This is a genomic window from Lacunisphaera limnophila (genome assembly GCF_001746835.1).
Taxonomy (GTDB): Bacteria; Verrucomicrobiota; Verrucomicrobiia; order Opitutales; family Opitutaceae; genus Lacunisphaera; species Lacunisphaera limnophila.
Map to the genome: position 1 here is coordinate 3,866,695 of NZ_CP016094.1, position 57,671 is coordinate 3,924,365.

Genomic DNA, 57,671 nt, shown 5'->3' on the forward strand with positions numbered 1-57,671 from the left:
GCGGACCGCGCTCGGCGCCGGAACCGGCGACATCATCCGCCTGGTGGTGGGGCGAGGCTTTGTCCTGCTGGGGCTCTCGGTCGCCGCTGGTTCGATCGCCTGCGGCCTGGTCGGTCTGGCGCTGGCAGGGTTCGTCCCCGACGTCGCCGCCTTTGATCCGCTGGTGTTCGCCGCCTGCCTGCTCACCCTGTTCCTGTCTGCCACTCCTGCCCTCCTCCTTCCCGCCTGTCGCGCCGCCAAAGTCGATCCCCTCGTCGCCCTGCGCGCAGAGTGACGGGCCCCGACCTGTGCAACTCGGCAAGGTATAAATGAAACCACTGGCGCGCTGAAGGTGGACGCATCAGGCGGCCGCTCCCCGGGTTCCGACGGAAATCGCCTGTCCGGGGGCGCGTACCTGGCGGGTGGGGCCGATTGGGCATATCTTGCTAATATTTCATTAGCTAATTTTCTCTCTTGGCGGTCACGAAACCAGCTCACTAGGCTGTGGCCTTCCCCGACAGGCTTAGGCCGTTTCCCCTCACCTCCCACAGTCCTACCGTCCCGGCCACCGCTTCTGAACCCCCACCACCTTTAACCATGAGTGAATCCCCCGCCCCCACCGCCCCGCGCGTCAACGAATACACCGCCGCCTTCCTCCTCCTCCGGCTCTTCCTGGGTCTCCGCACCCTGCTGGCCGGCGTCGAGAAGTTCGAGTCCGGCGGCAAATACACGTTCGAGAACTACTACGCGAACATGACCCGTATGGCCTCCGGCATCACCGGCGCCTCGTTCATGCCGCTGTGGATGACCAAAAACTTCGCCCACTCGCTGGGTTACCTCCTGATCATCTTCGGCGCGGCCCTCCTCCTTGGCGTGAAGACCCGCTGCACCCTGGTGCTCACTGGCCTCCTCTACGTCGGCCTCTCCTTCGGCCTGATGGCCGTGCAGGAATCCGAGGGCGTCGCCTGGCTCGCCATCCACGTCGGCCTCATCGCCGGGGCCCTGGTTCTCGTCCGCCACAACCGCTTCTCCGTCTGGGCGGACAAGTCCTGACCCTCCGCCCGCCATGCCCGACTCCCCCTCCCCCTACCCGGCCTTCACCCGCCGCGACTTCCTCGCCACCGGCGCCAAGCTCGGCGCGATGCTCGTCGCCGCCCCGGCCTTCGTCCGCGCCGCCACCGGCAGCCAGACCCTCAACGTCGGCCTGATCGGCTGCGGCGAACAAGGCCGCGTGCTGCTCAACGCCGCCCTCAAGATTCCCGACATCCGCTTCAAGGCCGTCTGCGACATCTGGGGCTACAACCGCACCTACGCCGAGCGCCTGCTCGGCAAGTTCGGGCACGAGGCCAAGCCCTTCGAGGACTACCGCGAAATGCTCGCGGCCGTGCCGGATCTCGACGCCGTCATCGTGGCGACGCCCGACTTCGTCCACGCCGAGCACACCAACGCCGCCCTCAAGGCCGGCAAACACGTGTATTGCGAGAAGCTCATGGCCCACACCGTCGAGGCCGCCCGCTCGATGGTCGTCACCGCCCGCGAGACCGGCAAACTCCTCCAGATCGGCCACCAACGCCGCAGCAACCCGCGCTACCAGCACGCCCGCGACCGCCTGGTCAAGGAAGCCCACCTGCTCGGCCGCATCAACAATGCCTCCGGCCAGTGGAACCGCGCGGTCACCGAGGATCTCGGCTACCCCGCCAAGTACGCCCTCACCGAGGATAAGCTGAACCAGTACGGCTACGCCAACATGCACGAGTTCCGGAACTGGCGCTGGTTCAAGCGTTATGCCGGCGGCCCGATCTCCGACCTCGGCGCCCACCAGATCGACATCTTCAACTGGATGCTCGGCGCCAATCCCTCCTCCGTCCTGGCCGGCGGCGGCGTGGACTACTACAAGAATCACGAGTGGTACGACAACGCCTACGTCATCTACGAGTATCCCACCCCCACCGGCATCGTGCGCTGCACCTACCAGGTGCTCACCACCACCAGTGCCGGCGGCGGCTACCATGAATACTTCATGGGCGATGAGGGTGCCTTGAAGATTTCGGAAAACCCGAAGTACACCAAACTCTACCGCGAGGCCCGTGCCCCCGAATGGGACCAGTGGGTCGACAAGGGGCTGATCGGCCGCCCCGGTTCCGGCGAGGGCGCCCCCGCCCCCGTCAAACCCTGGGAAAAGCCCAAGCCCAAGCTCGGCGGACCCAGCAAGTCGGCCACGGTCGACGTCCGCGAGACGGCCGAACTCTCCGCCTGGGACATCCCGGTCACCCTCGACAAGGCCATCCACCAGCCCCACCTCGAGAACTTCTTCGACGCCATCCGCAAGGACACGCCGCTGAACTGCACCGGCGACCAAGCCTTCGCCAGCGCCGTCACCGTCCTCAAGGTCAACGAAGCCATCGCCGCCCGCACGATGCTCACCTTCAAACCCACGGACTTCGTCGTCTGATTGACGGAACCATTCTTCCGCGATCCGACTCTCACCGTTAACCCCGCCCGTCAGGGCGCCGCGCCGTAGCCCACCGGGCCTAGGCGGGTCACCTTCCCCCTCCCCTCATGAAACACCTCCGTCCCCTTCTCACCCTCGCCTTTACCTGCGCCCTGCCGCTGCCGTTCCTGGCCGCCGCCGACCTGGTCCCGCTCGAGCTCGACCTGCCGAAGCCCCTCTTCGTCGGCACCCCGCGCCCCATCAAGCTCGCCAACCTCGAGCAGTTCTCCGCCGGCAAGCGCCCCGACTTCATGGTGCCCGCCGGCACCGTCCTCCTGTCCGCGGGCAAGCCCGTCACCAGCAGCGACGAGTTCCCGATCATCGGCGAACTGGATTTCGTCACCGACGGCGACAAGACCGGCATGGACGGTTCCTTCGTCGAGTTTGGCCCCGGCGTGCAATGGGTCCAGGTCGACCTCGGCGCCTCCTCCCCGCTCGCCGCCATCGTCGTCTGGCACTTCCACTCCCAGGCCCGCGTCTATCACGACTTCGTGGTGCAGGTTTCCGATGATGCCGCCTTCAAGACCGGCGTCACCACCCTCTACAACACCGACGTCGACAACTCCGCCGGCCTCGGCACGGGCAGCAACCTCGCCTACATCGAGAGCAACATCGGCCGCATCGTCGACGCCAAGGGCACCAGCGCCCGCTACGTCCGTCTCTACTCCAACGGCAACACCTCGAACGAGCTCAACCACTACTGCGAGGTCGAGGTCTTCGGCGCCCCTGCCAAGTAAGCGTTCCGTCAGTCTTTCCTCATGTCGGGCGGGGTTTCCAAACCCCGCCCTTTTTGCGCCCACCTTCGAGCGCGAGCGAAGCCGCCCGCGAGAATCTCCCCTCCACGGCGAAGTAACCGTGGCACCATTCCCCCAGTTTCGGCCCGGGATGATCAAGACCACGAGGATGCCCACGCCTGCTCAGCCCCCGCCACGCGTACCCATTTTTGCGTTTTTTGTGCTTTTTGTGGCCAATCCTTCAGGGAGATTTAGACTTCAGATCACCCCCGCCCATGCCGCCCGTCCTCACCCGCTGGCTCCCGCTCGCCCTGCTCGCCCTCTTGGCGTTCGGCGTGCGCGTCTGGGACCTCGACCGCCGGCCCATGCACGCCGACGAGGCCAACCAGGCCGTGAAGGCCGGCGAACTGCTCGAGCACGGCCGCTACGCCTTCGATCCCGTCGACCACCACGGTCCGACGCTCTACTACTCCGTACTGCCGATCGCCTGGCTGCGCGGCGAGTCCACGCTCGCGGAACTCACCGAGACCACCGTCCGCCTCGTCCCCGCCCTCGCCGGCGTGGCTTCGGTGCTGCTGCTCTTCCTGCTCGCCCGCCCGTTGGGCCACTGGCCGGCCCTTGCCGCCGCCGCCTTCCTCGCCCTCTCCCCGCCCGCCGCCTACTACAGCCGCTACTTCGTGCAGGAGACGCTGCTCGCCACCTTCCTCCTCGGAGCGCTCGTCTGCGCCCAACGCTGGTGGGTCACCGGCCGGCTCGCCTGGGCCGTCGGCGCCGGGCTCTGCGCCGGCCTGATGCAAGCCACCAAGGCCAGCACGCCGCTGCTCGTTCTGGCCGTGCTGGGCGGTCTGGTCATCGCGCGACCACGCCGCCCCGTCTCAACGAACGTTTTGCGCGATCTGGCCTGTGCCGGCCTCGCCGCCCTCATCCTCGCCGCCCTTTTCTATTCATCCTTCGGCACGCACCCGCGCGGTCTGGTTGACGCGCTGCTGACCTATCCCGCCATGACCGCTCGGCTCGGCCTCGGCACCGGCCATGAAAAACCCTGGTGGTACTACCTCGGCCTGTTCGGTTGGCAAAAGGTCGGCGGGCTCACCACCCACCAACTCGCCTTCAGTACGCTCGCCCTGGCCGGCCTGATCTTTGCCTTCACCCCGCGCGCCAGCCACCTGCTGCGCTGGGCTGCGGGCAGCGGCGCCCTGCTGCTGATCATTCTGTCCGCCAGCGCCTACAAGACTCCGTGGCACGCCCTCCACGTTGTGCCGTTCCTTTCCTTGCTGGCCGCGGGCGCCTTCGCCGCCCTGCCCCAGCGACCAACCTCCCGCTTCCTCGCCGTCGGCCTCGCCTTGGCCGCCCTGTATTCCCAAGCCCAACAGGTCCGCCTGACTTCCTTTCTGCGCCCGGCTGACGAACGCAACCCCTACGCCTACGTCCACACCTCACCGGATGTGCGGAAAGTGCGTACCCTGGTCACGGCCGCCCAAGCCGCCCGGCCCGACCGGCCCGTGCGCGTCATCAGCGAGGAAGCCTGGCCCTTGCCCTGGTACCTGCGCGGCCTGACGGGAATTGGTTATTGGTCCACGGTGCCGGCTGCATGCGACGGGGCCCTCGTCATCACCTCCGCTGGGCTTGCTGATGAGGTCCGTTCGCACCTGACCGGCGACTACGACACCACCTTCGTCGGCCTCCGCCCCGGCTTCGTTTTGGTCGTTTTCACCCCCCGGTCATGAGCGCGCATACCTCACTCGTGATCCCGCTCTACAACGAGGCTGGCAACATTCTGCCCCTCGTCGGCGCCTGTGTGGACGTGCTGAACGCCCGCGGCCGTGACTATGAAATCATCCTCGTGGACGACGGCAGCACCGACGGCACCGCGGCGGAAATCAAGGAAGCGTGCGCGCGCTGGCCCCGTTGCGTGGTCCTGACCCGGCCGCACGCCGGCCAGGCGGCGGCGCTGCTCGCCGGCCTGCAGGCCGCGCGCGGCGATCTGCTCCTGACCCTCGATGGTGACGGCCAGAACGACCCGCGGGATTTCCCGGCGCTCCTTGATCTCGTGGAGTCGGATCAGGTTGACCTCGCCTGCGGCTGGCGGGTGGACCGGCACGACAGCACCCTGCGCCGCGTGATGTCCCGCCTCGCGAATCTTGTGCGCCGCCGGGTGCTGGCGGACGGCGTCCACGACGCCGGTTGCCAGCTCCGGGTCATGCGCCGCACCGTCCGTGACGCGCTTTTCCCCTTCGAACTGATGCAGTCCTTCATTCCCGCCATCGCCGTCGCCGCGGGTTTCCGCGTCGGCGAACTCCCCGTCCGGCATCACCCCCGCCGCCACGGCGACTCGAAGTACGGATTCCTTCGGCTCTGGCTCAGTCCGGCCCTCGCCATGCTCCGCCTCCGCCGCGAGCTCCGCCAAAAATTCCCCCGATGAAGGTTTGGCCCCAGAAAGCACAGAAGGCGCAGAAGGTTTCACGCAAGCCTGGTTCATTTTTGCGCCTTCTGTGCTTTTGTGGCCCACCTTGCCTTGGTTTGCTTCTACATCCGGGATCATTCGTGTCATCCGCGGTTAAAAATGTCTTTCTCTTCGTAAGATGAATCCCGTCCGCTTCGAGCATGAGGCCATGGCCACGACCTTCGAGCTCTTCCTCGACGGCCACCCTCCTGACTACGCCCGCCAGGCCGCCGGCGCCGCCTTCCGCGAGCTCGACCGCCTCGAGGGCGAACTCAGCCGCTACGTGGAATCGAGCGACATCGCCCGCGCCAACCGCTTGGCCCCGGGCGAGACGATCGCGATCGGCGAGGACACCCTGCATTGCCTCCTGCTGGCCGGCGAGGTTTCCGCGGCCACGCAACGCACCTTCGACCCGGCCTATGCCTCGGTTCCGCTCACCGACGCCCCGCCCGGCGCCCCGCTCTACCAGCTCGATCCCTCGGCGCACACCCTCACCTCCCTGGCCGGTCGACTGCATCTGGATCTGGGCGCCGTGGGCAAGGGCTATGCCCTGGATCGCCTGGCCGCGACGCTGCGCGAGTGGGATGTCACCGCCGCTCTCCTCCAAAGCGGCGGCAGCTCCGCCCTGGCCCTCGCCGCTCCCCCAGGCGAAGCCGGCTGGGCGGTCGGCCTCGGCGAAGGTGAGAGCTACCGTACCCTGTCACTCGTCGACGCCGCGCTGAGCGGCTCTGGCATCGCCGTCAAGGGCACCCACCTCGTTGACCCCCGCACCGGTGCGCCCGCGGCCCGGCGCCAACGCGTCTGGGCCCTGGCGGCCAACGCCGCCGCCTCGGATGCCCTCTCCACCGCCTTCTTCGTCATGACGGCGGACGAGATCACATCCTTCTGCGCGACGCATCCTACCATCGGCGCCGCCTGGCAACCGCCTGAAGGTGCCCTGCTCATCCGGGGCGCGTGGCCCGCCCTCCGCCCATGAAACAGTCCATCCGCTCGCTCCTGCGCAGCCCCGGGCACACCCTCGTCGCTTTGCTCACGCTGGCCCTCGGCATCGGCGTCAACACCGCCATGGTCAGCAGCGTGCAGGCGGTGCTGTTCCGCCCCGCCCCGTTCCCGCACCCGGAGCAGATCGCCCGCATCATCGGCGAAACCCCGCAGGGCCGCATGGACATGTTTTCGCACGCGGAACTGCAGGAAATCCGGGCCGGGACCACGGCCTTCGCCTCGCTGACCACACTCGGCTGGGACTATCAGACCTTCGCCGAGACCGGCCAGCCGACCACGCGCCTCGTCGGGGTCAACGCCAGCGCGGAGATGTTCACCCTCTTCGGCGCGCTCCCCGCCCTCGGCCGCGCGTTCACCGCCGAGGAGAACCAGCCGGGGCGCAACCACGTGATCGTGATCAGCCACACCCTGTGGCACGAACGCTACGGCGGTCGCCCGGATGTGCTCGGCCGGGTCGTCCGGCTCAACGGCGAGCCGGTCGAGATCATCGGGGTGATGCCCGCCTCGTTTGAATTTCAACCGCTCTGGGACCAGGCCCAATTCTGGCGCCCCCTGAGCTTCACCCCCGAGCAGCAGCAGTGGCGCGACCTGCGCATTTTCACCCTGTTCGGCCGCCTTCTACCCGACTCCTCCCTCGCCGCGGCCACCGCCGGACTGGCCCCGCTCGCCGAGACCCAGGCCCGGGCTCATCCCTCGATTTATGGCGGGTTTCGCTATCGCGTGCTGTCCCTGCAGGAATCCGTCACCGATCCCCTCGTCCGCAACATCAGCTGGATGCTCCTCGCCCTCTCGGTCTTTGTCCTGCTCATCGCCTGCGCCAATCTGGCGAACCTGCAGCTGGCCCGCACCACCGCCCGCGCTCGCGACCTGGCAATCCGCGCCGCCCTCGGCGCCACCCGGGGCACCCTCATCGGCCACCAGCTGCGTGAATGCCTCGTCCTCGCCCTGGCCGGCGGCGCCCTTGGCCTGCTCGTGGCCACCGGCCTCAATCGCGTGATCGCCCGCCGGCTCCTCGGCGGCACCACCGACATCAGCCTCGACCTGACCACCCTGGGCATCACCTGCGCGGTGGCTCTCTTCACCGGCATCCTCTTCGGCATCTTCCCTGCCTGGCTCGCCGCCCGCACCGATGTGAACGCCGTGCTCAAGCAGCAGGCCCGCGGCTCCAGCGCCGGCCGCGGCCAGGCTCGCGCCCGCAATTTGCTCATCGTCGCCGAGGTCGCGCTCGCCCTCGTCCTGCTCGGCGGCGCAGGCGTCATGCACCGGGGCCTTGCCCGCCTGTTGGAACGGCCCGCCGGCTGGGATACCGGCCGGATCCTCACCGGCATCCTCCCCGTCCCCGACGCGCGCATCAACAACGACCCCCAGCGCGCCGCCTTCTTCCTCCAGCTCGAGAGCCGGCTGGCCGCCCTCCCCGGGGTCGAACAGGCCGCCATCGCCACCTCTCTCCCGATCAACGGCTATAACGCCGATCGCCAGGTGCTGCGCGCGGACCAGACCCCGGGCTCCGCCGCGCAACTCCCCGCCGCCAGCCACGTCATGGTCACTCCCGGCTTTTTCGCCACCCTCGGCATCCCGCTGCTCGAGGGCCGCCTGTTCCCCGCCGACACGCGGGCCAACGGCCCCCGCGTGGTCGTCATCAACGCCGCGCTCGCCCGCGCCCTCTGGCCGGGCCAGAGCGCGATCGGTCAGCGCCTGGGCAGCATGGACAGCGGCACCGCTTACTGGGCCGAGGTAATCGGGGTCGTGCGCGACGTCGACGCCGTCGCGCGGCTGCAACCCGCGGCCACGCCGTTTGTGGTCTACAAGCCCCTCGTGCATGAACCCTGGGGCTGGGTCTACCTCGTCGTCCGGAGCGAGCGGCCCGAACTGCAGGTCGATCCGCTCCAGCGCGCGGTGGTGGCCCTGGACCCGGAAATGCCCAGCTACGGCATCTGGACCGTTCCCCAGGCCGTGCGCGAGGTCCAGCACAACGTCCGCCTCTCAGCCGAGCTGCTTTCCGCCTTTGCCCTGCTGGGGCTGGCCCTCGCCGCGGTCGGGATCTACGGCGTGACCGCCAACCTCGTCGCCCAGCGCACGGGTGAATTCGGCATCCGCCTGGCGCTGGGGGCGCGGCCCTCCGACCTGCTGCGTCTGGTGCTGTGGCACGGTCTCACCCTCGCGGCCACCGGCCTCCTGCTCGGCGCCGCGGGCGCCTTGGCCCTCGCCCGCTACCTCGGCTCCCTGATGCCACGCGTCGCGGGCCTCGATTTTCCGGCCTTGGCCGGGGTCGCGGGGCTCCTGCTGGCCGTCACCCTCGTTGCCTGCTACCTGCCAGCCCGGCGGGCCACCCAGGTCGACCCCCTCGAAGCCCTGCGCACGGAATAAAATGGAAACAATTCCCGCTGTTTCCTTACTCAAGCGGATGCGCCGACTCCTCCTTCCCCTGACCCTCGCCACCGTGTTGCCCGCGTTCGCCGCCGACCAGGCCACCCGCGACCAGGTCGCCGAGCTCTTCAAGCAGCGCCAGTGGGCCGAGGCCCAGGCCGTGCTGGAAAAGGTCACCGCCGCCGAGCCCGCCAATGCCGAGGCCTGGAACTCCCTCGGCCTGACCCACCTCGCCCGCCAGGATGCCGTCCGCGCGGTCACCGCCTTTGAAAAGGCCGTCCAGCTGGATCCGACCAAGAGCGAGTATGTCTTGCAGGCCGGACACGCCTACGGGGTATCCGCCGTCCAGGCTGGCCTCTTCGGGAAGATGGGCTTCGCGCGGAAATGCAAGGCCGCCTACGACAAGGCCGTCGAGCTTGATCCCGCGAACATCAACGCCCGCTGGAGCCTCATGGAGTTCTGTCGGCAGGCGCCGGGCTTTTTGGGCGGCGGCATGGAGCCGGCCTACGCCCAGGCGGAAGCCATCCGCCGGCTCGATGCGCGTCGCGGGCGCGCGGCCTATGCCTCGCTCTACTCCGCGGAAAAGAAATACGCCCAGGCCTTCGCCCTGTACGAGGAGGTCCTGCGCACCCAACCCGCCGACGACGACGCCCTCTTTCAGGTCGGCCGCCTCGCCGCCCGCTCCGGCGAGCAACTCGACCGTGGCTTGGCCGCGCTCCGGCAACTGGCCACCCTGCCCGACCGCGCCGGCGACGCCCGCCTCCACACCCTCGTCGGCAACATCCTGGAAAAGAAAGGCGACAAGCCCGGGGCCCGGGCCGCATACGAAACCGCCCTCGCCGGGGACCCGCAATACCCCCAGGCCCTCGAGGCGCTGCGTAAGCTGAAGGAAGGCTGACCGGCGGCGCACCCGCGCCACCCCGGCATCTCAGGGTTTGATCCGCCGGAAGGGAAATTCCACCCGCCGCGTCGTGCCATCGTCACGCGGGCCGGCGATCCACGCCAGCACCGAGCCGTCCGGACGCAGGCTGTAGCCGATCGTCTGCGGGAAATCGTGCTCCTTGTTCTCAAAGACGGTCTCGGTCTCCGTCTGGGTCAGCAGCCGGAACGCCGCCTCCTTTTGCCCGGACGGCTGGGCGATGTAATACAACTCCCCGCCCGGCCCCACGCGGATCTGCATGAACTCATGCTCGACCACCCGGCTCTTCGCCACCGTGCGCGACATGCCGAGCATGGCCCCGCCGGCCGGCGCCATCCATTGCTCGTCCACCACCCGCCCGTTGCGCTCCAGCCGCCAGTTGCCCGCCAGCCAGGTCAGCCGCTCCAGCGACGGTGCGATCTCCTTGGTCTCCTGACCAAGAAGTGCGAGCGGCAGCAGGCAGATCAGGAGGAAGTGGCGTATGATGGTCATGGGATCAGGCGGACCGAAAGGGATCAGCCGCCCGTGGGCGGCGGCCGATTTCTTCCTTCTTCCTTCATCCTTCTTCCTTTTCGAGCGGCGTCACCGGATCGATGAACAGCCAGCAGACGGCCCCGAGGAAATAAATCACCGCGGAGATGGCGAACGCCAGCTGCCAGTCGCGGCTGGTCAGCGAGAGCACCAGGCCGACGACAATCGGACCGGCCATGCCGCCAAAGTTACCCATCATGTTCATGCTGCCGGACACGGTGCCGGCGTATTTGCCGCCGATATCCATGCAGGACGCCCAGCTCCCCGGCATCGTCAGGTCGTTGCTGAAACTCGCCAGTCCCATGGACAACATCGCCAGCAGCGGATCGCGGATGTAGAAAGAGGCCATCAGCAGCGTCGAGGCCCCGGTCAGGCCGATGACGCCGAAGGCCCGGCGCACGTTGCGCACGTTGGCGCCCCGGCTGATCAGGCGGCCGGAGATCAACCCCGCCGTGAGCGAACCAAACCCGCCGAAGAAGAGCGGGATGCCGGCCAGGGCCGCCGCGAGCACCTTCAAGGACATTTCCGGGCTCATGGAGCCCTCCAACAAGCCAGACAGCCAGCCCATGAACGCATTGCTCTTGATGTCCATGCCGCGCTCATCCCGCAGGTAGGTCGGCAACCAGGTCACATAGAAATACCAGCCGTAGCTCAGGCAGAAATACTGCGCCCAGAGCAGCCACATGGCCGGGCGGGACACCAATTTTTTCCACGGCACGTTGCCGTGCCCGGCGACGTTGTGCTCGTTTTCTTTCAGCAGCTCCAGCTCGGCGGCATTGACCCCCGGGTGCTCGCGGGGGTTGTCGCGGAACCATAGGTAAAAGATCACCGCCCAGACCACGCCGAAGATCGCGAACAGCATGAATGCCGTTCGCCAGCTCACAAAGGCCATGACCGCCACCACCAGCAGTGGCGCGGCGGCCCCGCCCCAGCGCGCCCCCATCCACATGAGCGCCTGCGCGCGCGTTCGATCCGCCTTGGGCAGCCAGGTGCTGAGCGCCTTGGTGAGGTTGGGAAAACAGCCCGCCTCACCGGCGCCAAAGAGAAAGCGGGTAACCAGCATCGAGGCATAGCTCCAGGCCCAGCCCGTGGCCGCCGTGAAGAACGACCACCACAGCACGACGCGGATCAGCACCTTTTTCGCCCCGAGCTTGTCCCCGAGCCAGCCAGTCGGGATCTCGAACAAGGCGTAGGCCAGGGTGAAGGCGGAGAAGATCATGCCCTTCTGCGCGTCGGAGAACTGCATCTCCGCCGCGATGTCGGGCATGGCCTGCGAGATGGCCACACGGTCGACGTATTGGACGATGGCGAGGGTAACAGCAAAGACGATCACCCAATAGCGGGTGCGCGTCGGCCGGTCGGTGGAAGGGCTCGGGGTGGAGCCGGTCGGGGTGGACATGCGGGCGCAAGCTAGGCGGGGCTCCGCGCAACATTCAACCTTCAAGACACGGCCGCCTCCGTCCATTTATAGCCTGGACCAACCCATCCGGTCCCGCGCCGCCGCTCAGAAGAACATCGCCTCGGCCAGCGCCAGCTCCGGCGTCAGCAGGTGCGCCCCGACGGTCAACGTCGTGCGGCCATGGCCCAGGTCGCCGGTGAACACCGCCTGGTTCTTCGACAGGTCAGCCTGCCAGAGAAAAATCTTCTTCGTGTCGGCGTACCCGAAGCTCAGCTCAAAACAGCCCTGGCATTTCTCGGGCTTAACCGTGAACGAGACCGGCGCCAGGTCCGACCCGCCGCGCACCAGTCCCTTCTTGATCCACCCCAGCAGGCAGGAGGCCTCGGCGGCGAACTCGGCCTGGTGGCGCAGCGTGACGGTCTGCAACCCCGCCGCGATGTCCGCCGGCGCATAGCGGCTGAGGAACTGGCCGAGGTTCTGCCGGAGCGGCAGCGTGCGCGTGTAGGCGAGATCGCGCACCGCCGAGAGGTTGGGCCAGGGAAAGGTGAAGGCGTCGGCCGGCACGATCGCACTGTCGAACAGCACCCGCGCCGAGCGTGTCAGCAGGTAATCGTAGTCCGCGATGCGCCGGCTCTCGGCAAAGGCGTGGGCCCAGTAATACAGCGGGAGGTCGGTGGACAGACAGACCGAGACCTGGCTCTCCAGGTGCGCCCGGGCGGCCATGGTGTAGTGCAGGATGACAAACTCCACGCACCGGGTGTCGGCCTGCGCCTTGCCGAAGAAACACTCCCCGTAGATCTTGGCGCGGATCTCGACCGGGCGCCCCTCGTCATAGTCCGGACACAGCACGACCACCCGGGCCGGATAACGGCGGGCAAAATTCAGCAGGTGCTGGAACTGCACCAGCGCGTCGGCCGCGGAGGCGCGGCGCCCGAGGTGCAGCACGAGGTTGAGCTGCACGGCCCGGCCCTCCTTGGCGGGGGTGTCGGCCCACAGCTTCTTGAAGCCGGCGGAGATCCCGCCGACCGGCACTTCCTGGCCGGGCAAGACATCGAAGAACTCAGGCATCAGGGTGAAATTTCAGGTGACAGGTTCCAAGTATCCGGAAGCAGACAGGTCGGCATCGGGAAGAAGAGGCTGATCATCGTGTGGCTTGATCTTTGGTTACTTGTCCCGTGCGCAGCCTCGCCGCGCTCACGGTTCCCGCCAGTTGTGCCCGTTGACCGAGAGCAGGTCGACGGCGGTCTTCGGGCCCCACGAGCCCGAGGCATAGGTGTCCATGCCCGTGCGGCCCTGCGCGGCCCACTTCTCGTGGATCGGCGTGATCAGCTGCCAGGACCGCTCGGTCTCGTCCCCGCGGATGAACAGCGTGCCGTCCCCGATCATGGCGTCGAGCACCAGGCGCTCGTAGGCCTCCGGGGTGTTGGAACCGAAGGTCGTGGCGTACTTGAAATTCATCTTCACCGGCTGCGTGCGGGTCTCGAGGCCGGGGATCTTGGCGTTGAGCACGAGGCTCAGGCCCTCGTCCGGCTGGATCTGGAACGCGAGCGTGTTGGGGGCGAGCTGGAACCGCTCGGACTCGGCAAACAGGCTGCCCGGCGGGCGCTTGAAACGCACGGCGATCTCACTGACGCGCCGGGCGAGATGCTTGCCGGAGCGGAGGTAGAACGGCACGCCCTGCCAGCGCCAGTTGTTGATGCGGAGCCGGAGCGCCGCGTAGGTCTCGGTGGCGGAGGCCGGCGCGACATCCTTCTCCTCGAGGTAGCCTTTCACCGGTTTGCCCCCGATCAGCCCCTCGCCGTACTGGGCGCGGGCGGCATCGGGATCAGGCCCGTCGAGCCGGAGCGGCTGGATGGCCTTGAGCACCTTCACCTTCTCGTCGCGCACCGACTCGGCATCCATCGAGACCGGCGGCTCCATCGCGGTCAGCGCGAGCAGCTGCATGGTGTGGTTCTGGATCATGTCGCGCAGGCAGCCGCTCTGCTCGTAGTAGCCGGCGCGCGCCTCGACGCCCACCTGCTCGGCCACGGTGATCTGCACGTGGTCGATGAAATTCCGGTTCCAGATCGGCTCGAAGATCGAGTTGGCGAAACGCTGGACCAGCAGGTCCTGCACGGTCTCCTTGCCGAGGTAGTGGTCGATACGGAAGACCTGCGACTCCTCGAACACCGCGGTGAGCTCGCGGTTCAGCGTCTGGGCGCTGGCCAGGTCGCGGCCGAAGGGTTTTTCGATGATGACCTTCGACTGGTGGCGCTGCCCCAGGTGGCGCGCGGCGAGGCCGCTGGCGCCGAGGTTGCGGATGATCGGGGCGAAGACCGTGGGCGGCGTGGAGATGTAGAACAGGCTCTGGAGCTGCTGGCCGATTTCCTTTTCCAAACCGGCGATGCGATCGCCCAGCCGGTCAAACGCGGCCTTCTCGTCGTAACCCCCGCTCACGTACAGCGTGCGCGGCGCGAGCCGGCCCCACACGTCGGCGGTCGGCTCACGGCGGGAGAATTCCTTGATGGCCCCGGCGGCGATTTGCTGAAATTCCGCGTCGGGGATCGGCTTGCGGCCGAAACCGATGAGGTAGAAATCCGTCGGCAGCAGCCCGTCGTGCGCGAGGTTGTAGATCGCGGGAATCAGCTTGCGGGCGGTGAGGTCGCCGGAGGCGCCGAAGATGACCACCACCGTCGGCGGCGAGCCGCGGTGCTTGCTCAGGCCGTGGAGAAAGGGATGAGGCGTTTCGTCTGCCATGTACGGCGGGGAACGTCGGCCCGATGGCGGGCTGCCGCAAGGCTTTATTGGGGCGGCCCGCCCTTGTGACACGTTCCGACGCCGGGTCAGGCGGTGCCCGCCGCATCCTTCGCCGGCGCCGGCCGGGCGAGATGATAACCCTTGGGAAACAAGGGCGCGTTCTCGTAATGCATGACCTGCGCCGGCAGCCGCTGGCTCAGCGTCACTTCCACGATGTCGAAACGGAAGGTCCGCGGCGCCGGCACCAACTGCGCGAGGTAGGTTTGCACGGCGCGACGCAGCGCCCGCTTCTTGCGTTCGTCCACCGCCTGGTAGCCGCTCACCAGTGCGCCCTCCGCGCGCGCCTTCACCTCGACAAAGACCAGCACCTCGCCGTCCCGGCACACCAGGTCGATCTCATCCCGGCGGTCCCGCGGGCTGTGCCAGTTGCGCGTCACGATCGTGTACCCCTGCCGGCCGCGGAGAAAATCCGCCGCCGCCTGCTCCCCCCGGCTGCCCGCCTCGGCTTCCGCGCTGGTCGCAGGCGGCGGCGTGGGCTTCAGTCTGTTCAGGAGCGATTTGAGCCAGCGAATCATTTGCAATTCGCCCTCGACCACGCTTATTTTCGGCCATACAAGCAAGCGCGTTTTTCAATCCCGGACCATCGCCTCGCGATCGGCCCGCTCCGGCGCCTTCCACCTCCCCCACCACATGGCCACCGCAAGCAATCTTACCGGCACCCTGCGCCGCTCCCTGCTGATCAAGGTCATTTCCAAGCCGGCCCCGAGCAAGGAGGACGTCAACACCGTCATCGAGCTCACCGCCAGCAAGGTCGTGGAATCCCTCCAGGCCCAATCCATGACGCTGTACCTCGTCGAGGGCGGCGAGATTGCGTTCAAGCACATCTACTATTCACCCACCCTCTGGGGGGCGGACAAGGACAAGGAACTCCAGTTCAAGGAAACCACCCGGAAGCTCCTGGCCCTGAAACTCCCGGCCGGCACCGGCAACGTCGGCAAGGTCATCCAGACCGGCGAGCCCCTCTTTTTCAGCGGCCGCGGCGCCGACGCCGCCACCCTCAAGAAGATGGACGTGGGCTTCGAGGTGAACTCGATGCTCACCGTGCCGCTCAAGACGAACATCGTCATCGGCGCCATCCAGGTCCTCAACAAGGAGCCCTCCGCCGGCACCGGCGGGTCGTTCACGCCGAAGGACCTCAGCGTCCTCATGGAGGTCGCCGAGTACTCCTCCACCCTCATCCAGCGCATGCTGGACCCGAAGTTCCAGCTCACGCCCGAGGACACGGCCAAGTTCATCTCGAAGTTCACCGAGCTGCCCCTCGTCACCAAGATCGAGGACATCGACGTGGATGAGAAACTCGTCGAGATCACCGGCGACGCGATCATCCGCCGCGAGTGCATCTTCCCCTACAAGAAGACCGGCGCCAACTCCTGCTCGGTGCTGATGACCAACCCCCTCGATTACGCCAAGCGCGAGGCGTTCTCCCAGGCCACCGAGATGTCGATCGACGACGTCAAGGTCATCCCGGCCAGCCTCCTCGACGCCCTGCTCAAGCGGGCCTTTGGCGAGAAGGCGGGCGCGGCCAAGGCCGGCGAACCCGCCGCCGAGGTGGACATCGACGAGGTGAAGGACCTCATCGCCGGCGCCTACACCGAGGGCGGCGGCACGGGCGAGGTCAAGGCCGCCGACCTCGAGAGCGAGGACTCCGCCCCCATCATCCAGCTCACCAACCGCATCATCGAGGACGCCTACGTCTCCGGCGCGTCCGACATCCACATCGAGCCGATGGAAAAGGACCTCGTCGTCCGCTACCGCGTGGACGGCGTGTGCGCCGAGAAGATGCGCCTGCCCAAGCAGGTCGCCTTTGCCCTGGTCGCCCGCCTGAAGATCATGTGCAACCTCGACATTTCCGAGCGTCGCCTGCCGCAGGACGGCCGCATCGTCTTCAAGAAGTACACCAAGAAGAACATCGACATCGATTTGCGCGTCGCCACCGGCCCGATGAACCACGGCGAAAAGGTGGTCATGCGTATCCTCGACAAGGCCAAGTCCACCCTGCCCCTGCCGATGCTGGGCTTCTCGGACGAGAACCTCGCCAAGTACCGCGAGTGCGTGCGCCAGCCCTACGGCATGATCCTGCACTGCGGCCCGACCGGCTCCGGCAAGTCCATGACCCTCTACGCCGCGCTGGCCGAGATCAACACCCCCGACGTCAACATCCAGACCGCCGAGGACCCGATCGAGTACACCCTGCCTGGCCTCAACCAGATGCAGATGAACAAGCAGATCGGGCTCACCTTCGAGCGCGCCCTGCGCTGTTACCTCCGCATGGATCCCGACATCATCCTCGTCGGTGAAATTCGCGACAAGGAAACCGCCCAGATCGCCTGCGAAGCGGCGCTCACCGGTCACTTGCTCGTCTCCACCCTCCACACCAACGACGCGCCCTCCACGGTTTCCCGCATGGGTGAGATGGGCATCGAGCCCTTCAACATCTCGGCCGCGCTCGTCTGCGTGTGCGCCCAGCGCCTCCTCCGCCGCGTCTGCAAGAACTGCAAGGTGAAGTACGTCCCCGACGGCCGCGAGGCCGAGATCATCATGAAGGCCCTCGATCTCAAGGAGGCGCCCGAGATCTACAAGGCCGCCCCCGGCGGCTGCCATGTCTGCAGCGGCAACGGCTACAAGGGCCGCGTCGGCATCCACGAACTCATGGTCAACTGCGAGGAGATCGTCGAGGCCATCAATAAGGAGGTCGAGGTGGCCGACCTGAAGCGCGTCTGCATGAAGAACGGCATGAAAACCATGCACCAGGACTCCATGCTCAAGGTCAAGATGGGCCTCACCACCATGGAGGACGCCCTTTCCAACGTCCCGGCCGACATGATCGCCGTGGATGGCGGCACCGAGGCCGCCGAACCCAAGGCCAAGAAGGGCCACGGCCACTGACCCATTCCCGCCGGACATACCCCGCCGGCGGGCAGGCAAAAGAGGCGCGATCCCACCCGGGGTCGCGCCTTTTTTGTCGCCGGCTGTAGGGCGGGGTCGCCGAACCCCGCCTGGTTCAAGCATGATAACGGGTTCGAGGCGGGGGCGAAGCCCCCGCCCTACCGCCCAGCCCAAGCCGCGCCCCGGCCCCGCGCGCAGCTGGCGGCGCGGGCGCTCGAGGGTCGCGCGCTAACGGTGATTTAGTGCGGCCGGTGGTGCCCGTACTGTTCCACGGTCCAGGCCACGATGCCCGTGCCGAACAAGATGATCGCACAGAAGGCCAGGTCGATTTGCCGGCCGAAGAACAGGTACAGGAACCAAAGCAACGCGCCGGTGATGATGGCGGTGAGCGGGGTTTTCATGGGGTATCCTTTTGCCTGTATTATACCACAGGCTTTCCCTGAATGACCCACCCCGGGAAGGATAGACGTCCGCCTACTGGCTGGCTCCTTCAGGCCAAAATGTGCGCAGCGGCCCGCCGGCGGCCCGGGCGCGCCTTTTGCCTTTTAGCCGCGCCCGGCCATGCTGCGGTATGCATGACGCCCTGGCCATCGACTGCCCCCACTGCGGTGAGACGTTCTCCCTCGCCTTTGACGTGACCGAGGGCAGCGCGGAATTCATCGCTGATTGCGAGGTCTGTTGCCGGCCGATGGTCGTGGCCGTGCGCGTGACCGACGGGGCGGTGGACGGCGTCGAGGTCACGGAGTGCTGAAACCCGGGTGGGATGAAGGCCCCATTGGAGGTGCGGCGGCCGGATGGTATCTTGCCGCCCATGAATCCTCTGCTTCTTATCCTCATCCTGTTGCTTCTGTTCGGCGGCGGCGGCTTTTACTTTGGCGGTCCGGCGGTCGGCGGCGGTGGCGTCGGCCTGATCCTGCTCATCCTTCTCATTGTGTACCTCATGGGCGGCCTGCGCAGTCCGCGCAGCTGAGGCCACCGCCGTCGCCATGTCCCCCGCCCTCCGCACCCCGCGGGATTGCCGCCGTGCCGGCCCCCTGGCCCGGTGGGCGGGTGGCGGGCTGCTGGTCCTGGCCGGGCTTCTCGCCGGTTGCACGGGCTTCCCACAGGCGGGCCCGGGATCCTATTACCCCACGCCTACGGAGCTGCAGGCCCGTCTGGAGTTGGAGGAACGCTACGTCTATTTCCCGGGTTACGAAATCTACTACAACCGCACCCAGGGCTATTACGTTTACCGCACCCACGGCGGCTGGGTGGATGAGTTTGAGCTGCCGCTGGAAGTCGACCGGCAGGAAATGCTGGCCTCACCCTTCGCCGCCATGTCCTTCCATGACCACCCGGAGGCGCATCATGAGCAGGTTGTCCGGGACTATCCCCGGAACTGGGGCCTGGATGCCCCCGCCGCACCGAGCGCCCGGACATCAGGCTTGTTCATGAAATAAGCCGGGGCCGCGGGTCAAGCCGGGGCCTGGGGGGCGGCGCCGCGCACGGAGTCGGCGATCGTCGTCGGCAGGGCCTCCGCCTCGCCCCGCTCCGCGTTGAAGCGCATCGACACCGTCTTGGACACGCCGCGCTCCTGCATCGTCACGCCGTACAGCGCATCCGCGGCGGCCACGGTGCTCTTGTTGTGCGTGATGATGATGAACTGCGACTCCTTCACGAACTGCTTCAGCAGGTTGGTGAAACGATGGATGTTTGACTCGTCCAGCGGCGCGTCGAGTTCGTCGAGCAAGCAGAACGGCGACGGCTTCACCATGTAGAGCGCAAAGAGGAGCGCCACGGCGGTGAGGGTCTTCTGTCCACCCGACAGCAGCGTGATGCCCTTCAGCTTCGTGCCCGGGGGCTGGGCCACGATCTCAATGCCGCTTTCCAGCGGATCCTCGGCCGTGACCAGGTCGATCTCGGCCCGGCCGCCGCCAAAGAGGATGTTGAAGGTGTAGGCGAAATTCTTGCGGATCTGCTCGAAGGTGACCTTGAACTGCTCGAGGGAGGTCTGGTTGATGTCGTCGATCGCCTTGAGCAAAGCGGCCTTGGCGTTGGTCAGGTCGTCGCTCTGGGTCTTGAGGAATTCGTAGCGCTGCTTCAGCTCGGAGTATTCCTCGATGGCCACGAGGTTGACGGCGCCCATGGTGCCGATGCGCTGGCGCAGGGCGTCCACCTCGGCCTTGATCTCGGCCCAGTTGGCTGTTTCGAGCGCGGCCAGGTCGGCCTCGGTCGGGTCACCCTTGTTTTCCTTCTTCTTGCGACGCTTCGGCTTCGCCTCGGCGGCGGCGGGGTCTTCGGTCTTCGGTCCGCCCTCCTCCGTCTCCTCCTCGTCCAGATCGAGGTCCTTCATGCCTTCCGGCTCATCGTCGGCATGCCACAGCAGCTTTTTCCAGTCCAGCAGGGCGATGTCGGTCTGGAACTCGTGATTGATTTCCTCGGTGAGGAACTGCACGCGGGCCTTCGTCTCGGCCGCCTTGACCTCGTTGCGGGAAAGCTCGGTCATGGCCGCCTCGGCCTCGGTGCGGATGGTGCTCAGGCCGGACTCGACGCGGTTGATCTCCTGCTCGACCGCGGACAGCTCGCGCCGGGAGTTTTCCACGTTCTCCTGGGCCACGGCGAGGGTGACGGCAATTTCCTCGGCGCGGGCGCGCTGGCCGGCGCCTTCCTGCTCGAGGGCGGCGATCTGCTCGCCCCAGGTCTCGATTTCGATCTGGCGCTGGTCGTGCAGGTCGGCGAGCTGCACGCGGCGGCGCTCCATCTCGGTCAGGCCGCGGTCCAGGACCTCGACCTTCTGCCGGCGCTCGGCGAGCTCGAGGCGGGCCTGGGCGAGGGATTCGCGCTTCTGGTCGCGGTCGGCGCGCTTCTCGCTGATGGCGGTCTCGACCCCGGTGATCTTGAGCTTCTGGGCCTCGACGGCGGCATGCACCTCCGCCAACTGGGCCTGGGCCTTGGCCAGGCGGGCCAGGGCCTCGTCGTGGTCACGCTTGAGATTGGTGAGCTCGTTCTCCATCCGCTGGAGCCGCGTGCTGGCGTCGTCCAGCGAGCGCTGGGCGTTCTTCTCCTCGGTGTGCAGGGCGGCGGCGTGCTGGGAGGCCGCGAGCACATCCTTGCGCTTCTGCTCGAGCGTGGCCTCGGCCTCGGCCAGGACGGCATTGAGCCGGTCGATGAGGGCGCGCTGCTCGTCGTGCGCGGCCTGCTCGGCCACCACGGCCTTGCCGGTCTCGCGCAGGTCCACCTCGCGCTGGACGATGCTGTTGGCGGGCTTCTTGTGGTGCCCGCCGTAGATCAAGCCGCGGCGGTCCACGAGGTCGCCCTTCGCTGTCGCCACCATGAGGAAGCTGAAGGCCGGATTCGCCCGCCAGAAATCAAGGAAGCCGTTCAGGTCATCCGTGAGGTAACAGGCGGACAACACGCTGGCGGCCGGGTGGGCCGCGTCGAGATTGGCCACCATGGCGGTCGCCGGGGACAGGAAGGACGGCAAGCCGTCCGCGGCGGCGGCGGCGGCGGTGAGACCGGAGACCTGCAGGCACACGCTGCCGACCTGGTCGGCCTCGAGCTGACCGAGGATCTTCTGCGCGGTCGCCAGGTCCGAAACCGCGATCGCCTCGACCGAGGCGCCGAGCAGCGCCTCGACGGCCTTGGCGTACTGGGGCCGCACCTCGAGCCCCTGCGTGATCGGGATGAATTTCTGCTCGCCGAGCACGGCGGTGAAGCGGCCCTGGAGCAGCGCCTTGGCACCCTCGCCGAAGCCTTCCCATTTTTCCTGCAGCTGCTGGAGCAGCTTCAAGCGCGCGGTCTTCTGCGCGAGCCCCCGGTCGATCTCCTGCAGGCGGCGCTGGGCCTCACGGAACTGGTGCGTGGCTTCCTGCAGGGCGGTCTGCGCGGCCTGCGCCTCGTTGTTCGAGCGGCTCTGCTCGATGCGCGCCTCCTGCACCTTCTGGCTGGCCTCGGCCAGCGCGGAGGCTGCGCCCTCGACGGCGGAACGGAGCTGGGCGAGATCCTGGGAAAGCTGGTCGTACTTGTTCTGGCTCGTGCGGGCGTCCACCTCGAGGCCGGAGCTGTCGGTGCGGAGCCGGGCGACCGTGCTCTCCACCTGGAGCAGGGCGAATTTTTCCTGGCTGAGCTGCTGCTCGGCGCGGGTCAGCTCGCCCTCCAGCACGGCCAGCTCGCGGTTGCGGTCCTGGAAGACGGCGTCGGAGCTGCCGAGCAGCGAGAGCTGCATCTGCTTGTCCTGCGAACCGGTGTCGACCTGCGAGGCGAGTTCCCGGAGCTGCATCTCGAGCTCGGCCATGTCATCCTTGCCGGCGTCGAGGCGCTCGATGAGTCCGGTGCGCTTGACCTGGGCGAGGCCGGACTGGTTCTCGGCCTGCTCCTTTTGGGAGCGCAGGTCGAAGACGGCCTGCTGGCTGTCCTGTACGCGTTGCGTCAGCGCCATGCGGGCGGCTTTCTGCTCGTCGAGGGCGCGGGTGCGCTCGTCGAGCGCGCTGCGGCGGGCCTCGGCGTCGCCGCGCAGGCCGGCCACGCAGCCCTCAAGCCCGGCAAGTGTCGTGCTGAGACCGAGCCACTGGTGGTGGCCGTGCGCCAGGGCGAGGTGGCGCAGGCGGAAGCTGAGGCGCTTGAAACGCATGGCCTTCGCGGCCTGGCGCTTGAGGCTGCCGATCTGGCGGGCAACCTCGTTGATGACATCGGAAACGCGGGCCAGGTTCTGCTCGGTCAGGGCGAGCTTGTTCATCGCCTCGCGGCGCTGGCTCTTGTACTTCGTGATGCCGGCAGCCTCCTCGAACACCACGCGGCGTTCCTCGGGCTTGGACGAGAGGATCTGGTCGATCTGGCCCTGCGCCATGATCGAATAGCTCGTGCGGCCCACGCCGGTGTCCATGAAAAGCTTGTGGATGTCCTTCAGACGGCAGGGCTGGCCGTTGAAATAATACTCACCCTGGCCGTCGCGGGACACGCGGCGCATGATCTCGATCTCATGAAACTCGCTGCCCAGCTGCTTCTCGCAATCCGTCAGGAGCAGCGCCACCTCGGAGAACTGCGCGGGCTTGCGCGTGTCGGCGCCCTCGAAAATGACGTCCTGCATCTTGCCGCCGCGGAGGGCCTTGGCGCTCTGTTCGCCCAGCACCCAGCGAATCGCGTCCGCGATGTTGCTCTTGCCGCAACCGTTCGGGCCCACGATGGCCGTGACTCCGGGTTGGAAGCTGAGGGTGGTGTTGTCCGCGAAACTTTTGAAACCGTGAAGCTTGAGCGCCTTGAGATGCATTAGTGCTTAAGGGCAAAAAGTGAGGCGGCGCGTCGAGCCGGTGCAACGGTAAAAAGGAAAACATCGCGATCCGCGTAATAGAGTTGCACCCTGCACGATACGGACCTCGACAACGCCCGCCGGACCCGGGTATTTATGACCCACGGGCCTTGGTTTTGCCTTCCACGCACCATGCACCCCTCCTCCCCCGTCCTCCCGCCGGATGACCAGGCGGCCCCCCCCGGTGCCACCGGTGAACGCGCCAGGCTTGGGTGCCGCTGCGGAGTATGCCGTCTTTACCCTTTCCCCGACCGGGGTGATCGCCAACTGGACCTCGGAGGCGGAAAGGCAAACCGGCCATACCGCCGAAGAAATGCTGGGGGCGCACTTCAGCCTTTTTTACTCTCCCGTGGACCGGGCGGCCGGCCTGCCCGAGCGGCTGCTGGCCCGGGCCGCCCACGCCGGGTATGTGGTCGACGAAGGGCGACGGCTCCGTCGGGACGGCACCCCCTTCCAAGCCAAGCTGATCTTGGTCGCCTTCCGCGACCCAACCGGTGCCCTCATGGGGTTTTCCGCCGTGCGCCGCGACCTGACGGAGCTACAGCGGATTCAGGAACAGCTGAGCACCCAGGCCGCCATGTTGGAGCAAGCCCATGACGCCATCATCCTGTATGACCTCGCCGGGCGCATCACGCTTTGGAACCAGGGCGCCACCCGCCTGCTGGGCTGGACGGCGGCCGAGGCGGTCGGCCGCACCGTGCGCGAACTTTTCCATGCGCTGGACCACCCTACCCTCTTGGCGGCGATCGCGGAGACCTCCACCCAGGGCAGCTGGCAGGGTGAATTCAGATCCATAACAAGGCCGGATCGCCCCTTACGTTTGCCACCCGGCGAAGCCTCGTGCGCACCCCGGACGGCCGGGTCATCGGTCACCTCAGCATCAACCTGGACCTCACGGAGAAAAAGCACCTTGAGGCCCAGTTCATGCGAGCCCAGCGGATGGAAAGCATCGGCATCCTTGCGGGGGGGATCGCCCACGACCTCAACAACATTCTGGCCCCAATCCTGATGTCGATCGCCCTGCTCAAGCTGAAGATGCCCGACCACGAAGGTGTGCAGAAGCAGCTCGACCAGCTCGCCGCCAACGCGCAGCGCGGGGCCAGCTTGGTCAAGCAGGTGCTGAGTTTCGGCCGGGGCGTCGACGTCCAGCACGTGCTGATGCAACCCAAGCACATCGGTCGCGAGATCGAGCAGATTGTCGCCGATACCTTTCCAAAGAACATCACCTTCGAGTTGTCCTTCTCGCACGATCTGTGGCCCGTCACCGGTGACCCCACCCAGTTTCACCAGGTATTGCTCAACCTCTGCGTCAACGCCCGGGACGCGATGCCCGGCGGCGGCAAGCTCACCCTCCACCTGGAAAACGTCGTCCTGGACGATAGCTCCGGCGCGCCCCGGCCCGGCCCGTATGTGCGGACCGATGTGACCGACACCGGCACCGGCATCCCGCCGGAAAACCGGGAACGCATCTTCGAGCCGTTCTTCACCACCAAGGACCTTGGCCGCGGCACGGGACTGGGGCTGTCCACTTCCCGCGCCATCGCGAAAAGCCACGGCGGTTTCATCACCGTCGACAGCACAGTAGGGCACGGCACCACCTTCCATGTCTTCCTGCCGGCCGACCCCGGCCCGGCCCCCACCCTCCCTGAACTCAATCCCACGCATCACGATCTCCCGCGCGGCCAGAACGAGCTGATTCTCATCGTCGACGACGAGGAAATGATCCGCGAGATCGCCCGCAGCGCCCTGGAGAAATTCGGCTACCGCACTCTGCTGGCCCAGAACGGCACCGAGGCGGTCGCCCTCTACGCCCTCCACCGCACCGCCATCGCCGTCGTCATCACCGACATGGCCATGCCCGTGATGGACGGCCCCGCCACGATCCTGGCCCTCCGCACGCTCAATCCCGCGGTGAAGATCATCGGGTCCAGCGGCCAGGGCGCAGGTTCCCTACTGCTCGCCAACGCGCCGGAAAATGCCGGCCTGACGTACTTCATCCCCAAACCCTACACCGCCGAGACCCTCCTGCGCACGCTGTCGACCGTGCTGGGCCGCGACAGCCGACCACCGCTCGCACCGTAGGGCCGGTCTCAGACCGGCCCGGGGTGACCGTGCGACGACCGGTGAGAGTCCAGCCCGCCCCTCAGGCCCGCAGCTTGACGATCAGGTCCTTGGCCTCGACGGCATCGCCGACGCCGGCATGGACCTCGGCGACGACGCCATCCGTGGCTGCGTAGACGGTCGTCTGCATTTTCATCGCCTCCATCATGAAGAGCTTGTCGCCCTTCGCGACCTTCGCCCCGACGGAGGCCGACATCACCACAACCAGGCCGGGGATCGGCGCGGGGACCTGCAAGGGATCGGCCAGATCCGCCTTGGCCCGGGCCTTGGACTTGGTCACCGCCGTGCGATCCGGGATGACCGCCTCGCGGCCGATGCCGTTGAGCTCGTAACTGACCGTACGACAGCCGTCCTTGTCGACGGCACCCACGCTGATGAGCCGGATGATGAGCACCTTGCCCTCCTCGATCTCGACGGAGATTTCCTCGCCGGGCTTCAGCCCATAGAAGAAGGCGGAGCTGGGCAGCACGCTCACGTCGCCGTATTCCCGCTGGTGCCGCGCGAACTCCGCGAACACCGCCGGGTACATCAGGTGGGAGAACAGGTCATCCTCGGTGGCCGGACGCTTGAGTTTCTCCGCCAGTTCCTCGCGCAGCTTCGCCAGGGCGGCCGAGCCCGCGGCACCGGAGGCGGCGCGCTTCGGGGCCTTGCGTTTTGTTGCGGCGCGGTACCGGGACCGGGCTTCCTTGAAACGCGCGTCGCCGAGCACGGCGCGCCACATCGCCACCGGCCAGCCGCCCTCGGGCCACCCCAGGCCGCCCATGAGCATGTCGATCACGCTCTCCGGAAACGGCGTGGCCCCGGGCTCGAGGTTGACCACGTCCGCCGGCCGGATACCGCGCGAAAACAGGAAGAGGGCGAGGTCGCCGACGACCTTGGACGAGGGCGTGACCTTGACGATGTCGCCGAAGAGTTGGTTGACCTCGGCGTAGGTCCGGGCGATCTCGGGCCAGCGGTGCGAGACGCCCATGGAGGCAGCCTGCTCGCGGAGATTGGTGTACTGCCCGCCGGGCATCTCGTGCAGGTAGACCTCGGCCGAGCCGGTGCGCGGCGCCGTATCAAAGGGTTGGTAGACCGCACGGACTTGCTCCCAGTAGTCGGAGAAGGCGTTGAGCCGGTCCAGGTCGAGCCCGGTGTCGCGCGGCGTGTGCTGCAGCGCGGCCACGATGGAGTTGAGGTTGGGCTGCGAGGTGCTGCCGCTCATCGCGGCCAGAGCCAGGTCGGCCACGTGGACGCCGGCGTCCGCCGCACGGAGCACGGAGGCGGCGGCGATGCCGCTGGTGTCGTGAGTGTGGAAATGGATCGGCAGGCCGACCTCCTCCCGTAGGGTCTTCACCAGCTTGTGGGCGGCATACGGCCGGCACAGCCCGGCCATGTCCTTGATGGCGAGGAAATGCGCGCCCATGCGCTCCAGCTCCTGCGCGAGCTTCACGTAGTACTTCAGCGAGAACTTGTCCCGGCGGCCGTCGAGGATGTCGCCGGTGTAGCAGATCGCGGCCTCGCAGACCGCGTGCGTGTCCTGCACCGCCTCCATGCCCACGCGCAGGTTGGGCAGGTAGTTCAACGAGTCGAAGATGCGGAAGATGTCCATGCCCGAGGCCGCTGCATGGCGCACAAACCCGGCGACAATATGGTCCGGATAGTTGGTGTAACCGACCGCGTTGGCCCCGCGGAAGAGCATCTGGAAACAGATGTTGGGCACGCGGGCGCGCAGATGGCGCAGCCGTTCCCACGGATCCTCGTTCAGGAAACGCATGGCGGTGTCGAAGGTCGCCCCACCCCACATCTCGAGCGAGAAGAGCCCGGGCGCCTGCTGGGCCAGCGCTCCGGCGCAGGCCAGCATGTCGTAGCTGCGCACTCGCGTGGCCATGAGCGACTGGTGGGCGTCGCGGAAGGTTGTGTCGGTCACCAGCAGGCGCTTCTGCTGCATTGTCCACGCGGCGAATTTCTTGGGTCCCAGTTCCAGCAGGAGCTGGCGCGTGCCCGGGGCGGGTTCGCCGAGCCGCACCGGCGGCGGCACGGGGATGGCGAAGGACTTCTCCGGTCGGAAGCCCTTGGCGTGCGGGTTGCCGTTGACGATGACGTTGCCCAGGAAGCCGAGCAGCTTGGTGGCGCGGTCGCGCCGGGGCTTGAAGGCGAAGAGCTCCGGCGAGGTGTCGATCAGCGCGGTGGTCGCCTCCCCGGCCCGGAAGAGTGGGTGCGCGATCACGTTCTCGAGAAAGGGAATGTTGGTCTTCACCCCGCGGATGCGGAATTCCGACAACGCCCGGTGGGTCCGCTGCATCGCGGCCTCGTAGGTGCGGGCGCTCGAGACCAGCTTCACCAGCATGGAGTCGTAGAAGGGCGTGATGACCGCCCCGGAGAAGCCCATGCCGCCGTCGAGGCGGATGCCCAGCCCGCCGGGCGACCGGTAGGCCATGATGCGGCCGTAGTCCGGGATGAACCGGTTGGCGGGGTCCTCCGTGGTAATGCGGCACTGGATGGCATAGCCGTGGCAGGGCACCTCGGCCTGCACCGGCATGCCCACCTCCGGCGAATGCAGCGCGTGGCCCTGGGCGATCAGGATCTGTGCGCGGACGAGGTCGAGGCCGGTCACAACCTCGGTGACGGTGTGCTCGACCTGGATGCGTGGGTTCATCTCGATGAAGAACCACTCGTGCCGGTCGAGATCGTAGAGAAATTCGATCGTGCCGGCGTTGTCGTATTTCACTGCCCGGGCCATCCGCGCGGCTGCCGCACAGAGTTCGGTGATCACCGCCTTGGGCAGGCCGAAGCTCGGCGCCACCTCGATGACTTTCTGATGGCGGCGCTGCACGGAGCAGTCGCGCTCGTAGAGGTGGATGACGTTGCCGTGCTTGTCGCCGAGCACCTGCACCTCGATGTGCTTGGCGCGGGAGATGTATTTCTCGAGGAAAACGGCGGGGTTGCCGAAGGCGCGTTCCGCCTCGCCCTGCGCCTCGTCGAGCAGCGCGCCCAGGTCGGACGCCTGGTGGACCACGCGCATGCCGCGGCCGCCGCCCCCGAAGGCGGCCTTGATGATGAGGGGGAACCCGATGCTCCGTGCGATCTTCATCGCCTCGTCGCGGTCGGTCACGGGTTCCTCGGTGCCGGGCAGCACGGGTACGTCGATCCGCTTGGCCAGGGCGCGGGCCGCGGTCTTGTCGCCCATCATCTCCAGCAGGTCCGGGCGCGGGCCGACCCAGGTGATGCCGGCGGCCTCGACCGCGCGGGCGAAGGCGGCGTTTTCGGACAGAAATCCATAGCCCGGGTGGATCGCGTCCACCCCGTGCGCCACCGCCACCGCGACCATGCTGTCGATGTCGAGGTAGGCCGCCACGGGCCCCTTGCCGGCGCCAACCTGGTAGGCCTCATCGGCCTTGTACCGGTGGATGCCGAGCCGGTCCTCATGGGCGAACACCGCGACCGTGCGCAGGCCGAGTTCGGTGCCGGCGCGGAAGATCCGGACGGCGATTTCACTGCGGTTGGCGGCCATGAGCTTGCGCAGCGGGCGCAGCTCCGGCCGGGCGGCGGAGGCTTCGGGGGCAGACATCAGGGGTGGGGTCCCGGAAATCTGAAATACCCGGGAGCGGACGCAACGAAAGAGTTCTGAGGACGGTCAGAACCGGCTCAGCAAACAGAGAATGTGAGGGTGCGAAACCTGAGGATGAACCCATCCTCCCACCCTCACCTCCTTGCTACTTGTGGTCCCACGGCAGGTGTACCTGCAGCTTCTGGTATTTCCAGATGCGGACCTCCTGGAACATCTTGCCGGGATTCAGGATGTCGCGGGGATCGAGCGCCTTTTTCACGGCCTGCATGGCGCGCACCTGTGCCGGCGAGTGCTGGATGCGCAGAAAGGGTGTTTTCGCCAGACCGATGCCGTGCTCACCCGAAATGGCGCCACCCAGGCGCACCACCGTCTCCATCAGGTTTTGCACGGCGGCTTCCGCGGCCTTGGTATCCTTCGCGTCGGCGCGGTGATACATGATGTTCACGTGCAGATTGCCGTCGGCCAGATGTCCGAAGGTCGGGATGTGCAGCCCTGACTTTTTCTTCAGGCCGGCCAAATAGCGGGCGAATTTCTCGTAGTTCTTCATCGGGACGACGATGTCCTCGTTGAGCTTGGCGTCGCCCAGCTCGAACATCGCGCCCGAGCATTTGCGGCGGACGGCCCAGAGCTCCTCGGCCTCCTCGCGGCTGCGCGCCTCGCGGAAGCCCAGCGCATGCGCCTGCGCCCAGGCCAGCACCTCCAGCTTGAGATCATCTACCTCACTGACGGATCCCGCCAGCTCGAGCAGGATCACCGGGCGGCCGGCCTGGCCGGGGAAGACCGTCTTGCCGGTCGCCCGCTCCGCACAGAGCACGCTCTCCCGGTCGAGGAACTCGCAGATTGCGGGCTGCACCCGCGCGCGGAAGAGGGTCTTGATGGCCGTGAGCGCCGCCGTCTCGTCGGGGAACGAGGTCAGGAGCGTCCAGCGCGTGGCCGGCTGGGGCACGAGCTTCAGCACGGCCCCGGTCACGATGCCGAGCATGCCCTCGCTGCCGATCCACAGGTCGCGCAGGTTGAAGCCGGCGGCGAATTTCTTCGTGGCCGTCCCCCACTCCACCAGCTCGCCGGTCGGCAGATAGCCGCGCAGCGCGATGATGAAGTCGCGGGTCACGCCGTACTTGCCGCCGTGCATGCCGCCGGCGTTGCACGCGATGTTGCCGCCGATCGTGCAATAGGCCTTCGAGGAGGGATCGGGCGGATAAAACCAGCCGTGGACTGCGGCCGCGTCCTGGATCGCGCCGGTGACGGCCCCGGCCTGCACGTGGGCCATGCCGGCGTCGGCGTCGATGGCGATTTTCTTCAGGCGCCGCATGTCAACCACCCAGCCGCCGCGCACCGGCGCGGCCGAGCCCATGAGCGTAGTGCCACGCCCGCGCACGGTCACGGGCACACGGTGCCGGTTGGCCAGTTCGAGCACCACCCCGATGTCGGCCTCACGCCGCGGGGTGATGACCGCTTCCGGCAGGAAAGAAATCTTGCTGCTGTCGAACGACGCGGCCCAGCAGCCTTTTTCGGAGACGTCCACCGTGGCGCCCAACCGACGCTTAAGGGAGGCAGTGACTTGCGCAGATGTTTTCATTAGCGAAACGCCAGCCAACGGAAATTTTGCCGTCAGCGCAACCTGCATGACAGGGCCGCGGCAAGTTTCGCTTTGTGTGCACCGGCCCGGTGTGTTCGGCTGCACGTTCCCTATGACGCGCATTCTGCTTACCACCACCTCCTTTCAAGACACCCCCGGGGCGCATCACCAGATGCTCGCCGACACCGGCTGGGAAATCATCCGGGCCCGCGGCCCGCTCAACGAGGCCGACACGCTCGCGCTCGTCGGGGACATCGATGGTTACATCTGTGGCGACGACCTGATCACCCGCGCCGTCCTGGAGAAGGCGAAACCCCGCCTCAAGGTCATCAGCAAGTACGGCATCGGCGTCGACAAGATCGACGTGAAGACCTGCACGGAATTCGGCCTGCCCCTGCTCTTCACCCCGGGCGTCAACCACACCACCGTCGCCGAGCACACTTTCCTGCTGCTGCTCGCCCTCGAGAAGAACTTCCTCTTCCACACCGACTCCACCCGCGCCAACACCTGGAAGCGCAAGACCGGCCACGAGCTGCTGGAGAAGACCATCGGCATCATCGGCCTCGGCCGCATCGGCAAGGAGGTCGCCATCCGCGCCCGCGCCTTCGGCATGAAGGTCATCGGCTTCGATGTCTACTGGGACGAGAAGTTCGCCGCCGCCCATGACGTGAAGCGCGCCGCGACCCTCGATGAGGTCTACGCGGTGTCCGACTACCTCTCGCTGCACACGAACCTGACGCCGGAGACGCGCGACATGATCAGCGCGAAGTCCTTCCCGAAGATGAAAAAGGGCGTGCTGATCCTCAACTGCGCCCGCGGCGAGATTGTCCACACGGCCGACATGGTCGAGGCGCTCAAGTCCGGTCAGGTCGGCGGCTACGGCACGGACGTGCTGGATTCCGAGCCGCCCACGCCCGATCACCCGCTGCTCAAGCTGCCCAACGTCGTCTGCACGCCGCATATCGGCTCGCGCACCTACGAGAGCGTGGTCCGCCAGGCCACGACCTCGGTGCGCAACCTCATCCTCGCCATGAACGGCGAGAAGCCCCTCGCCCAGATCAACCCCGAGGTGCCGGTGCGCAAGGTCGTGTGACCTTGCGGTAGCGAGTAGCGGGTAGTGAGTAGCGAGCATTCCAAGGCAAGCACTCACTCCCGACCTCGCTCCCCTAATCGCTAGCCGCTACTCACTACTCGCTACTTAAAATCCTTCCCCATGCCCGACACCTACTTCATCGTCCCCGAGTCCCAGCACAACGCGCTCATCCAGGCCGCCTACCAGCACCGCGGCTTCCAGGCCGACGAGGCCGCCGAGGGCGCCCGCTTCTGCGCCGAAGCCTCGCGCCACGGCATCCGCACCCACAACGGCATCAAGGCCCTCCATCTCGACCACCTCTTCGGCTCCGGCTCGAAGGGCTGCGTGCCCGGCGCCCAGATCGAGGAAAAACCCTCCCGCTTCGCCGCCGCGAAGATCTGGAACGCCAACAAAAAACTCGGTCAGTCCACCGCCTATCGCGCCATGGCCGAGGCCATCCGCCTCGCCGATCAGTACGGCGTGGGCACCGTCTCGGTAGACAACGCCTTCCACTACCTCTGGGGCGGCGGTTACGTCATGGACGCCGCGCGCAAGGGCTACATCGCCTACACGAATTGCACCGCGGCGCTCGCCGAGGTCGTCCCGTTCGGCGGCAAGTTCCCCACCCTGGGCACCAATCCGCACTCCTGGGGCTTCCCCACCACCGAGGCCGTGGGTTACCCGATCGTGATCGACTGGGCCACGTCCGTGGTCGCCATGGGTCGCGTCCAGCAGCTCGCCCGCGAGGGGAAATCGCTCCCGCCCGATGCCGCGGTCGACGAGAACGGCGTGGTCACCACCGACCCGAAGAAGGCCAAGTTCCTCATCCCCTTCGGCGCCCACAAGGGCTACGGCCTCTCGCTGATCAATGAGATCGTCGGCGGCTTCATCGGCGGCTCCCTGCCCACGATCCGCAACCGCTGGGACCGGGCCGAGGGCGACAAGGGCACGTGCTGCTTCTTCTTCCAGGTGATCCACCCCGATGCCATCAGCGGCGGCGCCTTCGCCAAGGGCCGCAACCAGGCCCAGAACGTCAAGGCGGTCATCGCCGACGTCCTCGGCCACGGCAACGAGAAGTGCATGCTCCCCGGCCAGCTCGAAGCCGGCTGGGCGAAACACACCGCCACCGCCGGCGGCCTGCTCTTCACCCAGGCCGAACTCGACGCCTTCAACGAACTGGCCACCGAGGCCGGGCAGCCGCGTTGGGAGAGCGCCAGCTTCAAGACCCACACGGTCTGAGTTCGCGACTCCCTTCCTCGTTCCCTCAGGCCCGGCGAAAGCCGGGCCTTCTTTTTGCCGGCTTCTATGACTTCCCTGTCGGGTCGTCGTAGGCGACGACCCGACGATAAGTGAGTGGGTGGTTCCTAGGGCGTGTTGTAGCGTTCCCACCGACCCCGCACTTGCGCTGCCTTCAAAATCGGAATCTGCTTCGCTGATGACCGCCGTAGCCCGTATCTCCCCATGAAAGCCCTCCTCGCCCCCTGGCGGCGGCTGCTTGGCCATCGGGAATTCGGGATCATGGCCCTGAGCAACCTCGTGCTCGGCATGGCTTATTCGTTCGTGGCGCCGTTCTACTCGATGTTCGGCACGCTCGAGGTCGGCATGACCAACTGGGTGTTCGGGGTGTTCATGACCGTCACGTCCCTCAGTGGCATCGTGATCACGACCTTTCTCTCCCGCTGGTCCGACACCCGCATCAGCCGCCGGGCCATCTTGCTTCTCGCGTGCGTCTGCGGCGTCGCCGGTTACGCGGGCTACGCCTACGTGCGGGACGTGATCTGGCTCACGGTCATCGGCTCGCTGGCGTTGGGCGTGTCGTCGATCACCTTCGCGCAACTGTTCGCCTACCAGCGGGAGTTCCTCACCCGGCACGGCGTGCCCGACGCGGAGGCCCCGCTGTACATGAACATCTTCCGCCTGCTGTTCTCGCTGGCGTGGACCATCGGCCCGGCCATCGCGGCCTGGGTGATGATCAAGTATTCCTACGAGGGCATCTTCCTGACCTGCGCGGCCATGTTCGGTCTCCTGTTTGTCATCGTGTGGCGCTACATCCCCGCCCGGCCGCCCACGGCGGCGGCGATGGCCAACAAGGTGCCGCTGAGCCAGGTCCTGCGGCGGCCCTATCTGCTGTGCTACTTTGCGGCCTTCGTCCTGGTGTTCATCTGCGTGACCATGGGCATGATGAACCTGCCGCTGCTCATCCTCCAGACGCTGGGCGGTACCGCGGAACAGGTGGGCATCGCCTTCAGCGTGGCGCCGGTCTTCGAGCTGCCGCTGATGTTCTGGTTCGGCCTGCTCGCCTCCCGCAGCCATCCCGGCCGCCTGATCCGGATCGGCATGATCATTGCGGTCGCCTACTACGCGCTGCTGTTCTTCGTGACCCAGCCCTGGCATATCTACCCGCTGCAAATCCTCAGCGCGGCGATGATCGCGGTGGTCTCCGGCATCGCGATCACGTTTTTCCAAAGCTACATCCCGGACCAGCCGGGCACCGCCACGAACCTCTATACGACGGCCAACCGCATCGGCTCGACGATCGGTTACCTCTCGTTCGGCTCGCTGGCCGGCAGCTTCGGCTACCGCGCCATCTTCCTGGTCTGCGCCGTGCTGTGCTCCGCCGCCTTCCTGCTGCTCTGGCTCTCGCGCGAAAAGCACGAGCAGGCGGTGGCGCCGGCCTGAGTTGCAGGGCGGGGTCTCCGCCTCAACTCTCCGCCTGCGCGGCGGCCCGCTCGATGGCCACCGTGCGACACCCCTTCAGGTCGGTCTTGCCGGTGCCGAGCACGGGGATCGCATCGACCCGCACGATCAGCTTGGGCACCCAGAGATTGGGAAAACCGGCCTCCAGCAGTTTCGTGCGGATGTCGGCCATCAGCACGTCCCGGGTGGTGAGCAGCACCAGCGCCTCGCCCTTGGTGGCGTCGGGGATGCCCGTGACGACGGCCGTCGGCCCCTCGCTCTGGTCCCAGTCGAAGGCGGTGACCAGGCGCTGCTCGATCGTGCCGTGCGGCACCATCTCGCCACCGATCTTGGAGAAACGCGACAAGCGGCCCTCGATGAAAAGGAAGCCGTCATCATCGATCCGCCCGAGATCTCCCGTGATGAACCACCGGTCCTTGATCGCGGCGGCGGTTTTTTCCGGATCCTTGAGGTAGCCGGGGAAGACGTGCGGGCCCTTGAGCCAGAGCATACCGGTGCTGTTCAACGGCAGATCCTCGCCGGTGTCCGGGTCGGTGATCCGGGCCGTCGAGCCCGGCAGCAGGCGGCCGACGGCGCCGAGGCGCTTCCCCTCCTGGTGTTCGGCCGTCGAAGTCGTGATGGGCGGGTGGTACTGGTTGATGCTGGCGGCGGGAGTCGTCTCGGTCAGGCCGTAGCCCTGCAGAATCTCGATCCCAAACTGGGCGAGAAAGGCATCGTAGAGGTCCATGGGCAGCTTCTCCGCCCCGGTGACCACCAGGTTGAGGCTTTGCAATTCCGCCTTGGTCGCCTTCTTGAGGAAGGGCCGGATGAAGGTCGGGGCGCCCACCATGACGGTGGCTTTCTCCTGCTGGATGGCATCGACGATTTTCTTGGTGTCCAGCGGGCTGGGCACCGTGACCACCCGGCAGCCGCGCAGGATCGGGTACCACAGGGTCACGGTGAAACCGAAGGAATGGAAGATCGGCAGACAGCCCAGCATGGTGGCCGTCTCGGGCAGGATGGAGAGCGAGGAGATCTGCGCGCAGTTGGAGAGGATGTTCCGATGGGTGAGCACGACCCCCTTGGGCTCGCCCGAGCTGCCGCTGGTGAACAGCAGGGCCGCCTCCGCGTGGTCGCCGGTGCGGGGCAGGCCGAGCAGGCCCGCCACCCACTGGTTGGGCAGCAGGTTGACGGCGAGCAGCCAGGGCAGGATCGCCTTCTTGCCGCCGGCGGCCGCGATCTCCTGCTTGAGGTCCACGGTGTGCTCCGGGAACGGGAAATTGGGCACCTTGGCCCGCATGGCGTCCGCCGTGATCACGGTGGTGATCTCGCCGAGACGCAGGGACGCCTCCACGGCGGCCTTGCCGGCGGTGAAGTTGAGGTTGACCGGGACCTTCCCCGCGCAGGCGACGGCGAGGTTGGCGATCGCGGCCCCGGCCCCGGGGGGCAGCACGATGCCGATGCGCTGGCCGGGAGCGGTGGCGCGGAGGCGGCGGGCAAGGACGGCGGCCACGGCCACCAACTGGCCGGCCGAGACTTCCTTGCGGTCGGCGGTGCGATCCACGATGGCGATGTGTCGGGGGTGCTTGGCCAGGGCGCGGATCGCCTCGCGGGCAAGGTGGCGCCGGAGCACCGGGCGCTCCTGGAAGGCTTGTTCGCCCAGGTCGAGCAGGGCCCGGCGCGCGGTCCCCATGTCCACCTTTTCGGGGGGAATCGGCGGGCCGAACATCACGCAGACCGGTGTCGGCTTCAGCCGCGGCGACTTCCAGAGATACTTGTTGCCGGCGAAGGAATAGATCGAGCCCCAGAGGCCGTCGATGGCGGCGGGCACGACGGGGGCGCGGGCCGACTCGGCGATCAGGCCGAAGCCGCGCTTAAGGATCATGAGCTGCCCTGTGCGCGAGATCGCTCCCTCAGGGAAGACGCAAACCAGCTCACCCTGCTGGATGGCCTCCACCGCGAGGCGGATGCCCTTCATCGGCTTGTTGGCGGTCACGGGGATGACCCCCGCCGCCCGGAAGACGAACCGCATGAACGGGCTCTTCACGAAGCCTGCGAACGCGATGAACCGGATTGGCCGCGGAGAGGCAATCTGCAGCACGACGGCATCCACATAGGAAAGATGGTTGCAGATCATCAACGCGCCGCCGGAGGGAATGTTTTCCCAGCCGATGGATTTCACCCGGTAAAAGAGCGGCCCAATCAGACGCATCACCGTGCACACGGTGTGGTGCGGGATGTGCCAGACGCCGTAGAGGAGCATTCCCAGAGTCAGGAGCGCCATGAGGAAAAACTGCGTCTGCGGCGCCAGCGCGAGGGTGACGTCACCCGCCAAGAGGAGATAGATTCCCCCCGCGACCAGCCCGGCGAGGCTGTCGAGCAAGGCGACCCCGGCCAAAATGCGCCCGCGGCGGTGGTCACCGGCTTTCTGCTGGATGAAGGCGTAGAGCGGCACCACGAAAAGGCCGGTGGAGAATCCCGCGCCGATGAGAAGCCCGGTGAAGGCCCGGCTGTCGAAGGGCACAAAGCCCATGGCAAAAAGCATGGCGAGGAGCAGGGCACCACCCAGCGGAGCCAGCCCGAGTTCCACCCCGCGCCGCGAGAGCAGACCGGCGAGCAGGTGGCCGACCATCGTGCCGACGCCGACCATCAGCATCATCGTGCTGGCCACGGCGCCGGTGCGCACCCCGCCCGCCTCCATCTCATAGGCGATCTGCGGGACCAGCTGCATAAAGTAACCGCCGATGCCGTAGAAAAAGCAGATGCCCATCGTCGCCCGCCACAGGGGGCGCTCGCGCCAGACCTCGGCCACGTCCGTGAAATGCCGGACCCAGAGGCGGGCGTGGAAAGGTTCGGTCGACTGCGCGCGGGAGGGTGCCGCCAGCTGGAAACCCGCCCAGGCCAGGACCGAGAGGCCGGTCAGCAGGAACGTGACCTTGAGGCCCGCCGTCCAGATATCGTCGCCAGCCTGCAGCCAGTGCGAGAACAGCTGGCCGCCGGCGAAGGTGCCCACCAGGATCGCCGTGATGTTGAGCATCTCCATGTAGCCGACAAAACGGGACAGGCGCTTCTCCCCGGCGTATTCCAGGAGGATGCCGCGCTTGGCCGGCCCCATGATGCAGGTCTGCAGGGACAGGAGGACAAACCCGGTCAGTGCGGCGGTAAAGGACTGCCCCCACAGCGCGCCCACCATCAGGATCATGACCCCAATCTGGAGCACCAGGGCGCCGTTGATTACGGTGCGCTTGGCATAACGGTCCGACAACCAGCCGCAAATCGGCCCGAATGCAACATACGGCAGCACCAGCAGCCAACCGATCAGGGTGATGACCGGCTTGGCATCGTAGCCCTCGGTCCGCGCCAGCTGCTGGGCCAGGGCGATCAGCATGAACTTCGCCGCACAATCGTTGAAGGTGACCTGAGCCTGCGCGCCCATGAGCACGGCCAGGGAAAGACGGGGGGACTTCATGCAGGGGTAAGCGTTATGACAGTGCGAGGCCGCACCCCTTCGGCAAGTCAGTTCGCTCAGCCGGCCGCCCGGCCCGGCCCCGGCGGCCAGCTCCGCAGATCCCGCGCCAGTGCGCCAAAGCCGTGGGGAAAATCGTACTCGAGACGCCGCACGTCACCGCGCTGGCGGGCCACCTCTTCCAGGGCCCGCTTGGTCTCATACTGGAGCGAGGGTCGCTCGGTGCCGTAGACCCGCCCTTTGAGTTCCCGCCGGGTGTAGGGCATCCGGCCGGTGGCCTGTCCGTCCATCCACGCCGCCTCGCTGACCGTGGGATCCCGGCCGCACAGCAGCCAGGCCTCGATGGCGGGCACACACAACCCCACCGCGCGCAGGACCCGGTCGCGACCGTGCGCCGGTGGCAGCCGCTTGACCGTGCGCCGGAAGACCGAACGCAGGCGGCAGATGCGACAGAACGCATGATGGTAGCCCGGGGCCTCGTGCTCCGGCGTATGGACGACGGAGTCGTCGGAATCCACCACGACAACCAGACCGTCGGCATCCGTGTTGAAATGCAGGTGCCGGATGATCGCCGGCAGTACCTGCTCGACCGAGGGCCAGCCCCGCGCCCGCAGCGAGGTATGGACCGAGCGGAACTGTCCGCCGAGCACATACCCCACGAGCACGCGCAGGGCGGCCTCATCCGCCGGGGATTCGCTTAGGATCGCGAGCTTCAGCATGGCTTCACTCGCCCGGCACGCCGCCGAGGATGCCGCTGTACCAGAGGTCGCCGAGGTGCGCCTCCTTCATCAGCTCCAGGATATCGGCCCGGTCGGAAAGTCGCTCAAAGGTCGCCGCGGTCCCCTGCTTGCTGGCAAGGATCACCTCTTCCGGGTGTTCCCGGAACTGATCCAGCAGGTACGGCGAGTGCGTCGTCGTGATGACCTGCACGGGGGCGCGGTCCATGCCCTCGTCCCGCGGGTAGCTGAGCCGGTAGAGCGTGTCGCGCAGCTCGCGGAATGAGCGCGGATGCATGCCACGGTCGGCCTCCTCCAGGCAGACCACGGCGGGTGGCGCCGGCGCAAAGGCCAGAACGAGGATGGCCAGCTGGTAGAGCGTCCCCTGCGAGAAATCCGCGGCCGTGATGCACTCGTGGCCGTTGGCTTGCAGGCGGGCGCACAACTCCACGGTGCCGCCGGGGCCGGGCCGCAGCACCAGTCCGGCAAACTCCGGCATCAGCCGGCAAAATTCCGCCCCCAGCGCCGCGTAGGCGGCCGGCTCGTGTTCCTGCCAGTGGGCCAGCACGGCAGCGAGGTTGCCGCCGTTGGAGGCCAGCTCAGGCGCGTCGGCCGGTTTCGCGGGCACGGCCATGGCATAGTGGTCGAAGAGGTAGGCCCGGATGGTGCGGAGCCGCAGCCGCAGCTCCTCCCAGAGCGCCTCCCCGGCGGGCCCCGGGGGTCGGCTCACCGACAGGACGTTGCAGACCAGCTCGTCCGGTGAACAGCCCAACGAGACCCCGATGTCCTGGAAGGGAGCGGCAAAGGCGAAATCAATGCGCGGTCCGCCGCCGCCGGCCGGTGGCTCCGTGGCCGGGGCCAGTCCTGCCAGCGAGCGCAGCCGCAATAGCGCCTGGATCAGGCTGGTCTTGCCGCTGCCGTTGGGCCCGAGCACGAGGTTGAACGGCGCAAGCTTCACCCCCGTCGAGCGCAGGGCCTTAAAATTCCGAAATTGGACGGCGGCGATCATGGGAAAACTTGGCCGGAAACCTGAGACCGGAAACACGAAATAGCCAGTCTGACTCTGTCGGCCACCTCACCCCGCCGGTCTCGGCAAGGAGGGCGGGCTGTTCCCCTACTCCGTTTGCACGATCACCAGGTCGTCGAGGTGCAGGCTGCAATAAACCCGGTCGCCCTCGTGGTAGGCTTCCTGGGTGGCGCTCTCGTTGGCAACGAGCGCGTGGAAGCGGGTGCCCTGGTCGGTGATGAGGCGCAGCTGGTCGGTCGCGCCCTGGAAGATCTCCTCCTCGATCTTGGCCTGGAAGACATTTTCCGCGATGGCGGGCGTACGGCCGATGTGGATCTTCTCGGGACGGATCGACACCAGCGCCTTGGTGGCGCCGACGGGCAGGTCGGTGCAGGCCACGACCAGTTCCAAGCCGGTGTCGAGGCGCACGGTGGCCTTGCTGCCGTTACGCAGGATGATCTCGGCGCTGAGCAGGTTCGCCTGGCCGATGAAGTCGGCGGCGAAGGGCGTGCGGGGGCGGTGGTAGATCTCGGTGGCGTTGCCCAGCTGCTCGATCCGGCCGTGGTTGATGATGGCGATGCGGTCCGACATCGTGAGCGCCTCCTCCTGGTCGTGGGTGACGAAGACGAAGGTGAGGCCGAGCTTGCGCTGGAGGCGCTTCAACTCGAGCTGCATGCCGTGGCGGAGCTTCGCATCCAGGGCGGAGAGCGGCTCGTCGAGGAGCAGGACCTTGGGCCGGCAGACAATGGCGCGGGCCAGGGCCACGCGCTGCCGCTGGCCACCCGACATCTGGTGCGGAAGCTTGTCGGCCTGCTCGGCGAGCGAGACCGTCGCCAGCGCCTCCTTGATCCGGGCCTCGGCCTCGGGTGCGGGGATGTTCTGCATGCGCAGGCCGAAGCCCACGTTCTCCTTCACCGTCATGTGCGGGAAGAGGGCGTAGCTCTGGAAGACCTGGTTCACGCTGCGCCGGTACGGGGGCACATGGGAGACATCCTCGCCGTCGAGGAGCACCAGGCCCTCGTCGGGGGTCTCGAAACCCGCCAGCAGGCGGAGGAGCGTCGTCTTGCCGCAGCCGGAGGGCCCAAGCAGGGTGAGAAACTCGCCGGTATTGACCGTCAGGCTGACGTCCCGGACCGCCGTGAAGGCGCCGAAGCGTTTGGTGACACCGCGAAACTCGATCATGGGCTTGGCTGGGTCGGGCATGGTCAGGCCGCGCGGCTGCCGCGGCGTTGGAGGATCACGTAGGTGAGGACGAACATAAGCATGAAGATGACACCGAGCGCGGCGCCGAAGGGCCAGTCGCGGGCCTGGAGGAACTGGTTCTGGATCACGTTGCCGATCATCGGGACCTTGGCCCCGCCCATCAAGTCCGTGATGGCGAACATGCCGATCGCGGGCACGAAGACGAGCAGCGTGCCCGCCGCGATGCCGGGCATGGTAAGCGGCACGATGACCGAGGAGAAGGCCCGCACCGGCCCGGCGCCGAGGTCGTAGGCGGCCTCGATGAGGGAGTTGTCGAGCTTCTCCGCGCTCCCGTAGATCGGCAGGATCATGAACGGCAGGTAGGCGTAGACGAGGCCGATGACGACCGCCGTGGGCGTGTACAGGAGGTTGAACGGCCCGAGGTTCAGGTTCATCGCCTGGACCAGGCTGTTGAGCAGGCCCTCCTGCTTGAGGATGGTGATCCAGGCGTACGTGCGGATGAGGAAGCTGGTCCAGAACGGCACCATCACGAGCAGCAGGAGCCGGTTGCGGAGCGCCTCCCCTGCCCGCGCCATGTAATAGGCGACCGGGTAGCCCACCACGGCGCAGATGATGGTCGTGATCCCGGCGTAGAGGATCGAGCGCCAGAAGATACGCAGGTAGACCGGGTCGAACACCCGCTCGAAATTGCGCCAGGTGAACGAATACACCACGCCGCCGATCTCGTCGCGCTCGCAAAAGCTGTACACCAGCAGGATCAGCCCGGGCACGACCACGAACAGGAGCAGCCACAGCACCATGGGCATGAGCAGAGCCCACGCCTTCCAGCCCGGCCGGTTATGGTCGGAGACGCCGGGGGTGGCGGGGGTCAGGGCGTGCATCAAGGCAAGGAGGGGAGGGTTGGAGGATGAGAGGGTGTGAGGTCTGGCAATCCTCAGGTTTCACACCCTCACCTCCTCAGCTTTCGCATTCCCTCACTGCGCGCTCTTCAGGTCCGTCATGAGCTGGTCGATCTCGGCGGCCGCCTTGCCGATGTCGCGGAAGGTTTCGAGCTTCGGCGAGCCGGTCGGGTAGCTGGCGGGGTTGGCCTGCTCCTCGGGTGTGAGCAGCTTGCGGGCCTCGAGGTTCGGATTGGTGTAGGGGAAGTTCTCGGAGACGATCTTGGAGACCTCGGGCTTGAGGATGTAGTTGATGAAGGCGTGGGCGGCGTCCTTGTGCGGGGCATCGGCCGGGATGGCGAAGATGTCGATGAAACGGTGCGCGCCCTCGGCGGGCAGCACGTACTTGAATTTCTGGTCCTCCTTCCAGAGGAGCGCGGCCTCGCCGCTCCAGACGATGCCGATGTCCACGTCGCCGTTGAGCAGGGCGGTCTTGGGGCTGCCGGAATCGAAGACCTTCACCAGCTTGACCCACTCGGAGACGAGGGGGCGGACCTTGGCCAGGCTGGTGGGATTGATTTCATTGACCGGCAGGCCGGAGGCGTAGAGGGCCCAGGTGACGATCTCGCGGTTGTCATCCAGGACAACGAGGCGGTTCTTGAACTTGGCCTGGAAGACATCCTTGTACCCCTTGATGTCGTCCTTCACCACGGCGGTGTTCACGACAATGCCAACGGTGCCAGACATGTACGGGACGGTGTACTCGTCCTTCGGATCGTGCACCTGGCCGAGGAACTCGGGGGAGAGGTTCTTGAAATTGGGCAGCTTGGCCTTGTCGAGCTTCGCGAGCATGTTCCGGCGGATCATCAGCTCGGCGGCGTATTCGGAGGGCTGGACGAGGTCGTAGTTGCCGCCGCCCGCCACGAGCTTGGAGAGCATCTCCTCATTGGAGGCATAGGTCTCGAAATTGACGGTGATGCCGGTCTCCTTGGTGAAGCCGTCCAGGACGTCCTGCGGGACGTACTCGGACCAGCCAAACAGGTTGAGTTCCGCGGCTTGCACGCCGGTGGAGCCGGCGAGCAGGGCCAGCGCGAGGAGGAGCTTCTTGGGTGTTTTCATGGGTGGGTGGCGGTTGGGTTAAAAGAGGGCGGCGCGAGGCGGGTCGACCCGGGCCTCAGCGACTGAGTTTCTTGAGGTATTCGGAAAAGAGCACGAAGGCCACGGTGGCGATGATGAAAATGGCCGAGAGGGCGTTGAGCATGGGATTGAGCCCCACGCGGGCCATGTCGAAGACCTTGACCGGGAGCGTGGCGGACGCCGCCGATTTGACGAAGACGGTCACGATGAGTTCGTCCATCGAAAGGGTGAAGGCCATGAGCCCGCCGGCGATGATCGCCGGACGGAGACAAGGCACGATGACGAGCCAGAAGGCCTTGAGTGGCGAGGCGCCCAGGTCGAGGGCCGCCTCTTCCAGCGCGGGGTCGAGCCCCTGCAGGCGGGCCTGCACCGCCACCAGCACGAAGGGGAAGCTGAAGGTCACGTGACCGATGATGACGGAGGTGAAACCGAGCTTCAGCCCGGCGGTGACAAAGAGAATGAGCAGGCTGATGCCGAGCAGGATCTCCGGCATGACCATCGGGATCGCCACCAGGGTTTGGATGGCGCGGGAAAAGCGGAAACGGTAGCGGTGCAGCAGCCAGGCGCCGGCGGTGCCCAGCACCACCGAGAGAATCGTCGAGATGGAGGCAACGATGAGGCTGTTCTTCGCCGCCTTGATGAGCGGGGCGTTGGTCAGCAGCCGCTCATACCAGTTGAACGTGAAGCTCTCCCAGACGATGTTGAGCCGGGAGGAATTGAACGAGAACACCACCAACACCGCGATGGGGGCGTAGAGAAAGGCGAAAACCAGACCGGTCCAGCCGCGCAGAAACCAATTGAGGAGGGTGAGGCCGGATGGAATGAGCGGACGTGGCGCAGGCATCAGATGAACAGGCAGCTCTTATCGTGCCAAGTTTCTGCGGTGGCAAGCCTCCGCAGAAAGTATCACGGCCCAAGTAACAAGGTTCTCCCCGGAGTGACGGGATCGCCCGCTTGCTCCTTGCTCGCTGACACTTGTCACTTCCCCTCAGTACGGCCCGCGGATGTACGCCGCGACGTGGCGCTCGTAGAAGGCGGCCAGCTGCACGTGTTTCGTCGCACCCAACGGGGGCAACGATCCCGCGCGGATGTTCGCCCGGGCCTGATCCGGGGTTTTCGCCCCGGGGATGACCACGCTGATCGCCTCGAAATCCAGGCACCAACGCAGGGCCCACTCGGCCATGGTCTGGCCGGCCGGCACCTGCGGTTTGAGGGCGTCGGCCAGTTCAACCCCCTTGGCAAAGGGCAACCCGGCAAAGGTCTCGCCGACGTTGAACGCCTGGCCGTCGCGGTTGAAATTGCGGTGGTCGTCGGCCGGGAAGCTCGTGGTCGCTGACATGCGCCCGCCAAGCAGACCGCTCGCCAGCGGCAGGCGCACGATGAGGGCCACCCCATTGGCCCGGGCCACGTCGAACAGGGTGTGGATCGGTTTTTGCCGGAAGATATTGAAGATGATCTGCAGCGAGGCGCAGCCGGGCTGGGCGCAGCACCAGAGGGCCTCGTCCATGGATTCCACACTGGCACCGTAAGCCTTGAGTTTGCCCTCCTGCTTGAGCTCCTCCAGCCAGCCGAACAACTCGCCGCGCTTCAATTCCTCCGGCGGCACGCAGTGGAGCTGGGTCAGGTCGAGCGCATCCAGCCCGAGCCGGCGGAGCGAATCCTCCGTGTGGGCGCGGACCGCCGCGCGGCTGAAGTTCGCCGGCCAGCCCGGATCGCCGCGGCGCCCCAGCTTGGTGGCGATGAAGAGCCGGTCGCGGGCCTTGGTCTCCCGGAGGAAGCGGCCGATGAGCGTCTCGCTCCGGCCGCCGCCATACACGTCGGCGGTATCGAAGAAGGTGGTGCCGAGTTCGTACGCGGTGCGGAGGACGGCGAGCGCGGTCTCGTCGGATACATCGCCCCAGTTGCCGCCGATCTGCCAGCAGCCCAGCCCGACCTCCCCCACCCCCCTGCCCGTGCGGCCGAATATGCGCGTGTTCATCGCGCCAAACTGACCGGATTGCGCCGGGGCACAAGGGCTCAGTTATCCGCGTCGAGGAAGTCGGCCAGCTTGGCGGTGGCGATCTTGGTGAAGAAGGCGGTCGGGTCGGGCTTGGCCAGGGTTCCGGCGAGCGTGATGGGCTCCCGGGTGCGGGAGTAACCCAGCTCGTCCTTCGTGCCGTCCAGCAGGCGGGCCTTGGCGAAAAGCTGCTCCATCTTGCCGCGGGCGGCGAAGCTGAGCGAGGCGGTGAGCGGCTGCTCCAGCAGCGGGCGGCCGATCACGTAGCTCACGCTGCCCCGGCCGCTGAGCCGGATCTCGGGCGCGACCAAACTGATGTCCTCCAGGTTCATGTTGAGCAATTCGTCGCGCGTCAGGCGCACGCTGAGCAAGTCGTACTTGAACTCGCCGATACCCGCGGCGAGCTGGTCCACGAAGTAGGCCTGCCCGGCGACCTTCTCGGCGGTTTTCACGACCTTGTCCGAGCCGAAGATGGAGCCGAGCACGGAGGCGCCGAGCTCGACGGCCTTCGAGGTCATCGAGACCTTGTTGCTCGCCCGCTGCAAACCGCGGAAGATGCCGCCCCGGCTGGTGAGCTGGAACTGGCCGGTCACCCGGTCAACGGCGCGCGCCACCGTCTCGCCGTTGCCGGCCAGCCGGCCCGCGATGTTGAAGAGCCCTTCCACCGTGGGCGGCCGGGACGGATCGATGGCCTTGAAGAGCCGGCCGGTATCAAAGTCGTTCAGCGCATAGTCGCCCGCCAGGCGGTAGGGCATCGCACCGCCGGTAAAGCGCAGTTCCATCTTGGCGTCCAGCCGGCTCGTCGCGCTGAAGGCGGCGGTGAGTTTCTGCAGGGTGACCACCGAGGGCTCGATGGCGACCGCGCCCGTGAGTCCGGTCATCGCCCAATCCTGGCCGCGCGTGATCGACTTTACATCGAGGGCGAGCCGCCCGCTGAAGCGGTCCCACGCGGCCACCGCATCGGGCACCACCTGGGCCGGGGCCACGGGCTGGTCCGCGGTCTCCGGCGCGGCCGAGGCCAGGAACACGCTCAACACGCCAAGGAGGTCCTCCAACTCGACCTGCTGGCCGGTCACACGCCCGTCGATGGAATATCCGCGGCCCAGGGGCGAGAGTTCGAGTGCGAATTCGAGGTCCGAGCGGCGACCACCGTTGTCGAGCAGGATCGGCACCTGGATCGACGCGGCGCCACTCGGCTGGAGGCGCGCCCGAAATCCGATGTTGGCCACGGGGAGGGTCTGCGTGCCCTCGGCCGCAACGAGTCCGTTGAGGGTCAGGCGAGCCTCGAGCTGGCTGAGCGCGCCCAGGGAGGCGCGCACTTCCCCGCTGGCCTGGCCGGCGCTGACATTCTGCGTGCCGGCGAAGACCGGCTGGGTGGCCAGCAACGGAATCCCGAGGGTGAAATTCAACGCGGCCTGGGTATCCTGGCCCGGGAGCTGCGTGAGGTTGAGTTGCAGCGTGGCCAGCGTGGCACGACTGGCGGTGCGGACGATAACGTCACCGGACTGCAGCTTCAGGCGGCCCGGGCCCGCATAGTTCATAACCGGCAGAGCCTCCACGCTGAGACCGGTCAGCGCCGGCTGGCGGTTCTGGGTCAGGCTGACGTCGGCGAGGCGCAAGGGAGTCAGGGCCCGCAGGGTGATTTCACCCGCCGGGGCCCCGAGTTCAAATTCCGCTTGCTGCAGGGTTCCCCCCAGCACCGTGCCCGGTTCCGTCACCGGGAGCACGGCCAGCGGAAGCCGCCCCAGGGCGATGCGCCCGAGCGGAACCGTCGCGTCGGCGGGCACCAGCACGTGCGAACTGAGGTTCACCGAGAAAGCCTGGGCCAACGTCACATCGAGCAAGGCCCGCCCCGATCCCTGCCGGACTTCGAGCCGGCTGGGGCGGACTTCCAGCAGATCGCCGCGCAGGGTGGCATCGACCTCGCCGGCGACCGTCACCGGGGCGCCGGGCAGCCAGGTTTCGAGCAGTTTGGGCGTGGAGCCCGTGAAACGCCCCGCCAGTGTGAGAGGGGCCCCGGGGCCCGTCTGCGTGACCAACCGCCCGGTGAGATCAAGGGCATCGCCCGCCGGCGTGCGGAACGTCAATTCAATCACCGGCGCCGTCAGGGCGGTGCCAGCCAGTGTGGCCTCCCCGCGGGCGGTGATGGCCGCCTTCTCGAGCAGAAGACGACCGGCCTGGACCACCGTCAGCTCGTTGAGCCCGAGCTGACCCCGCAGGGTGATGTCCGTCGCGGCGGATGAGGCGCGCAGTACTTCAATCCGGCCGGTGACCTTGTCGCCCGAGACATCCACCCCCGTGACGAAAGGCCGCACCCAGGCGAGAGGCAGGCCCTGCAGATTGATATTCAGGAGCGCCGGGTTGGGTCCGCTGTTGGCGAGCAGCTCCTGCTTGCCCAGATCGTACCGCAGGGGGGTGACGATCGCGATGTCGAGGACCGGCTCGGCGCCGCGCACGGTGCCCTTGAACTGGCGGAGGTCCAGCACCCCACCCTGCTGACTGAGATCGAAATCGGCCGCCACCTCCAGAAGTCCGAAGGCCCGCCAGGCCGGTTCGAAGAGTTCGAGACGGCTGACCCGGCCCTGCAGACTGCCCTGCAGGGCAAAATTGCCATCGCCGGAGTCAAAGACGAAACGCCCCCCGCCGCTGGCTTCGAAATCCGGAAGATTACCCCCGAGCACGAAGGGCTCCAACTGGGCCGTGCGCGCCTTGAGGTCCCAATCACCGGTGTAGGCATGACCGCCGGCCGGCAGAAGGGCGCGGACAATCAGCAGGTTGGCGGCGGATCCCTGCAGCAGGGTGCTGACGGTGATCTCGTAATTCTCGCCGGCGGCGCTGCCGTAGAGTTCGGCCCCGATCTTCAGCTGGGTCTGGCCGGCCAGCGCGGGGCCCTCGGCGTCCACCACCGTGGTGAGGCTGACCTGACCGAACGTGCGCTGCGGCGTGAGCGTGGTCCGCAAGGTGGTCCGGGCCTTGAGTGTGCTGACCTTGGCGGCGGCGGCAGGGTTGCGCACGGTCGCCTCGAGGACAATCGTGCCGGCTCGACCCGGCGCGAGGCCGCCACCCGTGATGAGATACTCCGCCTCCAGCGGCGGCTGGCCGGCCCCACCGGGCAGGCGCGCGTGTCCGGCGATGTGCACGTCACCCAGGGTGAGGTCAACGGGCAGCGTGAGCTGGCCCAGCAGGCCCGGGGCGGCGGCGGGGCCCCGGCGGCCGCAGCCTCGGTCCGGGCACGGGAAAGATGGCCGGCTTCCACGTCCAGGCCCATGATCCGCAGACGGCTCAGCGCGAGTTTCTGGCTGAAAACCAGACCGAGCAGGGAAAAATCCGCCTCGAGCCGCTCCAGCCGCACCGGCAGGCCCTGCGGCTCCGCCTGCACGCCGGTCAGCGTGACACCGGAAAATCCGGCGCGCACGGAGGCGACTTCCAGCTTCAGGCCGGGCACATCGCGAGCTGCGCGCAGGACCGCCCAGCGCTGCACGGACGGCGTGAGGGCGAGACCGGCCACGACGGCCACGAGCAGTGCCATAATTCCGAGGCAAATGAGCAGCAGGCGGGCGGACTTCATGCGGTGCGGTTAGGACACACGAAAGGCGGTCAAGTTGCCGAACCCAGCGAAGAAAAAAGGCCGCCCGGAGGCGGCCCGATCCCGCTGGGGCGGACCGTCAGGGATACGTCAGCTCCTTGGTGGGGAAAGCCTCGTCGGCCAGGCCCATGGCGTTGCGCACGGAAGCGACCGCGACGTTGTGGCTGTAATAGGCCTGCACCTGATTGAGGCGGGCGGTGGTCAGGTCGACCTGCGAGGTCAGCACATCCAGCTGGGTGGCCGTGCCGGCGGCATAGCGGGCATTGGCCAGACGGACGGCCTCCTCGGCCTGTTCGACCACTTTCTTGGAAGCCTCGGCCAGTTCGGTGGCCTGCTGGAAGGTGGAGATGGCGCGGCGCACCTCGACATCGACGCTGAGCTGGGCCTCAGCCAGGGCCAGCTTGGTCTGCTCCAGGAAGGAGCGGGCCTGGGCGATGCGGCCCGTGGTGGCGCGGCCGTCGAAGATGTCCCAGCTGGACTGCAGGCCGACCGTCCAGCCATCGAGCGAGGAGCGGGGGCTGGAAATCGGCGAGCGGCGCCAGTCATAGGAACCGAAGGCGGAAACGCTCGGCAGGCGGCCGGCGCGGCTGCGAACGATCCCCTCCTCCGCGGCGGCGGTCAGCTTGGCGAGGCGGAGCAGGTCGGGGCGCTGTTCGCGCGCGGCCCCCAGGGCGGACCGCAGGTCGAAGGTGGTCGGCTTGAACTCGAGGGTGCCGAGGAACTCGGGGACCTTCGCGACGTTGGGCTCGCTCTCGGCGACGTAACCCAGCGCCTGGCGCAGCTCCTCGATGCCCAGGCGGTAGTCGTTGCGGGCCGAGATGAGGGCGGGCTGGGCGTTGGCGAGGGCGACCTCGGCGCGGAGCACCTCGAAGTTCGAGACCGTGCCGGCCTCGAAGCGGTTCTTCACGTCCTGCAACTGGCGCTGCAGCAGCTCGGTGTTCTGCTCCTGCACCTTGATCTTCTCACGGTTGAGCAGCACGGTGAAGAAACGGATGCGGACGTCCACCAGGGCGTCGTTGATGACGGCGCGCAGGGCGAGCGTGGCCGCCTCGAGCGCGAGTTGCTGGCTCCGCACATTGGCGGTGACCCCGCCGCCAGCGTAGAGGATCTGGCGGGCGGTGATGTCCACCGACCAGGCGTAGTCCCGGCCGTTGCTGGAGACGTCATCGGAGTTGCGCGAGTAGCCGGCCCCGGCGGACACGTTCGGGATCAGGCCGGAGCGGACCTCCAGCAGGATGCCTTCCTGCTGGCGGATGCGCTCCTTGGCCTGCCGGATCGTGAAGTTGTTATCGAGGGCGTAGGCCAGGGCGTAATCGAGGTCCAGCCGTTCCGGGACCGTGTAGTCCGGGTCGGGCTTGCCATCGTTGAGCTGGGCCGCGACCGGGAGAGTCGCGAGCAGGCTCGCTCCCACAAGAAGTAGACTGGGCAGGCGCATAAGGGATTTCATGGAATGGAGAGGGGAAGAATTACTTGGCCAGGACCGGTTCGGCAACCACGGACGTGGGGGCCGGCCGGGCCGCTTTGGCGTGGTCGCGGGCGATGAGCATGTAGAAGGCCGGCACGACATAGAGCGTGAACAGCGAGCCGACGGCCATGCCGACGACGAGCACCCAGCCGATGCTGTTGCGGGCGGCGGCACCGGGGCCGTTGACGAAGATCAGCATGAGATGGCCGAACACGGTCGCGGCGGAGGTCATCAGCACGGGCCGCAGACGGGTGGCGGCGGCGCGACGGATGGCGACGGCCTTGGCCACCCCCTGTTCCTGGAGGCTGTTGGCAAACTCCACGATCAGGATGCCGTTCTTGGCGATGAGGCCGACGAGCGTGATGAGGCCGATCTGCGAGTAGATGTTCAGCGAGGTCTGCCAGAGGAAGATCGGCAACATGGCGCCGACAAGCGCGAGCGGCACCGAGCCGAGCAGGATCACGAACGGGTCGCGGAAGCTGTTGAACTGCGCCGCGAGCACGAGGAAGATCAGGATCAGCGCCAGCGCGCCGGCGGACCAGAGGGCGTTGCCCTCGTAGCGGAGCTGGCGGGACTGACCGCCGTAATCGATCGAATAGCCGGCCGGAAGGATTTCCTTGGCCTTGGCCTCGAGTTTCTTGAGCGCGAGATCGACGCTCGGGCCGACGCCCTGGATCTTCACGGAGTTCAGCTGCTGGAAGCGGTTGAGCGTGCGGGGCTGCACCGTCTCCTTGAGCGTGGCGATGGTGGACAGCGGGATCAGCTGACCCTGCGGGCCGCGGATGTGGTAGTCGAGCAGCTGCTCGGCGTTGAGCCGCTGGCCGCGCTCGACCTGCGGGATGACGCGGTAGCTGCGGCCGTCGTTGACGAAGCGGTTGACGTAGCCACCGCCGAGCATCGAGCCGAGGTCGCGGGCGACGTCGGAGAGATTGAGGCCCATCGCGGCCACCTTGTCCTTGTCGATCTCGATCTCGACCTGCGGCAGGTCGAAGCGGAGATCGGTGTCAGCAAAGTAGAACGTGGGCGCGCCGCCCCCGGCGTTGGCCTCGGTGTTGGCAAAGAGGGCGAGCTTTTGGGCGAACTCCTCCATCTCGCGGTGGTCGGCGGTCGAGCGGACCACGAAGTCGATGGGCATGGAACCACCGGCGGGCAGCGGGTCGGGCGAGGTCACGACCACATTCAGGCCGGAGACGGCGGCGGCCGGGCCCTGCAGCGACTCCTCGATCTGGGTCGTGTTGCGACTGCGCTCCGACCACGGCTTCAGGATGATGCCGGAGAACCCGAAACGCGCGCCGGTGATCTGGAAGGAGTTGTCATACTCCGGCACCTGCTCGAACATCTTCTGCACCTCCTGGGCGTAGATCATGTTCTGGTCGATCGTCGCGGTGGGCGACGGGATCATCAGACTGAAAACCACGCCCTGGTCCTCCTTCGGCGCCAGCTCGCGCTGGGCGAGGAGGAAGAAAGGAACGAGCAGCAGGGTCAGGAGCGTGGCCGCGGTGATGGTCACCGGCACCCAGCCGAGGCTGGCGCCGATGATCTTCTCGTAGCGGTCGCGCACGCGGTCGAAGAGGTGGTTGATGGTGCCGGCCAGGCCCTTCTCCTCGGCGTCGCCGCCCTTGAGCAGGTAGGCGCTCATCATCGGCGAGAGCGTGAGGGCAACGAAGCCCGACACCGCGACGGCACCGGCGAGGGTCATGGCGAATTCGCGGAACAGCGCGCCGGTCAGGCCGCCCTGGAAGGCGATCGGGGCATAGACGGCCGAGAGCGTGATGGTCATCGAGATGACGGGGCCGACGAGCTCCCGGGCGCCGGCAATGGCGGCGTCAATCGGGGTCAGACCCTCGCGGATGTGACGTTCCACGTTTTCCACAACGACGATGGCGTCGTCGACCACGATGCCGACCGCCAGCACGATGGCCAGCAGGGTGAGCAGGTTGATGGTGAAGCCGAAGGCCAGCATCAGAAACATGGCGCCGACCAGCGAGAGCGGCATGGCCACGATCGGGATGATGACGGAGCGCAGGGAGCCCATGAAGAGGAAGATCACGAGGGTGACGATCAGCAGGGTCTCGGTGAGCGTCTTCACGATCTCGTGGAGCGCATCCTCGATGTACTGGGTGGCGTCATAGGCGATCATGCCGTTGAGGCCCGCCGGCAGGCTGGCCTGGATGTCGGGGAAGGCCTCGCGGACGCGCTGCATGACCTCGACGGTGCTCTCGGTGGGCAGTACCCACAGGCCCATGAAGGTGGCGGTCTTGCCGCCGAAGCGGACCTCCTCGTCGTAGCTTTCGGCACCGAGGACAACGTCGGCGACGTCCTCCAGGCGGATAAGGGTGCCGTTCTTCTCGGCCACCACCAGCTGGCGGAATTGCTCGACGTTCTTCAGGTCGGTGTCGGCCACCAGGCTGACGCTGATCATGGAGCCCTTGGTGGCGCCGACGGCGGCGAGCGCATTGTTGGCCTGGAGCGCGGCGCGGACCTCGGCCGGGCTGAGGCCGCGGGCGGCGAGTTCCTCGGGCTTGAGCCAGACGCGCATGGCGAACACGCGTCCGCCGAGCACGTCGGCCTTCTGGATGCCCTTGATGGCGGCCAGGCGGGGCTGAACCATGCGGTTCAGGTAGTCGGTGATCTGGTTCTGGTCCAGATCGTCGGAGTAGAAGCTCAGGTACATCGAGGCGAACTCGCTGTCACTGGTCTCGACACTGATCGTGGGCGACTCGGACTCGGGCGGCAGCTCGTTGCGGACCTGGTCGAGCTTGGCGCTGATCTGGGCGAGCGCGGCGTTGGAGTCGTAGTTCAGCCGGAGAAAGACCTTGATGGAGCTGAAGCCGGCGCTGCTGGTGGACTCGATGTAGTCGATGCCGTCGGCGCTCGCGATGGCGCGTTCCAGCTGCGTGGTGATGTAGCCGCGCACCGTGTCGGCGCTGGCGCCGAAATACACCGTGTTGACGTTGACCACCGCGCTGTCGCTGCGGGGGTACTGGCGGGTGTTCAGCTCGAAGTAGGAGACGACGCCGACGACGAGGATGACGATGTTGACGACAAGCGCGATGACCGGCTTGCGGATGAAAAGATCGGTGAAGCTTTTGGACGGCATGGCGGGATCCTCGGCGGGCTCAGGTGTTGCTCGGCGTCGGCGTCGCGCTGCTGGTCGGCTGGACGGTGTTGTTCACCTGCACGGCCGCGCCATTGCGGAGCTTGAACACGCCGGAGGTGACAACCTGCTCGCCGGCCTTGAGGCCGCCGCTGACGGCGACCAGGTCGCCGCGGGCGGCGCCGAGCTTCACGAATTGCTGGCGGACGCCCAGGTACTCCTTGCCGGCCTCGTCCTTCATCTTTTCCACCACGAAGACCGAATTGCCGTATGAGGCGTAGGAGATGGCGGTGGCCGGCACGACGACCTGCGGCTCGGCGTCGGTCATCTGGACCTCGACGCGGGCGAACATGCCCGCCCGCAGCACCTCGCCGGGGTTGGCCATGGTGGCCTGCACCGCGATGTTGCGGGTGGCGGCGTCAACCTCGGCGTTGATCGCGGTCACGGTGGCGGCGAAACGGCGGTCCGGGAACGCGTCCACGAGGATGCCGACCTCCTGGCCGATCGCGATGGCCGGCAGCTGGCGCTGGGGGATGCTGAAATTGACGTAGACGGAGTCGAGCTTCTGCAGGGGCAGCATCGGCTGGCCGCGGGCGATGTACTGGCCGACGTTGACGAGCCGGATGCCGACCCGACCGTCGAAGGGAGCGCGCACCTGCTTCTTGGCGATGGTGGCGGTGAGCGCGGCCACCTCGGCGACCGACTGCTTGAGCGTCGCATCCGCCACGTCGTACTCGGACTTCGAGGTGGCGTTGCGGTCAAAGAGGTCCTTGGCGCGCTCGTAGTTGATGCGCGAGAGGTCGGCGCGGGCCTGGGCGGCCGCGAGCTGGGCGGCCTCGACGGTGGTGTCCAGCTCGATGAGAATATCCCCGGCCTTCACGGCGGTGCCACTGTCCGCCAGGATGCGGATGATGGTGCCATCGGCATCGGCCGCGAGGGTCACCCCCTGGACCGGGGCCAGCGTACCGATGGAGTTGAGGCTGGCATGCCAGTGGGCGGTCTGGGCCGGAATGGTGGCCACGGCGCTGGGCGGCGGGGTGTGGGAAATGGCGGACATATCCGCGATTTGCTTGGCTTTGACGGCCCCGAGCAGGAGCACGACGAGGACGAATCCGGCGATGGCGATGAGGAACTTCTTGAACATGGGAGGCGTGGTTTGAGTGATGGTATTTTAGAAATCAGGCGTGGGCGGGGCTGGCGGCGGTCTCGGACCGGAGCACGGCGGCGTGCTGCTGGATCTTGACCAGCAGGCTGACCAGCGTCTTGCGCTCGGCCTCGCTCAACGTGCTCATGACGGCCGCGACGATGCGGAAGTGGCCGGGCAGGAACTCCTGGAGAAACTGTTCGCCCTTGGCGGTGAGCTTCACGGAGAGCATCCGGCGGTCGGACGGGTCCGGCTCGCGCAGCACGTAGCCGTCGCGCTCCAGGGTGTCGATCAGCCCGGTCATGGTGGCGCGGGTGACGCCGGCGGCGTCGGCGAGCTCGGCGGGGGTGCGCGGGCCATTGTCACACACCTCGGCGCCGAGCAGTTTGGCCGCGCGCGGCTGACAACTGCGCCAGAGCAGCATCAGCACGCCGAAGCGCCCTTGCGAAATGTGGAAGGAACTGAGGTGCGACTCGGTGACACCAAAGGCCTCGTCGCCCGTGCGGAGCAGATGGAGGAAAGCCTCGGCCGCCGAAGGATCCAAATCAGGGAATTCCCTAGAGGCCTCGAGGAGGCACTCGTAGCGGGGCAGGTCTTTGAGGAGGAGATGCGGCATGATCAGGTCGAAAAGGTGGCTATCAGGAGGCTGACTATTAGCCTCCTAATCAATCCTGCAAGCTGAGTTTTGCGTCATTTGCGTTACAGTTCAGGGTAGAAAAACAAAACAGCCGGCCCGAAGGCCGGCTGAAAGAGGGCGTTGAGACGCCCGTCGATTAATTCTCTTGGTATTGGTTTAGAGGGACTTAGCCGCAGCCACCACCGCTTCGGTGGTGATGCCGAGTTCCTTCATGGCCGTGTTGCCGGGGGCGCTAAGCCCGAAGCGGTCGATGCCGATGACCTTGCCGTCGAGACCGACGTACTTGCTCCAGAGGCCCGTGACACCGGCCTCGATCGCGACGCGCTTGCGGCAGGACGTGGGCAGCACGGATTCGCGGTATTCCTTGGATTGGGCGTCAAACCGCAAGAAGGACGGGATCGAAACGACACGCACGCCGGTGCCGAGCTGCTGGGCCGCGGCGATCGCCCACTGGAGCTCGGAGCCGGCCGAGATCAGGATGTGGGTGAGATCGGTCGATTCCTTGACGGCGATGTAGCCGCCCTTGAGCACGCCCTCGCGGCGCGTTTGCACGGGGATCCCGTTCAACATGGGCACGGCTTGGCGTGTGAGCGACAGCAGCGTCGGGCCGTCCTGGCGCTCGAGCGCGGCGGCGAAAGCCCCGGCGGTCTCCTCCGGATCGGCCGGGCGGATGACGTCCAGGTTGGGAATCACGCGCAGGCCGGTGACGGTCTCGACCGGCTGGTGCGTGGGGCCGTCCTCCCCCACCCCGATGGAATCGTGGGTATAAATATAGAGGACGGGCAGCTTCGAGAGCGCGGCGATGCGCATCGAGGGACGCGAGTAGTCGGCGAACACCAGGAAGGTCGCGCACGAGGTGCGGAAGATGCCGTCGTAGGCCACGCCGTTGTTGATGGCGGCCATGCCGTGCTCGCGGATGCCGTAGCGGAGGTTGCGGCCGGACCGGTTGGTTTTCTCAAAATCCTTGTCGGCGGCGATGTAGTTGAGCGTCGAGCCGTGCAGGTCGGCGGAACCGGAGATGAGCAGCGGCAGCGCGGCGGCCACGGGCTGCAGGACGTCCTTGCCGGCCGCGCGGGTGGCGAGCTTGGCGTCGGCGGCAAAGGCCGGGATCTTCGCGAGCAAGTCGGTGGCGCTGAGGCGGTCGTTGCGCGAGTCGAGAAGCGCGGCCTTGTCGGGGTTGGCGGTGCGCCAGGCCTCGTAGGTCTTGCGCCACTTCGCGTAGGCGCGCTTGAGGCGCTTCTTGTGGCCGGCGAAATACTCGCGGACCTCGGGGCTAACGTAGAAGTGCTCCGCGGGCAGGCCGAGGCCGGCGCGAGCGGCGTCGGCGAACTTCGCCCCACCCTCGCCGTGGCCCTTCGAGGTGCCCTGCACCTCGGGAATGCCCTTGCCGATGATCGTCTTGGCAATGATCAGCTGCGGCTTGCCGGTCTTGGCCTTCTTGGCCTTGGCCACGGCCTTGGCGATGGCGGCGAGATCGTGGCCGTCGGCCAGCGTTTGCACGTCCCAGCCGATGGACTTGAAGCGCGCGGCGGTGTTTTCGCCCTGGGTCTTGTCCGCCATGGCGTCGAGGGTGACGTCATTCGAGTCGTAGATGAGGATGAGGTTGTCGAGGCCCTGGTGGCCGGCGAAGGCGACGGCCTCCATCGCGACGCCTTCCTGCATGCAACCGTCGCCGGCGAGGACGATGACGTGGTGGTCGAAGAGGACGTGCTCGGCGGTGTTGAAGCGCGCCTCGGCCATCTTGCCGGAGAGCGCCAGGCCCACGCCGTTGCCGATCCCCTGACCGAGCGGGCCGGTGGTGCACTCGACGCCGGGGGTCTCATGGAATTCCGGATGGCCGGGCGTTTTGCTGTGCAGGACGCGGAAGTTTTTCACCTCCTCCAGCGACAGGTCGTAGCCGCTGAGGTGGAGCCAGCTGTAGAGGAACATGGAGCCGTGGCCGGCGGAGAGGACGAAGCGGTCGCGGTTCAGCCAGCGGGGCTCGTCGGGGTTGTGGACCAGCGCGTGGCCATAGAGGACGGCGCCGATCTCGGCGGCGCCGAGGGGCAGACCCAGGTGGCCGGAGGAGCATTTGTGCACGGCATCGATGGCGAGGCCGCGGGCTTGGGCGGAGGCTTGGGCGAGAATCTCAGGATGGAGTTTCATTGAGGAAAGGGGTCGGTTGGCGGGGGACGGGGAGTGAACCAGCGGCCGGAAGCCGCTGCAAAGCTCATTTTTAGGCATAAAAAAAGCGAGCCCGCGGGCTCGCTCTTGTTCACTCTATAGACGCCGGGCGTCAGGCCTTGGCCTCGTCGTAGCGCTTTTCCTTCACGGCCATGGCGGCCTTGCCGGTGCGGTCGCGGAGATAATAGAGGCGGGCCCGGCCGTTCTCGGCGTTCTTCTCCACCTCGATCTTCTCGACGTTGGGGGAGTTGACGGGAAACACCTTCTCCACGCCCTCGCCGTAGCTGATGCGGCGCACGGTGAAAGTCTCGTGGATGCCGCTGCCCTTGTGGGCGATGACGACACCGGCGAAAATCTGGGTCCGCTCCTTGTCACCCTCGCGCACCTTGGTGTGCACACGGACGCCGTCGCCGACCTTGAAGGGGGCAGTGGCAGTTTTCACCTGAGCGGCGGTGATGTCTTTGATGATCTGGTTCATGGCTGTTTTTTTAGTAAATCGGGACGAAACTTGGCGGTCTTTTCCAACTGCTGCGCGTGCCGCCACTTCTCGATTTCGCCGTGGTTGCCCTGGAGGAGCACTTCCGGAACGGACAGGCCGCGGTAAACGGCGGGACGCGTGTAATTGGGAAAGTCGAGCAAGTTGCGGGTGAAACTTTCGCTGGTCAACGACTTTTCTTCACCGAGCACACCGGGAATGAAACGGGCCAGCGCATCGATCACCACGGCGGCCGCCAGCGTGCCGTTGGTGAGCACATAATCACCGATGCTGATCTCCTCGTCGATGACCGTGTCCCGGATGCGCTGGTCGATCCCCTCGTAGTGGCCGCTCAGCAGGATAAGATGTTGTTGCTTCGAGAGCTCCTCGGCCTTGGCGGTCGTAAAAGGCACGCCGTCCGGGGTCAGGTAGATGCGCCGGCAGCCCGGGGACTGCAGTGCCTCGATCGCCGCACAGATCGGCTCGCATTTCATGACCATGCCCGCCCCACCCCCGAACGGACGGTCGTCGGTCGTCCGGTGCTTGTCCGTCGCCCAGTCGCGCGTGTTGTGGACGTTGATCTCGAGGAGCTTCGCCTCGCGGGCGCGTCCCAGCATGCTCTCGGATAAAAACCCCTCGAGCATGCCCGGGAAAAGGGTCAGGACGTCGACGCGCATGGCGGGATGATCCAATAAAAAAGGTCCGGCGCGAGCCGAACCTCGGGGGATTCACCGGTGGCGGCGAAACTCAGGCGGTCGCGGGGGCGGCGGCGGCAGCGGCCCGCTTGGCGCGCTTGATCATCGAGTGCATGGTCGCGGTCGGCTTGGCTCCCTTGGAGATCCAGTAGTCGACGCGGTCGAGCTTGATGGTCAT

The 57,671-nt window shown here is 66.9% G+C and carries 44 protein-coding genes (2 of these 44 only partly in view); 18 read left to right on the forward strand and 26 right to left on the reverse strand.

The features are described 5' to 3' along the window. The 9 genes from Verru16B_RS16230 to Verru16B_RS16270 form a co-directional block, all read left to right on the forward strand. A protein-coding gene (locus Verru16B_RS16230; RefSeq protein ID WP_069963269.1) for an ABC transporter permease crosses the window boundary here: on the forward strand, positions 1-274 show its 3' end. 2,231 nt of this gene lie to the left of the window's left edge; the window shows 274 of its 2,505 coding nt (coding positions 2,232-2,505); the start codon falls outside the window, past its left edge; its stop codon occupies positions 272-274. A 302-nt stretch (positions 275-576) separates the two neighbouring features. Next, positions 577-1,032 (forward strand): DoxX family membrane protein, encoded by a 456-nt coding sequence (locus Verru16B_RS16235; RefSeq protein ID WP_069963270.1) that lies wholly within the window; start codon positions 577-579, stop codon positions 1,030-1,032. A 13-nt stretch (positions 1,033-1,045) separates the two neighbouring features. After that, positions 1,046-2,431 carry a Gfo/Idh/MocA family protein gene (locus tag Verru16B_RS16240; RefSeq protein WP_069963271.1) on the forward strand — a complete coding sequence of 462 codons (1,386 nt, stop codon included), beginning with the start codon at positions 1,046-1,048 and terminating at the stop codon, positions 2,429-2,431. 107 nt (positions 2,432-2,538) lie between these two features. After that, positions 2,539-3,207, forward strand: a complete 669-nt coding sequence (locus Verru16B_RS16245; protein WP_069963272.1) for a discoidin domain-containing protein — start codon at positions 2,539-2,541, stop codon at positions 3,205-3,207. 272 nt (positions 3,208-3,479) lie between these two features. Further along, positions 3,480-4,931 carry a flippase activity-associated protein Agl23 gene (locus Verru16B_RS16250; RefSeq protein ID WP_069963273.1) on the forward strand — a complete coding sequence of 484 codons (1,452 nt, stop codon included), beginning with the start codon at positions 3,480-3,482 and terminating at the stop codon, positions 4,929-4,931. Then, positions 4,928-5,626, forward strand: a complete 699-nt coding sequence (locus tag Verru16B_RS16255) for a glycosyltransferase (protein ID WP_069963274.1) — start codon at positions 4,928-4,930, stop codon at positions 5,624-5,626. The genes Verru16B_RS16250 and Verru16B_RS16255 overlap by 4 nt, the downstream gene beginning before the upstream one ends. Before the next feature lie 160 nt (positions 5,627-5,786). Continuing rightward, complete coding sequence (locus tag Verru16B_RS16260; RefSeq protein ID WP_069963275.1) at positions 5,787-6,623, forward strand: FAD:protein FMN transferase; 837 nt, start codon at positions 5,787-5,789, stop codon at positions 6,621-6,623. Further along, positions 6,620-9,016, forward strand: a complete 2,397-nt coding sequence (locus tag Verru16B_RS16265) for an ADOP family duplicated permease (RefSeq protein ID WP_069963276.1) — start codon at positions 6,620-6,622, stop codon at positions 9,014-9,016. Before Verru16B_RS16260 ends, Verru16B_RS16265 begins: the two co-directional genes overlap by 4 nt. 37 nt (positions 9,017-9,053) lie before the next feature. Beyond that, positions 9,054-9,914 (forward strand): tetratricopeptide repeat protein, encoded by an 861-nt coding sequence (locus tag Verru16B_RS16270; protein WP_069963277.1) that lies wholly within the window; start codon positions 9,054-9,056, stop codon positions 9,912-9,914. 30 nt (positions 9,915-9,944) lie between these two features. On the opposite strand, the gene Verru16B_RS16275 is transcribed toward Verru16B_RS16270, so the two are convergent. The 5 genes from Verru16B_RS16275 to Verru16B_RS16295 form a co-directional block, all read right to left on the reverse strand. Beyond that, positions 9,945-10,427, reverse strand: coding sequence for a DUF6265 family protein (locus Verru16B_RS16275; protein ID WP_069963278.1), 483 nt, complete (start codon positions 10,425-10,427; stop codon positions 9,945-9,947). A 64-nt stretch (positions 10,428-10,491) separates the two neighbouring features. Next, positions 10,492-11,865, reverse strand: a complete 1,374-nt coding sequence (locus Verru16B_RS16280) for an MFS transporter (protein WP_069963279.1) — start codon at positions 11,863-11,865, stop codon at positions 10,492-10,494. A 105-nt stretch (positions 11,866-11,970) separates the two neighbouring features. Further along, positions 11,971-12,933: a glucose-6-phosphate dehydrogenase assembly protein OpcA gene (locus Verru16B_RS16285; RefSeq protein WP_069963280.1), complete on the reverse strand. Its 963-nt coding sequence runs from the start codon at positions 12,931-12,933 to the stop codon at positions 11,971-11,973. Between the two features lie 126 nt (positions 12,934-13,059). After that, positions 13,060-14,601 (reverse strand): glucose-6-phosphate dehydrogenase, encoded by a 1,542-nt coding sequence (gene zwf, locus Verru16B_RS16290; protein ID WP_069963281.1) that lies wholly within the window; start codon positions 14,599-14,601, stop codon positions 13,060-13,062. Positions 14,602-14,687: 86 nt separating this feature from the next. Further along, positions 14,688-15,176, reverse strand: coding sequence for a YraN family protein (locus Verru16B_RS16295; protein ID WP_069963787.1), 489 nt, complete (start codon positions 15,174-15,176; stop codon positions 14,688-14,690). Positions 15,177-15,291: 115 nt separating this feature from the next. Between Verru16B_RS16295 and Verru16B_RS18070 the strand changes: the two genes are divergently transcribed. Further along, complete coding sequence (locus tag Verru16B_RS18070) at positions 15,292-17,547, forward strand: ATPase, T2SS/T4P/T4SS family (protein WP_083270428.1); 2,256 nt, start codon at positions 15,292-15,294, stop codon at positions 17,545-17,547. A 239-nt stretch (positions 17,548-17,786) separates the two neighbouring features. On the opposite strand, the gene Verru16B_RS18470 is transcribed toward Verru16B_RS18070, so the two are convergent. Beyond that, the gene (locus Verru16B_RS18470) at positions 17,787-17,948 is read right to left on the reverse strand and encodes a hypothetical protein (protein ID WP_157772503.1); all 162 of its coding nucleotides are present in this window, start codon (positions 17,946-17,948) and stop codon (positions 17,787-17,789) included. Between the two features lie 170 nt (positions 17,949-18,118). Here Verru16B_RS18470 and Verru16B_RS16305 point away from each other — a divergent pair, with 170 nt between their 5' ends. From Verru16B_RS16305 to Verru16B_RS16315, 3 genes are read left to right on the forward strand one after another with little or no spacing between them, the layout of a single operon-like run. Continuing rightward, the gene (locus tag Verru16B_RS16305; protein ID WP_069963282.1) at positions 18,119-18,298 is read left to right on the forward strand and encodes a zinc ribbon domain-containing protein; all 180 of its coding nucleotides are present in this window, start codon (positions 18,119-18,121) and stop codon (positions 18,296-18,298) included. Positions 18,299-18,358: 60 nt separating this feature from the next. Then, entirely contained in the window at positions 18,359-18,517 is a 159-nt protein-coding gene (locus Verru16B_RS16310) for a DUF3309 domain-containing protein (RefSeq protein WP_099093325.1), read from the forward strand. Positions 18,518-18,533: 16 nt separating this feature from the next. Then, a complete protein-coding gene (locus Verru16B_RS16315) occupies positions 18,534-18,986 on the forward strand; it encodes a hypothetical protein (RefSeq protein WP_069963284.1) in 453 nt (150 codons plus the stop codon). Between the two features lie 14 nt (positions 18,987-19,000). Here the strand turns inward: Verru16B_RS16315 and smc are convergent, their stop codons facing one another. Next, entirely contained in the window at positions 19,001-22,792 is a 3,792-nt protein-coding gene (gene smc, locus Verru16B_RS16320; RefSeq protein WP_069963285.1) for a chromosome segregation protein SMC, read from the reverse strand. 202 nt (positions 22,793-22,994) lie between these two features. On the opposite strand from smc, the gene Verru16B_RS16325 reads away from it, so the two are divergent. Then, the gene (locus Verru16B_RS16325; protein WP_083270429.1) at positions 22,995-23,840 is read left to right on the forward strand and encodes a PAS domain-containing protein; all 846 of its coding nucleotides are present in this window, start codon (positions 22,995-22,997) and stop codon (positions 23,838-23,840) included. Next, positions 23,840-24,913 carry an ATP-binding protein gene (locus Verru16B_RS18975; protein ID WP_069963287.1) on the forward strand — a complete coding sequence of 358 codons (1,074 nt, stop codon included), beginning with the start codon at positions 23,840-23,842 and terminating at the stop codon, positions 24,911-24,913. The genes Verru16B_RS16325 and Verru16B_RS18975 overlap by 1 nt, the downstream gene beginning before the upstream one ends. Before the next feature lie 61 nt (positions 24,914-24,974). On the opposite strand, the gene Verru16B_RS16335 is transcribed toward Verru16B_RS18975, so the two are convergent. Continuing rightward, the gene (locus tag Verru16B_RS16335; RefSeq protein ID WP_069963288.1) at positions 24,975-28,502 is read right to left on the reverse strand and encodes a pyruvate carboxylase; all 3,528 of its coding nucleotides are present in this window, start codon (positions 28,500-28,502) and stop codon (positions 24,975-24,977) included. Between the two features lie 145 nt (positions 28,503-28,647). Continuing rightward, entirely contained in the window at positions 28,648-30,081 is a 1,434-nt protein-coding gene (locus Verru16B_RS16340; protein WP_069963289.1) for an FAD-binding oxidoreductase, read from the reverse strand. Between the two features lie 112 nt (positions 30,082-30,193). Between Verru16B_RS16340 and Verru16B_RS16345 the strand changes: the two genes are divergently transcribed. The 3 genes from Verru16B_RS16345 (at position 30,194) to Verru16B_RS16355 (ending at position 33,832) form a co-directional block, all read left to right on the forward strand. Beyond that, positions 30,194-31,174, forward strand: a complete 981-nt coding sequence (locus Verru16B_RS16345) for a phosphoglycerate dehydrogenase (RefSeq protein ID WP_069963290.1) — start codon at positions 30,194-30,196, stop codon at positions 31,172-31,174. Between the two features lie 120 nt (positions 31,175-31,294). Continuing rightward, positions 31,295-32,392 (forward strand): Ldh family oxidoreductase, encoded by a 1,098-nt coding sequence (locus tag Verru16B_RS16350; protein ID WP_069963291.1) that lies wholly within the window; start codon positions 31,295-31,297, stop codon positions 32,390-32,392. A 222-nt stretch (positions 32,393-32,614) separates the two neighbouring features. Next, a complete protein-coding gene (locus tag Verru16B_RS16355) occupies positions 32,615-33,832 on the forward strand; it encodes a sugar efflux transporter (protein WP_069963292.1) in 1,218 nt (405 codons plus the stop codon). 22 nt (positions 33,833-33,854) lie between these two features. Here Verru16B_RS16355 and Verru16B_RS16360 read toward each other — a convergent pair whose 3' ends face one another. The 17 genes from Verru16B_RS16360 to rpsP form a co-directional block, all read right to left on the reverse strand. Continuing rightward, positions 33,855-37,298 carry an MFS transporter gene (locus tag Verru16B_RS16360; RefSeq protein WP_069963293.1) on the reverse strand — a complete coding sequence of 1,148 codons (3,444 nt, stop codon included), beginning with the start codon at positions 37,296-37,298 and terminating at the stop codon, positions 33,855-33,857. 56 nt (positions 37,299-37,354) lie between these two features. Continuing rightward, positions 37,355-38,014, reverse strand: a complete 660-nt coding sequence (locus Verru16B_RS16365) for a hypothetical protein (protein WP_069963294.1) — start codon at positions 38,012-38,014, stop codon at positions 37,355-37,357. Positions 38,015-38,018: 4 nt separating this feature from the next. Continuing rightward, complete coding sequence (locus tag Verru16B_RS16370) at positions 38,019-39,020, reverse strand: AAA family ATPase (RefSeq protein ID WP_069963295.1); 1,002 nt, start codon at positions 39,018-39,020, stop codon at positions 38,019-38,021. Positions 39,021-39,125: 105 nt separating this feature from the next. Continuing rightward, positions 39,126-40,220 carry an ABC transporter ATP-binding protein gene (locus tag Verru16B_RS16375; protein ID WP_069963296.1) on the reverse strand — a complete coding sequence of 365 codons (1,095 nt, stop codon included), beginning with the start codon at positions 40,218-40,220 and terminating at the stop codon, positions 39,126-39,128. 2 nt (positions 40,221-40,222) lie between these two features. Further along, positions 40,223-41,101: an ABC transporter permease gene (locus tag Verru16B_RS16380; protein ID WP_069963297.1), complete on the reverse strand. Its 879-nt coding sequence runs from the start codon at positions 41,099-41,101 to the stop codon at positions 40,223-40,225. 93 nt (positions 41,102-41,194) lie between these two features. Next, complete coding sequence (locus Verru16B_RS16385) at positions 41,195-42,217, reverse strand: polyamine ABC transporter substrate-binding protein (RefSeq protein ID WP_069963298.1); 1,023 nt, start codon at positions 42,215-42,217, stop codon at positions 41,195-41,197. Positions 42,218-42,272: 55 nt separating this feature from the next. Next, the gene (locus Verru16B_RS16390) at positions 42,273-43,079 is read right to left on the reverse strand and encodes an ABC transporter permease (RefSeq protein ID WP_069963299.1); all 807 of its coding nucleotides are present in this window, start codon (positions 43,077-43,079) and stop codon (positions 42,273-42,275) included. Between the two features lie 144 nt (positions 43,080-43,223). Further along, positions 43,224-44,213 (reverse strand): aldo/keto reductase, encoded by a 990-nt coding sequence (locus Verru16B_RS16395; RefSeq protein ID WP_069963300.1) that lies wholly within the window; start codon positions 44,211-44,213, stop codon positions 43,224-43,226. A gap of 38 nt (positions 44,214-44,251) precedes the next feature. Further along, positions 44,252-47,371, reverse strand: a complete 3,120-nt coding sequence (locus Verru16B_RS16400) for an AsmA family protein (RefSeq protein ID WP_069963301.1) — start codon at positions 47,369-47,371, stop codon at positions 44,252-44,254. A 525-nt stretch (positions 47,372-47,896) separates the two neighbouring features. Continuing rightward, the gene (locus Verru16B_RS16405) at positions 47,897-49,264 is read right to left on the reverse strand and encodes a TolC family protein (RefSeq protein ID WP_083270432.1); all 1,368 of its coding nucleotides are present in this window, start codon (positions 49,262-49,264) and stop codon (positions 47,897-47,899) included. A gap of 19 nt (positions 49,265-49,283) precedes the next feature. After that, on the reverse strand, positions 49,284-52,382 hold the full coding sequence (locus Verru16B_RS16410; protein ID WP_069963303.1) for an efflux RND transporter permease subunit: 3,099 nt from the start codon (positions 52,380-52,382) through the stop codon (positions 49,284-49,286). 19 nt (positions 52,383-52,401) lie between these two features. Continuing rightward, positions 52,402-53,523, reverse strand: a complete 1,122-nt coding sequence (locus tag Verru16B_RS16415; RefSeq protein ID WP_069963304.1) for an efflux RND transporter periplasmic adaptor subunit — start codon at positions 53,521-53,523, stop codon at positions 52,402-52,404. A gap of 34 nt (positions 53,524-53,557) precedes the next feature. Further along, the gene (locus Verru16B_RS16420; protein WP_069963305.1) at positions 53,558-54,139 is read right to left on the reverse strand and encodes a MarR family winged helix-turn-helix transcriptional regulator; all 582 of its coding nucleotides are present in this window, start codon (positions 54,137-54,139) and stop codon (positions 53,558-53,560) included. 177 nt (positions 54,140-54,316) lie between these two features. After that, positions 54,317-56,305: a transketolase gene (gene tkt / locus Verru16B_RS16425; RefSeq protein ID WP_069963306.1), complete on the reverse strand. Its 1,989-nt coding sequence runs from the start codon at positions 56,303-56,305 to the stop codon at positions 54,317-54,319. 130 nt (positions 56,306-56,435) lie between these two features. Further along, on the reverse strand, positions 56,436-56,801 hold the full coding sequence (gene rplS / locus Verru16B_RS16430; RefSeq protein WP_069963307.1) for a 50S ribosomal protein L19: 366 nt from the start codon (positions 56,799-56,801) through the stop codon (positions 56,436-56,438). Then, positions 56,798-57,475 (reverse strand): tRNA (guanosine(37)-N1)-methyltransferase TrmD, encoded by a 678-nt coding sequence (trmD, locus tag Verru16B_RS16435; RefSeq protein ID WP_069963788.1) that lies wholly within the window; start codon positions 57,473-57,475, stop codon positions 56,798-56,800. The genes rplS and trmD overlap by 4 nt, the downstream gene beginning before the upstream one ends. Before the next feature lie 70 nt (positions 57,476-57,545). Next, positions 57,546-57,671, reverse strand: partial view of a 30S ribosomal protein S16 gene (rpsP, locus tag Verru16B_RS16440; protein WP_069963308.1) — the 3' portion only. It continues 144 nt past the right edge of the window; only the last 126 of its 270 coding nucleotides appear in the window; its start codon lies off the right edge, out of view; the stop codon is at positions 57,546-57,548.

What these genes read in the sequence shown, in the direction of transcription:
- Verru16B_RS16235 (WP_069963270.1), top strand. Translation starts at nt 577, where the DNA reads ATGAGTGAATCCCCCGCCCCCACCGCCCCGCGCGTCAACGAATACACC.
- Verru16B_RS16240 (WP_069963271.1), top strand. Translation starts at nt 1,046, where the DNA reads ATGCCCGACTCCCCCTCCCCCTACCCGGCCTTCACCCGCCGCGACTTC.
- Verru16B_RS16245 (WP_069963272.1), top strand. Translation starts at nt 2,539, where the DNA reads ATGAAACACCTCCGTCCCCTTCTCACCCTCGCCTTTACCTGCGCCCTG.
- Verru16B_RS16250 (WP_069963273.1), top strand. Translation starts at nt 3,480, where the DNA reads ATGCCGCCCGTCCTCACCCGCTGGCTCCCGCTCGCCCTGCTCGCCCTC.
- Verru16B_RS16255 (WP_069963274.1), top strand. Translation starts at nt 4,928, where the DNA reads ATGAGCGCGCATACCTCACTCGTGATCCCGCTCTACAACGAGGCTGGC.
- Verru16B_RS16260 (WP_069963275.1), top strand. Translation starts at nt 5,787, where the DNA reads ATGAATCCCGTCCGCTTCGAGCATGAGGCCATGGCCACGACCTTCGAG.
- Verru16B_RS16265 (WP_069963276.1), top strand. Translation starts at nt 6,620, where the DNA reads ATGAAACAGTCCATCCGCTCGCTCCTGCGCAGCCCCGGGCACACCCTC.
- Verru16B_RS16270 (WP_069963277.1), top strand. Translation starts at nt 9,054, where the DNA reads ATGCGCCGACTCCTCCTTCCCCTGACCCTCGCCACCGTGTTGCCCGCG.
- Verru16B_RS16275 (WP_069963278.1), bottom strand. Translation starts at nt 10,427, where the DNA reads ATGACCATCATACGCCACTTCCTCCTGATCTGCCTGCTGCCGCTCGCA.
- Verru16B_RS16280 (WP_069963279.1), bottom strand. Translation starts at nt 11,865, where the DNA reads ATGTCCACCCCGACCGGCTCCACCCCGAGCCCTTCCACCGACCGGCCG.
- Verru16B_RS16285 (WP_069963280.1), bottom strand. Translation starts at nt 12,933, where the DNA reads ATGCCTGAGTTCTTCGATGTCTTGCCCGGCCAGGAAGTGCCGGTCGGC.
- zwf (WP_069963281.1), bottom strand. Translation starts at nt 14,601, where the DNA reads ATGGCAGACGAAACGCCTCATCCCTTTCTCCACGGCCTGAGCAAGCAC.
- Verru16B_RS16295 (WP_069963787.1), bottom strand. Translation starts at nt 15,176, where the DNA reads ATGATTCGCTGGCTCAAATCGCTCCTGAACAGACTGAAGCCCACGCCG.
- Verru16B_RS18070 (WP_083270428.1), top strand. Translation starts at nt 15,292, where the DNA reads ATGGCCACCGCAAGCAATCTTACCGGCACCCTGCGCCGCTCCCTGCTG.
- Verru16B_RS18470 (WP_157772503.1), bottom strand. Translation starts at nt 17,948, where the DNA reads ATGAAAACCCCGCTCACCGCCATCATCACCGGCGCGTTGCTTTGGTTC.
- Verru16B_RS16305 (WP_069963282.1), top strand. Translation starts at nt 18,119, where the DNA reads ATGCATGACGCCCTGGCCATCGACTGCCCCCACTGCGGTGAGACGTTC.
- Verru16B_RS16310 (WP_099093325.1), top strand. Translation starts at nt 18,359, where the DNA reads ATGAATCCTCTGCTTCTTATCCTCATCCTGTTGCTTCTGTTCGGCGGC.
- Verru16B_RS16315 (WP_069963284.1), top strand. Translation starts at nt 18,534, where the DNA reads ATGTCCCCCGCCCTCCGCACCCCGCGGGATTGCCGCCGTGCCGGCCCC.
- smc (WP_069963285.1), bottom strand. Translation starts at nt 22,792, where the DNA reads ATGCATCTCAAGGCGCTCAAGCTTCACGGTTTCAAAAGTTTCGCGGAC.
- Verru16B_RS16325 (WP_083270429.1), top strand. Translation starts at nt 22,995, where the DNA reads ATGACCAGGCGGCCCCCCCCGGTGCCACCGGTGAACGCGCCAGGCTTG.
- Verru16B_RS18975 (WP_069963287.1), top strand. Translation starts at nt 23,840, where the DNA reads ATGTCGATCGCCCTGCTCAAGCTGAAGATGCCCGACCACGAAGGTGTG.
- Verru16B_RS16335 (WP_069963288.1), bottom strand. Translation starts at nt 28,502, where the DNA reads ATGTCTGCCCCCGAAGCCTCCGCCGCCCGGCCGGAGCTGCGCCCGCTG.
- Verru16B_RS16340 (WP_069963289.1), bottom strand. Translation starts at nt 30,081, where the DNA reads ATGAAAACATCTGCGCAAGTCACTGCCTCCCTTAAGCGTCGGTTGGGC.
- Verru16B_RS16345 (WP_069963290.1), top strand. Translation starts at nt 30,194, where the DNA reads ATGACGCGCATTCTGCTTACCACCACCTCCTTTCAAGACACCCCCGGG.
- Verru16B_RS16350 (WP_069963291.1), top strand. Translation starts at nt 31,295, where the DNA reads ATGCCCGACACCTACTTCATCGTCCCCGAGTCCCAGCACAACGCGCTC.
- Verru16B_RS16355 (WP_069963292.1), top strand. Translation starts at nt 32,615, where the DNA reads ATGAAAGCCCTCCTCGCCCCCTGGCGGCGGCTGCTTGGCCATCGGGAA.
- Verru16B_RS16360 (WP_069963293.1), bottom strand. Translation starts at nt 37,298, where the DNA reads ATGAAGTCCCCCCGTCTTTCCCTGGCCGTGCTCATGGGCGCGCAGGCT.
- Verru16B_RS16365 (WP_069963294.1), bottom strand. Translation starts at nt 38,014, where the DNA reads ATGCTGAAGCTCGCGATCCTAAGCGAATCCCCGGCGGATGAGGCCGCC.
- Verru16B_RS16370 (WP_069963295.1), bottom strand. Translation starts at nt 39,020, where the DNA reads ATGATCGCCGCCGTCCAATTTCGGAATTTTAAGGCCCTGCGCTCGACG.
- Verru16B_RS16375 (WP_069963296.1), bottom strand. Translation starts at nt 40,220, where the DNA reads ATGCCCGACCCAGCCAAGCCCATGATCGAGTTTCGCGGTGTCACCAAA.
- Verru16B_RS16380 (WP_069963297.1), bottom strand. Translation starts at nt 41,101, where the DNA reads ATGCACGCCCTGACCCCCGCCACCCCCGGCGTCTCCGACCATAACCGG.
- Verru16B_RS16385 (WP_069963298.1), bottom strand. Translation starts at nt 42,217, where the DNA reads ATGAAAACACCCAAGAAGCTCCTCCTCGCGCTGGCCCTGCTCGCCGGC.
- Verru16B_RS16390 (WP_069963299.1), bottom strand. Translation starts at nt 43,079, where the DNA reads ATGCCTGCGCCACGTCCGCTCATTCCATCCGGCCTCACCCTCCTCAAT.
- Verru16B_RS16395 (WP_069963300.1), bottom strand. Translation starts at nt 44,213, where the DNA reads ATGAACACGCGCATATTCGGCCGCACGGGCAGGGGGGTGGGGGAGGTC.
- Verru16B_RS16405 (WP_083270432.1), bottom strand. Translation starts at nt 49,264, where the DNA reads ATGAAATCCCTTATGCGCCTGCCCAGTCTACTTCTTGTGGGAGCGAGC.
- Verru16B_RS16410 (WP_069963303.1), bottom strand. Translation starts at nt 52,382, where the DNA reads ATGCCGTCCAAAAGCTTCACCGATCTTTTCATCCGCAAGCCGGTCATC.
- Verru16B_RS16415 (WP_069963304.1), bottom strand. Translation starts at nt 53,523, where the DNA reads ATGTTCAAGAAGTTCCTCATCGCCATCGCCGGATTCGTCCTCGTCGTG.
- Verru16B_RS16420 (WP_069963305.1), bottom strand. Translation starts at nt 54,139, where the DNA reads ATGCCGCATCTCCTCCTCAAAGACCTGCCCCGCTACGAGTGCCTCCTC.
- tkt (WP_069963306.1), bottom strand. Translation starts at nt 56,305, where the DNA reads ATGAAACTCCATCCTGAGATTCTCGCCCAAGCCTCCGCCCAAGCCCGC.
- rplS (WP_069963307.1), bottom strand. Translation starts at nt 56,801, where the DNA reads ATGAACCAGATCATCAAAGACATCACCGCCGCTCAGGTGAAAACTGCC.
- trmD (WP_069963788.1), bottom strand. Translation starts at nt 57,475, where the DNA reads ATGCGCGTCGACGTCCTGACCCTTTTCCCGGGCATGCTCGAGGGGTTT.